At 62.4% G+C, this 52,506-nt stretch carries 47 protein-coding genes and 2 pseudogenes (1 of these 49 only partly in view); 31 read left to right on the forward strand and 18 right to left on the reverse strand.

What is annotated here, in order from left to right; translation table 11 throughout:
- Positions 1 to 341, forward strand: partial view of a UvrD-helicase domain-containing protein gene (locus tag PM2_RS17070; protein ID WP_016714633.1) — the 3' portion only. Its footprint begins 2,176 nt before the window's first position; only the last 341 of its 2,517 coding nucleotides appear in the window; its start codon lies beyond the left edge, outside the window; it ends in the stop codon at positions 339 to 341.
- A 7-nt stretch (positions 342 to 348) separates the two neighbouring features.
- Here PM2_RS17070 and PM2_RS17075 read toward each other — a convergent pair whose 3' ends face one another.
- Entirely contained in the window at positions 349 to 5,223 is a 4,875-nt protein-coding gene (locus tag PM2_RS17075) for an NEL-type E3 ubiquitin ligase domain-containing protein (protein WP_258198660.1), read from the reverse strand.
- 181 nt (positions 5,224 to 5,404) lie between these two features.
- Between PM2_RS17075 and PM2_RS17080 the strand changes: the two genes are divergently transcribed.
- The 5 genes from PM2_RS17080 to PM2_RS17100 all read left to right on the forward strand — a co-directional run bounded on the left by PM2_RS17080 (position 5,405) and on the right by PM2_RS17100 (position 9,288).
- Positions 5,405 to 6,331 carry an alpha/beta fold hydrolase gene (locus PM2_RS17080; protein WP_016714631.1) on the forward strand — a complete coding sequence of 309 codons (927 nt, stop codon included), beginning with the start codon at positions 5,405 to 5,407 and terminating at the stop codon, positions 6,329 to 6,331.
- A 75-nt stretch (positions 6,332 to 6,406) separates the two neighbouring features.
- The gene (locus PM2_RS17085; RefSeq protein ID WP_016714630.1) at positions 6,407 to 6,826 is read left to right on the forward strand and encodes a VOC family protein; all 420 of its coding nucleotides are present in this window, start codon (positions 6,407 to 6,409) and stop codon (positions 6,824 to 6,826) included.
- On the forward strand, positions 6,823 to 7,065 hold the full coding sequence (locus PM2_RS31575; protein WP_016714629.1) for a hypothetical protein: 243 nt from the start codon (positions 6,823 to 6,825) through the stop codon (positions 7,063 to 7,065). The genes PM2_RS17085 and PM2_RS31575 overlap by 4 nt, the downstream gene beginning before the upstream one ends.
- Positions 7,066 to 7,140: 75 nt before the next feature.
- On the forward strand, positions 7,141 to 7,305 hold the full coding sequence (locus tag PM2_RS30995) for a hypothetical protein (RefSeq protein WP_230852967.1): 165 nt from the start codon (positions 7,141 to 7,143) through the stop codon (positions 7,303 to 7,305).
- Between the two features lie 303 nt (positions 7,306 to 7,608).
- A complete protein-coding gene (locus PM2_RS17100) occupies positions 7,609 to 9,288 on the forward strand; it encodes an MFS transporter (protein WP_016714627.1) in 1,680 nt (559 codons plus the stop codon).
- Positions 9,289 to 9,355: 67 nt separating this feature from the next.
- Here the strand turns inward: PM2_RS17100 and PM2_RS17105 are convergent, their stop codons facing one another.
- Both PM2_RS17105 and PM2_RS17110 read right to left on the reverse strand, forming a co-directional pair.
- Entirely contained in the window at positions 9,356 to 9,925 is a 570-nt protein-coding gene (locus PM2_RS17105) for a hypothetical protein (RefSeq protein WP_016714626.1), read from the reverse strand.
- Between the two features lie 35 nt (positions 9,926 to 9,960).
- The gene (locus PM2_RS17110; RefSeq protein WP_016714625.1) at positions 9,961 to 10,347 is read right to left on the reverse strand and encodes a VOC family protein; all 387 of its coding nucleotides are present in this window, start codon (positions 10,345 to 10,347) and stop codon (positions 9,961 to 9,963) included.
- 146 nt (positions 10,348 to 10,493) lie between these two features.
- On the opposite strand from PM2_RS17110, the gene PM2_RS17115 reads away from it, so the two are divergent.
- Together PM2_RS17115 and PM2_RS17120 are read left to right on the forward strand one after the other, a co-directional pair.
- Positions 10,494 to 10,679 carry a hypothetical protein gene (locus tag PM2_RS17115; protein WP_016714624.1) on the forward strand — a complete coding sequence of 62 codons (186 nt, stop codon included), beginning with the start codon at positions 10,494 to 10,496 and terminating at the stop codon, positions 10,677 to 10,679.
- Between the two features lie 148 nt (positions 10,680 to 10,827).
- Positions 10,828 to 11,733 carry a LysR family transcriptional regulator gene (locus tag PM2_RS17120; RefSeq protein ID WP_016714623.1) on the forward strand — a complete coding sequence of 302 codons (906 nt, stop codon included), beginning with the start codon at positions 10,828 to 10,830 and terminating at the stop codon, positions 11,731 to 11,733.
- A gap of 49 nt (positions 11,734 to 11,782) precedes the next feature.
- Here PM2_RS17120 and PM2_RS17125 read toward each other — a convergent pair whose 3' ends face one another.
- Positions 11,783 to 12,256 carry a YMGG-like glycine zipper-containing protein gene (locus tag PM2_RS17125; protein ID WP_016714622.1) on the reverse strand — a complete coding sequence of 158 codons (474 nt, stop codon included), beginning with the start codon at positions 12,254 to 12,256 and terminating at the stop codon, positions 11,783 to 11,785.
- Positions 12,257 to 12,401: 145 nt separating this feature from the next.
- On the opposite strand from PM2_RS17125, the gene PM2_RS17130 reads away from it, so the two are divergent.
- The 4 genes from PM2_RS17130 to PM2_RS17145 are packed head-to-tail and all read left to right on the forward strand — an operon-like array spanning position 12,402 to position 15,812.
- Positions 12,402 to 12,998 (forward strand): paraquat-inducible protein A, encoded by a 597-nt coding sequence (locus PM2_RS17130; protein ID WP_016714621.1) that lies wholly within the window; start codon positions 12,402 to 12,404, stop codon positions 12,996 to 12,998.
- A complete protein-coding gene (locus tag PM2_RS17135; RefSeq protein ID WP_016714620.1) occupies positions 12,995 to 13,624 on the forward strand; it encodes a paraquat-inducible protein A in 630 nt (209 codons plus the stop codon). Before PM2_RS17130 ends, PM2_RS17135 begins: the two co-directional genes overlap by 4 nt.
- Positions 13,624 to 15,264, forward strand: a complete 1,641-nt coding sequence (locus tag PM2_RS17140) for a PqiB family protein (RefSeq protein ID WP_016714619.1) — start codon at positions 13,624 to 13,626, stop codon at positions 15,262 to 15,264. Before PM2_RS17135 ends, PM2_RS17140 begins: the two co-directional genes overlap by 1 nt.
- Positions 15,265 to 15,275: 11 nt before the next feature.
- Positions 15,276 to 15,812, forward strand: a complete 537-nt coding sequence (locus PM2_RS17145; protein ID WP_016714618.1) for a PqiC family protein — start codon at positions 15,276 to 15,278, stop codon at positions 15,810 to 15,812.
- A gap of 164 nt (positions 15,813 to 15,976) precedes the next feature.
- Here PM2_RS17145 and PM2_RS17150 read toward each other — a convergent pair whose 3' ends face one another.
- Positions 15,977 to 17,731, reverse strand: a complete 1,755-nt coding sequence (locus tag PM2_RS17150; protein ID WP_080578126.1) for a phosphoethanolamine transferase CptA — start codon at positions 17,729 to 17,731, stop codon at positions 15,977 to 15,979.
- A 159-nt stretch (positions 17,732 to 17,890) separates the two neighbouring features.
- On the opposite strand from PM2_RS17150, the gene PM2_RS30165 reads away from it, so the two are divergent.
- The gene (locus PM2_RS30165) at positions 17,891 to 18,037 is read left to right on the forward strand and encodes a DUF2986 domain-containing protein (RefSeq protein WP_016714615.1); all 147 of its coding nucleotides are present in this window, start codon (positions 17,891 to 17,893) and stop codon (positions 18,035 to 18,037) included.
- A 38-nt stretch (positions 18,038 to 18,075) separates the two neighbouring features.
- Here the strand turns inward: PM2_RS30165 and PM2_RS17155 are convergent, their stop codons facing one another.
- Together PM2_RS17155 and PM2_RS17160 are read right to left on the reverse strand one after the other, a co-directional pair.
- Positions 18,076 to 18,426, reverse strand: a complete 351-nt coding sequence (locus PM2_RS17155; RefSeq protein ID WP_033740424.1) for a hypothetical protein — start codon at positions 18,424 to 18,426, stop codon at positions 18,076 to 18,078.
- A 213-nt stretch (positions 18,427 to 18,639) separates the two neighbouring features.
- Positions 18,640 to 19,230, reverse strand: coding sequence for a biliverdin-producing heme oxygenase (locus PM2_RS17160; RefSeq protein WP_016714613.1), 591 nt, complete (start codon positions 19,228 to 19,230; stop codon positions 18,640 to 18,642).
- Positions 19,231 to 19,393: 163 nt separating this feature from the next.
- Between PM2_RS17160 and PM2_RS17165 the strand changes: the two genes are divergently transcribed.
- On the forward strand, positions 19,394 to 19,885 hold the full coding sequence (locus PM2_RS17165; protein WP_016714612.1) for a GNAT family N-acetyltransferase: 492 nt from the start codon (positions 19,394 to 19,396) through the stop codon (positions 19,883 to 19,885).
- A 13-nt stretch (positions 19,886 to 19,898) separates the two neighbouring features.
- On the opposite strand, the gene PM2_RS17170 is transcribed toward PM2_RS17165, so the two are convergent.
- A complete protein-coding gene (locus tag PM2_RS17170) occupies positions 19,899 to 20,807 on the reverse strand; it encodes a LysR family transcriptional regulator (RefSeq protein ID WP_016714611.1) in 909 nt (302 codons plus the stop codon).
- A 93-nt stretch (positions 20,808 to 20,900) separates the two neighbouring features.
- On the opposite strand from PM2_RS17170, the gene PM2_RS17175 reads away from it, so the two are divergent.
- The 6 genes from PM2_RS17175 to aroQ are packed head-to-tail and all read left to right on the forward strand — an operon-like array spanning position 20,901 to position 25,816.
- Positions 20,901 to 21,848, forward strand: coding sequence for a ketopantoate reductase family protein (locus tag PM2_RS17175; RefSeq protein ID WP_016714610.1), 948 nt, complete (start codon positions 20,901 to 20,903; stop codon positions 21,846 to 21,848).
- Complete coding sequence (locus PM2_RS17180) at positions 21,845 to 22,243, forward strand: VOC family protein (protein WP_016714609.1); 399 nt, start codon at positions 21,845 to 21,847, stop codon at positions 22,241 to 22,243. The genes PM2_RS17175 and PM2_RS17180 overlap by 4 nt, the downstream gene beginning before the upstream one ends.
- Positions 22,240 to 22,695, forward strand: coding sequence for a MaoC family dehydratase (locus tag PM2_RS17185; protein WP_016714608.1), 456 nt, complete (start codon positions 22,240 to 22,242; stop codon positions 22,693 to 22,695). The genes PM2_RS17180 and PM2_RS17185 overlap by 4 nt, the downstream gene beginning before the upstream one ends.
- Positions 22,692 to 23,924 carry a CaiB/BaiF CoA transferase family protein gene (locus PM2_RS17190; RefSeq protein ID WP_016714607.1) on the forward strand — a complete coding sequence of 411 codons (1,233 nt, stop codon included), beginning with the start codon at positions 22,692 to 22,694 and terminating at the stop codon, positions 23,922 to 23,924. The genes PM2_RS17185 and PM2_RS17190 overlap by 4 nt, the downstream gene beginning before the upstream one ends.
- On the forward strand, positions 23,921 to 24,739 hold the full coding sequence (gene aroE / locus PM2_RS17195) for a shikimate dehydrogenase (RefSeq protein WP_028699310.1): 819 nt from the start codon (positions 23,921 to 23,923) through the stop codon (positions 24,737 to 24,739). Before PM2_RS17190 ends, aroE begins: the two co-directional genes overlap by 4 nt.
- Before the next feature lie 3 nt (positions 24,740 to 24,742).
- Positions 24,743 to 25,816 carry a type II 3-dehydroquinate dehydratase gene (aroQ, locus tag PM2_RS31580; RefSeq protein WP_080694011.1) on the forward strand — a complete coding sequence of 358 codons (1,074 nt, stop codon included), beginning with the start codon at positions 24,743 to 24,745 and terminating at the stop codon, positions 25,814 to 25,816.
- On the opposite strand, the gene PM2_RS17205 is transcribed toward aroQ, so the two are convergent.
- The 3 genes from PM2_RS17205 to PM2_RS17215 form a co-directional block, all read right to left on the reverse strand.
- On the reverse strand, positions 25,786 to 26,721 hold the full coding sequence (locus tag PM2_RS17205; RefSeq protein WP_016714601.1) for a LysR family transcriptional regulator: 936 nt from the start codon (positions 26,719 to 26,721) through the stop codon (positions 25,786 to 25,788). The genes aroQ and PM2_RS17205 overlap by 31 nt on opposite strands.
- Positions 26,722 to 26,871: 150 nt before the next feature.
- Entirely contained in the window at positions 26,872 to 28,452 is a 1,581-nt protein-coding gene (locus PM2_RS17210; RefSeq protein WP_016714600.1) for an aldehyde dehydrogenase (NADP(+)), read from the reverse strand.
- Between the two features lie 118 nt (positions 28,453 to 28,570).
- Positions 28,571 to 29,953 carry an APC family permease gene (locus PM2_RS17215; RefSeq protein WP_016714599.1) on the reverse strand — a complete coding sequence of 461 codons (1,383 nt, stop codon included), beginning with the start codon at positions 29,951 to 29,953 and terminating at the stop codon, positions 28,571 to 28,573.
- A 281-nt stretch (positions 29,954 to 30,234) separates the two neighbouring features.
- On the opposite strand from PM2_RS17215, the gene PM2_RS17220 reads away from it, so the two are divergent.
- From PM2_RS17220 to PM2_RS17230, 3 genes are all read left to right on the forward strand, one after another.
- Complete coding sequence (locus tag PM2_RS17220) at positions 30,235 to 31,077, forward strand: helix-turn-helix domain-containing protein (RefSeq protein WP_016714597.1); 843 nt, start codon at positions 30,235 to 30,237, stop codon at positions 31,075 to 31,077.
- A 42-nt stretch (positions 31,078 to 31,119) separates the two neighbouring features.
- Positions 31,120 to 32,502 carry an aspartate aminotransferase family protein gene (locus PM2_RS17225; RefSeq protein ID WP_016714596.1) on the forward strand — a complete coding sequence of 461 codons (1,383 nt, stop codon included), beginning with the start codon at positions 31,120 to 31,122 and terminating at the stop codon, positions 32,500 to 32,502.
- 65 nt (positions 32,503 to 32,567) lie between these two features.
- Complete coding sequence (locus PM2_RS17230) at positions 32,568 to 34,061, forward strand: aldehyde dehydrogenase (protein ID WP_028699309.1); 1,494 nt, start codon at positions 32,568 to 32,570, stop codon at positions 34,059 to 34,061.
- A 69-nt stretch (positions 34,062 to 34,130) separates the two neighbouring features.
- On the opposite strand, the gene PM2_RS17235 is transcribed toward PM2_RS17230, so the two are convergent.
- Positions 34,131 to 34,856: a FadR/GntR family transcriptional regulator gene (locus PM2_RS17235; RefSeq protein WP_016714594.1), complete on the reverse strand. Its 726-nt coding sequence runs from the start codon at positions 34,854 to 34,856 to the stop codon at positions 34,131 to 34,133.
- 331 nt (positions 34,857 to 35,187) lie between these two features.
- On the opposite strand from PM2_RS17235, the gene PM2_RS17240 reads away from it, so the two are divergent.
- The 5 genes from PM2_RS17240 (at position 35,188) to PM2_RS17260 (ending at position 40,128) form a co-directional block, all read left to right on the forward strand.
- The gene (locus PM2_RS17240; RefSeq protein ID WP_231115652.1) at positions 35,188 to 36,336 is read left to right on the forward strand and encodes a branched-chain amino acid ABC transporter substrate-binding protein; all 1,149 of its coding nucleotides are present in this window, start codon (positions 35,188 to 35,190) and stop codon (positions 36,334 to 36,336) included.
- Between the two features lie 130 nt (positions 36,337 to 36,466).
- The gene (locus PM2_RS17245) at positions 36,467 to 37,405 is read left to right on the forward strand and encodes a branched-chain amino acid ABC transporter permease (RefSeq protein WP_016714592.1); all 939 of its coding nucleotides are present in this window, start codon (positions 36,467 to 36,469) and stop codon (positions 37,403 to 37,405) included.
- 10 nt (positions 37,406 to 37,415) lie between these two features.
- Positions 37,416 to 38,645: an ABC transporter permease subunit gene (locus tag PM2_RS17250; protein ID WP_016714591.1), complete on the forward strand. Its 1,230-nt coding sequence runs from the start codon at positions 37,416 to 37,418 to the stop codon at positions 38,643 to 38,645.
- Positions 38,642 to 39,415, forward strand: coding sequence for an ABC transporter ATP-binding protein (locus tag PM2_RS17255; RefSeq protein WP_016714590.1), 774 nt, complete (start codon positions 38,642 to 38,644; stop codon positions 39,413 to 39,415). Before PM2_RS17250 ends, PM2_RS17255 begins: the two co-directional genes overlap by 4 nt.
- On the forward strand, positions 39,412 to 40,128 hold the full coding sequence (locus PM2_RS17260) for an ABC transporter ATP-binding protein (protein ID WP_016714589.1): 717 nt from the start codon (positions 39,412 to 39,414) through the stop codon (positions 40,126 to 40,128). Before PM2_RS17255 ends, PM2_RS17260 begins: the two co-directional genes overlap by 4 nt.
- 131 nt (positions 40,129 to 40,259) lie before the next feature.
- Here PM2_RS17260 and mrdA read toward each other — a convergent pair whose 3' ends face one another.
- A complete protein-coding gene (gene mrdA, locus PM2_RS17265) occupies positions 40,260 to 42,155 on the reverse strand; it encodes a penicillin-binding protein 2 (protein ID WP_016714588.1) in 1,896 nt (631 codons plus the stop codon).
- Between the two features lie 636 nt (positions 42,156 to 42,791).
- Here mrdA and PM2_RS17270 point away from each other — a divergent pair.
- Positions 42,792 to 43,019, forward strand: a pseudogene (locus tag PM2_RS17270) (OprD family outer membrane porin); the annotation flags it as partial.
- 148 nt (positions 43,020 to 43,167) lie between these two features.
- The gene (locus tag PM2_RS17275) at positions 43,168 to 43,881 is read left to right on the forward strand and encodes a GntR family transcriptional regulator (protein WP_016714586.1); all 714 of its coding nucleotides are present in this window, start codon (positions 43,168 to 43,170) and stop codon (positions 43,879 to 43,881) included.
- A 6-nt stretch (positions 43,882 to 43,887) separates the two neighbouring features.
- On the opposite strand, the gene PM2_RS17280 is transcribed toward PM2_RS17275, so the two are convergent.
- Both PM2_RS17280 and PM2_RS17285 read right to left on the reverse strand, forming a co-directional pair.
- The gene (locus tag PM2_RS17280) at positions 43,888 to 44,838 is read right to left on the reverse strand and encodes a PDR/VanB family oxidoreductase (RefSeq protein WP_016714585.1); all 951 of its coding nucleotides are present in this window, start codon (positions 44,836 to 44,838) and stop codon (positions 43,888 to 43,890) included.
- A gap of 12 nt (positions 44,839 to 44,850) precedes the next feature.
- Positions 44,851 to 45,918, reverse strand: coding sequence for a Rieske 2Fe-2S domain-containing protein (locus tag PM2_RS17285; RefSeq protein ID WP_028699307.1), 1,068 nt, complete (start codon positions 45,916 to 45,918; stop codon positions 44,851 to 44,853).
- Positions 45,919 to 46,161: 243 nt separating this feature from the next.
- Between PM2_RS17285 and PM2_RS32085 the strand changes: the two genes are divergently transcribed.
- Positions 46,162 to 46,416, forward strand: a complete 255-nt coding sequence (locus PM2_RS32085; protein WP_230852965.1) for a hypothetical protein — start codon at positions 46,162 to 46,164, stop codon at positions 46,414 to 46,416.
- 504 nt (positions 46,417 to 46,920) lie between these two features.
- On the opposite strand, the gene PM2_RS30770 is transcribed toward PM2_RS32085, so the two are convergent.
- From PM2_RS30770 to PM2_RS31000, 3 genes and pseudogenes are all read right to left on the reverse strand, one after another.
- Positions 46,921 to 47,346 carry a DUF6756 family protein gene (locus tag PM2_RS30770; protein WP_141745091.1) on the reverse strand — a complete coding sequence of 142 codons (426 nt, stop codon included), beginning with the start codon at positions 47,344 to 47,346 and terminating at the stop codon, positions 46,921 to 46,923.
- A gap of 7 nt (positions 47,347 to 47,353) precedes the next feature.
- Positions 47,354 to 51,967, reverse strand: coding sequence for a polymorphic toxin type 47 domain-containing protein (locus PM2_RS17295; RefSeq protein WP_141745090.1), 4,614 nt, complete (start codon positions 51,965 to 51,967; stop codon positions 47,354 to 47,356).
- A gap of 4 nt (positions 51,968 to 51,971) precedes the next feature.
- A pseudogene (locus PM2_RS31000) lies at positions 51,972 to 52,506 on the reverse strand (hypothetical protein); the annotation flags it as partial.

Raw genomic sequence — 52,506 nt, forward strand, 5'->3', positions numbered from 1 at the left:
CGGCTGAACAGCGCCGGCTGCGCCAGCTGACCTACCACAGTGCCAAGGGCTTGCAGGCCGATGCGGTGTTCATGCTGGGCGACTGCCAGTACCTGACCAGCTCGCCCTACAAAAACCAGGTGTATCGCCAGGCCGGGCTGGGCAAGGCCGGTGATGCCCAACCGTTCGATACGGCGCAGAAGGAAGAAGTGCAGCGTCTGGCCTATGTGGCGGTGACCCGTGCGGTGCAGCATTGCTATTGGCATGTGGAGGCCGCCAATGCTGATGCGGCGGTGGCCTCGCGGGCGTCCAGCCAGGTGGATGGCCGGCAGGCCTTCTTCGAAGACCTGCGCGGGCAGTGAGAGCCGTTTAGCCGCCGAGGGTTTGCGCCTGGCGAGTGAGGCTGGTCAGCAGGCCGGTTTCAACCTGCTGCTGCTCGGCAGTCAGCACGTCCACCCCCTGGCGGTACTGCTGCTCGTTGATCGGGACGCGACGCAGTATTCCTTGAGCATTCAATGGGCTTTCAGGCATGACGCCGGCCAGCGCTCGTAGAACAGAACTGTCCAGGGTGGTGACTGGGTCGGCGGTTTCATCCAGGCAGTAGTACAGGTAGTCCAGGCCCGGCCGCCAAAAATCGGTGATCAGGCCGAACTGTGCGGCATGCTCACGTTTCAGGTACCCAACCCAACCCGGCTGCTGGTTCAACCATTGTTCCCGAGCACTGGCATCCTTATCCAGCGCCAGGACCGCAGCTTTCACCCGGTCGATGATGGTCTGGTTGATCCTGGCTGTGTCGCGGTACAACATGCCTCGGCTTGGCTCAGGATAGTCCAGCGCGGTGGCCAGAGACTGGCGCAACGCCAGGCGCACCTCGATATCGTCCACCAGCCCCGTTTCCAGGTCGATGTCCGGAAACGCAGAGGGTTCGTCGAGCACATCGTAAGCGGGAAGATCTTCATCGAAGACGCCATCGAGCAGCGCCTGTTTGCGCAAGGACCTTTTCCAGCTGATACGGTCGGCCAGTTGATTGACCTGGTCGCGTCGATACAGCTTGCGATACAGCCTCAGCAGATCGATGGGTTGGCTACCGGCACGGCCTGCGGCTTCGTGGGCCAGTACCTCTATTTCCAATGCGCTGAAAGCGTCGGCGCCTGCGTCGCCACAGGTTGGGGGGAAGTCGCCAGCCACGGTGGCCAGGCGTTCACGTAGCTCGGTGTCTTGAGCAGCCTTCTCCAGCAAGTCCCAGACACGTTTCCTCAGGGCTACGGTATCACGCCGCGCTTCCGCCGACTGGGCGAGACGTCCCAGGACCCCTAGCAGTGCCGCATTCTCACCTTGGTCGAACAGATCGCTCCACAGTTGCTCCTCCGCATTGCTCGCCTCACCACGGAAAATGCCTTGCCACTGTGGTACGTCCTCTGCGTGCTCGAATACGTTGACGCCACTGCTGCCCAGGCGCGCACGTGTCTGGGCTTCCAGGGTGTTGTAGTTGAACAGCCAGCGGCGCTCAGGCAGGCGCGCGGCGACGTCACGGGCGAAGGGGGTACGCAGCACCCCTGGCAGGTCTGGCAGCGTGCGAATGCGGTTGGAGGAGAGGTTGAGATAGCGCAGTTGGTACTGGGGCTGACTCATGAGGGTGGTCAAGCTGTCGGGCCATTGCTGCAGTTCGCAACGTTCGAGGTCCAGGTGGCTGAGGCGGGCCATGAAGCGCAGGTCAGGCGGCAGCTGCAATGGGTTGCCAGGCATGTGCAATACCATGGGGTGAATCATGTCCTGAAAACGGGCTGCCAGGGTGTCATCGAGTGTGATCTGATTATTGCCCAGGCCCAGTGCATCCAGTGGCAAGCGCGCAAGGAAACTCAAGCTGGCGGCATCGAGTTGCAGGCGATTGCGGCTGAGGCCGAGTATTCTCAGGCCGGGCATTGCTTCGATGGCTTGTTGGGCAGTGGCTGTAAGGGCAGTCAAGCCATTGCTTGTCAGGCCCAGCTCGCGTAGCCGTGGCGCAGACTTGAGCGCCTCGAACAGTGTTTCGGCGTCAATGTCGGGGTTGCCAATGATTTCCAGGTTTTCCAGGTTGGGGAAGTTTGACAGCAAGCCGCTGTCCAGGCGCTGCAGTTGCAGCCCATCAAGCGTGAGTTGCCGGATATGCGGCATGCGAGCAGTGAACGTTGGCAGCGCTTGCAACTGCATGCGGTCCAGCACGAGTGCCCCGCGTTGCGCGCCGCCTTCACGCCGGGCAGCACTCATCAGCCGCTCGGCGCACTGTTGGCGATCAAAGCGCTCTTCCAGCGAAGCTGAAGCGTTGGCCCAGCGGTTGAGGTCACGGCTGAGGGTACGCTGTTCTGCTTCCAGCCGACTGATGGCGATACCCAGGTCGCCCCCTTGGGCAAGATCAGCTTGCAGCGCACTGATTTGCTGGCTGCTGAGTTCGGGGTAGAGTGCCTGGAGGCGGCGCGCGGCTGGCAGGCCCCGACCACTCAAAGGGTAGCCAAGTTGGCCGTTGGCCATGCGCAAGGGTGAGCGCAAGCTCGGCTTGATGGGCTGTTGGCCAAGTAGTGAGGCGCAATGCTGGCGATCGGCAAGGGCAAGTTGCAGTAACTGAGCCGAGTCTGCCTGTGGGTGCTCGGCTTGCAGGGCCTGTTTCAGGCGTTGGCTGTCATCGTTAGCCAGGCTGCGCCTGAACATGCCGAGGATGGCGCGGTCTAGCCGTGCACGGGCTTGCAGGCGACGGGCTTCTTCGGCAATGCGAAGCGGCACCCGTCCGTTGGTCAGGCTTAGCCGTTCGGCGTTGCTGATGTTGGCCAGTAACGCTTCAAGCGCACTGTCCGGCAGGCCGGGAAACTGCCGGGCGAGGGGTTGGGCGGCTGGGGGAAGGACGGAGCGGCGGCTTTGTTGCAGGCTGCTGAACAACGCCTCGCGATGTGCTTCCAGGTGTGTCGCGAGCGTGTTGTTCAAGGCAGAAGGTCGCTGCTCGGGTGGCGTGTCACCCACCAGTTGCAGCGCGGCCTCTTCCTCCATTTGAGCCAACACGGTCTGGCTCAGTTGACCATTGTCCAGATCGGTGCGGGTGACTTCGATTTCTACCTGTCCCGTCGAATGGGGTGGGCCGTAGCGCACAGACTCGCCCCAGGGTTCTGGCCCTTTGTAAACCTTGAGTACAGTCCCCTCAGGCCACCCCGGCAGGCGCAGCAGTTCAGGTAAGGCAAAGTTCTTGTACGCTGCCAGCGGCAGCCCATGGCGTACGCGATCAATGATCTGTTGAGCCTCGTTGTCGAGTTGCAGGCGTTGCAAGGTGTCGATCAACAGAGCGGGTGGGCGTGAGCCTGTTGCCTGTTTACGGCGTAATACACTTTCATCGGTACCGGTACTGCGCATGGCGTAGTCCAGCTCGCTTTCGTCCAGGCCAGTGGTGTAGTTGCCCAGGCGGCTCATGAGTTGCTGGTGGTCCCATTCCAGCGGTTGTTCATGGTCGAGTTGCCAGCGAGCGTCACCATGATGCAACAAGCGCGGCGCATAGGCCTGCGCATCATCGGGGTGGCGCACGCGCCATTGTTGCTCAGCGTCCTGAAACACTTCGTATAGCGTCCCATCCAGCTTCAGGTAGGTCTTCCCATCGAGGTGCACATGGCCGAGCGAATCGGGTTGAGTTTCCTCAGGGATAGCCGCTGGGCTTGCATACGGCTTCATGTCGGGGTACCAGAGCACTTCCTGATCTTCGTGCCACACACTCGTCAGTGCATCGACGAAGCCTGATGCCTGAACGATCTTGGCGCCTACCGCAAAACCGGCGATGACCGCCGCATTGATGGCCAGTGATTCCAGTTGCACCAGCGCTTGCTGGCTATCGCCTTCTTCCCAGGCCTCGAACCCGGTGAACACAGAACTCATCAGGTCGTAGGCGAAAACGCCAAGCATGACCGTGTTCAGCCCGGGCACGAAGAACGCAGCCACGTTGAGCACATTCATGCCCATGTCGAACCAGTGCTTCAGGCGCTGGTTGCGGGCCTTGGCGTCTACGTCGGCAGTGGGGACAGCAATGGTTTTCGCGTCGGCCTTCATGCGCGCAAGGTGCGCGTTGTACAAGGTGGCCCAGGGATCAGTGCGGATGGGCGAGGGGGTGAAAGGGAGTACAGGCTTGTGTCGGGGTCTGCGTATGCCTGCATCGTCCTTCTCGAACAGCGCGTTCTCCAGCTTGTCGGCCAGCTCCTGTTGCCTGTCCTTGTAGGCGAAATGGACCAAGGCACGACGGAATGTGCTTTGCAGCAAGCGGCTGCGCAGGTGCTTGCCTGCTGCCTGGCGTGAGGCAAATTCCCTGACCGGGTGCTCGTTGTCTTCAGGTATGTAAACAATGCACGGGTTTATCTGGCCAGGCTCGTCGGGCCCGATGAACAGGATTTCGTGGATGGGGATACCGAACAGGCTGAAGTTCCAGCAGTGCAACGGCTGCTTATCGTAGGTGGGGTGGGGCTTGCCATCGCATAACTGAATGAGCGCATTGCCTGCGCGGTCGCTCAACAGGCCTTTGAGCGTTGCGATCAGTGCCTGCACCCTCAAAGCTTCACGGCTGGCTTGAATCGACAGGCGCTGGATTTCAGCGCGGTTGTCGCCCTCGTGGGTTGCATGCAGATGGTCTTGATAGCGCTGGCCAAGGTCCAGCGCCCGACAATGCTTGACGAAGTCCGCCATCGTCAGGCCTGGCAAGGGTGTCTCGCTGCCTGCTGCACGGGTGAGCCTGCTGTAGGCGCCTACTTCATCCAGGCCCTCGAAGTTGTGCAGAGCCGCCTCCAGCAAGCTGCGTGCTTGCGGCTCGCCCACGGGGCGGGTGGCCAGCACATCCACCTTCCGGTCAGGGAACAAAGGCACTTCCAGGTCGGGAACGCCGGTCCAGATATCGGCATCGGCTTCAAAGGGCTGGAAGACATACTGCGCTCTGTCTACGGGCACATTCACTTTCAACCGCTCGGTCAGCAGAGGGGTGCTGAAGGTGATGATGTCTTTGAAGCCCGCAAGCGCTGTCTTGAGTTGCGCCAGGCATTTGTTTCGCACTTTGATGGCGTTGCGCAACTGCTCGCGCGCGGGCGCATCGGCAGTGGCGTACCATGTGTAAGGGGTGCCATCTTCAGCCAGATAGTCCCTGCGCAGGCTTTGCACCACTTTTTGCGTGTGTGCGGGGTGAAGCGCCTTGCTCCATTTCGGCAATGCGCGGGTTATCTGGCTTTGATGTAGCGGCGTGGGGTTTGTCATGGTCATGACCTCTTGCGTAGAGGGGATAGTCCACGCTCTTCAAGGCGCCGTGGTGCGGTAGATAGTTGTCGGTAACGGTCGGTCTTGCGCATGCGTGGGTCGGTGAGGGGCCAGCAGCAGGGGGCGATCTGCGAGAGGGTGAGGCAGGCCATGGCGCAGGCTTCAGCCAAGGAGAATTGCAATGCGTTCGCTGTGCAGTCCGAAAGATCACCTGCTAGACCTCAATGGTATTGAAATAGCGGTCCGCACCTGGGGCGCCGAAGACGGTATTCCCGTATTGGCCTTGCATGGCTGGCTGGACAACGCTGCCTCGTTCGAACGCCTGGCACCGATGCTGGACGGTTGTTTCGTGGTGGCCCCCGACCTGGTCGGCCATGGCCGCTCTGACCATCGCCGCCACGACAGTGGCTATTACCTGTGGGAGCACGCCGAAGACATGCTGGCGGTGACCGATAGTCTGGGGCTGGCGCAGTTCCATGTGCTGGCCCACGGCATGGGCACCGGGGTGGCATCGCTGCTGGCTGCCATGACCAGTGGCATTGCCAGCATGACCTTCCTCGACGGCATGGGGGCACCGTTCACGGTGGCCGAGGATGACCGCGTGCAGCACCTGGCGCGGGCCTACCGGCTCAAGCGTATGGTGCAGCGCAGCCAGCTACCGGGATTTGCCGAGCCAGACCCCGGCCGCTTCGACGACCTGGACACCGCCTTGACGCAACGCCGCGAACGCCTGGACACCGAGCTGTCGGAAGGTGCTGCACGGCTGCTGGCGCTGCGCGACCTGTTGCAACTGGGCGATGGCTATTGCTGGCGCCACGACCCGCGGCTGGTGCTGCCCGAACCCATGCCACTGACCGAGCGCGAAGCCTGCGAACTGCTCAACCAGATCAGCTGCCCGTTGTACCTGCTGTTTGGTCGCCAGGGGGCATTCACCGGCGAAGCCTTTGCCCGGCGCGAGGCTGCCTTGCCTGGTCAGGCGAAGATTTCGTGGCACCCGGGCGGGCACCACTTCCACCTGGATACCCCGGACCGGGCGCTGGTCGACCAACTGTTGCGTATCCTTACGCGGCATGAAGGGCGCGTGCTGCAACGGTTGGTGAACGAGTAGCTGATTCTGGTCACGCCGGGCGAAGCTGGGCTATGGTGGCGAACGTATTCGCACACACGGCACAAGGAGCCCGGCATGCGACCGTTCGCTATCAAGCACATAGACCATCTTGTTCTGCGGGTCAGCGACCTGCCGCGCAGTGTTGCCTTCTACACAGAGCTGCTGGGCTGCACTGTCAGCCGCGTACGCGACGACCTGGGCATGGTGCACTTGGCCACGGGCACGGCGATGATCGACCTGGTGACCCTGGACGGCCCGCTGGGCCAGCCAGGCGGGGCGGCACCGGGGGTGGGGGGGCGCAACCTGCACCATTTCTGCCTGCGTATCGAGCCGTTCGACGAGGCGGCATTGACGGCCTACCTGGAAGCCGCCGGGGTCAAGGTTGAACCTGCCGAGAGACGTTATGGTGCCGAGGGCGAGGGGCTGTCCCTGTATTGCTACGACCCGGATGGCAACCAGGTCGAGTTGAAGGGGCCGGTAGCAGAGGCGGTATGAGCGAGCTGCACAGCCGTGAGCATTGGATCGACACCGCGCAAGGCAAGCTGTTCGCCCAGGCGTGGGTACCCCTGCAGGTGCAGGGGGCGCCCATTGTCCTGCTGGATGATTCGCTGGGTTGTGTGGCGGGTGGGCCGGCGGCGATGCAGTTGCTGCAAGGGTGCGGGCATGTACCGCATCGGGAACAGGCTGAGGTGGCGCTGGCAGCGGTCGTGCAGGTTCTGTGTAAACGCCGCTAAGCATGCGCCGTTCTTTCAAGCGCCCACCTGGCCTCAGGCCCAACACTGGCGGCTCCTGACTAACTGGAGTCGCCCATGCGCGCCCTGTATGCCCCACTGTTCTTCTTCGGTTTCATTGCCGCCGCACTGTCATTGGCAGCCCAACCGTTGTGGCTATTGCCCCTGCTGGCCAATGCCGTGCTGCAGAGCTGCTCGCCCACACGCACCTCGACATCGGCGCCGAGGCCGACAAGCACCTGATGCGCGTAGTGCACGTGACGGTCGGTCCTGCCGAGTGTAGACAGCAGCAGGCAGTGATCGTCCGCCAACCAGATATCGCCTAGCCAGCCCGGTGTAGCCGTGTCGTTCATGCTGCCCTCTGGAGTGCGGTCAGCCGGGTGGATATCCAGGCAAACCCGATTATGCTTCAGTTACCTTGCTGCGATCCGAGGCGGCTCGCCTCGTCGTGCTTCGCGCAACCAAAGCAAGCCCCAAGGCCTGGGTGCGACGGTGAAGTGGTTGTGAGGTGCTCCGGCCTGCATGATGACATGACGGAGGCAACCCATGGCGGTTCTCGACAGCGCATCCACGGGCAGTAGCGCGCCCCAACGCGGTATCACCCGGGAGGAGCGCAAGGTCATCTTCGCCTCTTCCCTGGGCACGGTGTTCGAATGGTACGACTTCTACCTGTACGGTTCCCTGGCGGCGATCATCGCCAAGCACTTCTTTGCCGGGGTCAATGAAACCACCTCGTTCATCTTCGCCTTACTCGCCTTTGCCGCCGGGTTCGCCGTGCGGCCATTCGGTGCCATCGTATTCGGCCGCCTGGGCGACATGATCGGGCGTAAGTACACTTTCCTCATTACCATCGTGATCATGGGCCTGTCCACCGCCATCGTCGGCTTGCTACCTGGCTACGCCTCGATCGGTGTGGCCGCGCCGATCATCCTGATCACCCTGCGCCTGCTGCAGGGCCTGGCACTGGGGGGCGAGTACGGCGGCGCGGCCACCTACGTGGCCGAACATGCACCGAAGGGGCGGCGCGGATTTTTCACCGCCTGGATCCAGACCACAGCCACCTTGGGGCTGTTTCTGTCGCTGTTAGTGATCATGGCGTGCCGCACGGCCATGGGGAACGAGGCGTTCGAGGCCTGGGGCTGGCGGGTGCCGTTCCTGCTGTCGATCCTGCTGCTGGCGATTTCGGTGTACATCCGCATGCAGCTCAACGAGTCACCGGTGTTCATGAAGATGAAGGCCGAAGGCAAAGCCTCCAAAGCACCCCTGACGGAGTCGTTCGCCCGTTGGGACAACCTGAAGGTGGTGATCATGGCGTTGCTGGGCGGCACTGCTGGTCAGGCCGTGGTGTGGTACACCGGGCAATTCTATGCGCTGTTCTTCCTGTTGCAGATGCTCAAGATCGAGCCACAGACGGCCAACCTGCTGATTGCCGGCTCGCTGCTGATCGGCACGCCGTTCTTCATCTTTTTCGGTAGCTTGTCTGACCGCATTGGCCGCAAGAAGATCATCATGGCCGGCTGCATTATCGCTGCGCTGACTTATTTCCCGATTTTCAAGGCGCTGACCGAGTACGGTAACCCGGACGTGTTCGTTGCCCAGGAGCAGAACCCGGTGGTGGTGGTGGCTGACCCTGGCCAGTGCGCGTTCCAGTTCGACCCGGTGGGCAAGGCCAGATTCACCAGTTCCTGCGACATCGCCAAGAGCCTGCTGGCCAAGCGCGCCATTCCCTATACCAACGAAGCGGCCGAGCCTGGCAGCGTGGCGCAGATCCGTATTGGTGAGCGGGTATTGCCGAGCTTTGAAGGCAGTAGCATGGCCGCAGCGGACTTCAAGGTGCAGAGCGAGGCGTTTACTGCAACCGTGAGTGGTGCATTGAAAGAGGCGGGCTACCCGGAAAAGGCTGACCCGGCGAAGATCCACTACCCGATGGTGCTGTTGCTACTGACCCTCCTGGTGATCTACGTGACCATGGTCTACGGCCCGATTGCCGCCTGGCTGGTGGAACTGTTCCCAGCGCGTATTCGCTACACCTCGATGTCGCTGCCTTACCACATCGGCAACGGCTGGTTCGGCGGCTTCCTGCCGACGGTTGCGTTTGCCATGGTGGCGGCGACCGGGGATATCTATTACGGCTTGTGGTACCCAATCGTGATCGCCGTGATGACGGCGGTACTGGGGATCTTCTTCATGCCGGAGACCAAGGACCGGGATATCAGTCATACCTGACGAATGAGGTTGCCTGTACGGGCCTCTTCGCGGGTTTACCCGCGAAGAGGCCCGTACAGGCAACCGGTCAGTCGAAGTACCCTCGCAGCCCAAAGGCATACCCGGTGTCCACTTCAACAGTCTGACCCCGACTCCAGCGCTTCTTCAAAACAAACTCGAACGCCGGCTCGTACAAACCGTCCCGTACCAGTGCCCCCGCCAGCACCTCAACGTCATACCAGCCATTGTCCAGCTCGATGATCGGCCGCCCAGGCACCTGGTAGCGAGCCATCAGGTCGCCCAAGGTCTTGGGCGTGAAATGCTGCAAGATGCGCCAGGTGTACAGCATCAGCGCACCGTGCTCGACCCGCAGCACGTAGCCATTGCGCCGGTGCTTCAGGCGGCTGCCGGGTTCGCGCAGGGCCGGAGTGTAGCCATCGAGGGTGAAGAGGATGCGATAAGGCAGGTTGTCGACCCCGGCTAGCGGCAGCACGATGCCTTCGCGTACGGCCTGGTCGCCACTGTCGTCATGGGTGAATGCATAAGCAAGGTCGTCGGGCAGCTCATGTTCCTGTTTGAAGCGTTCGAGCAGCTGGATATCGCCAAGCAGAAAGTAATCGACCAGGTCGTTGAGCACTTCGCTGAATTCGTGGCGCATCTGTTTTCCTTGTTGTTGCGCGTGAGGGTGGATTGTCAGTGCTTCTGGGCAATCTGGATCAGGTTGCCACAGGTGTCATCGAACACCGCCACTGTGACGGGGCCCATGGCGGTGGGGGGCTGAGTAAATTGCACGCCCGCCGCGCACAGCCGGGTGTATTCGGCCTGGATATCGCGCACGCCGAACGAAGTGGCGGGAATGCCGTCTTGCTTGAGCGCGGCCTTGTACACCTTGGACGCCGGGTGCGCGTCAGGCTCCAGCAACAGCTCGACGCCATTGGGGTCGTTGGGTGAAGTGAGGGTCAGCCAGCGGTGCCGGCCCATGGGGATGTCATGCTTGGGCTCGAAACCGAGTACATAGTGATAGAAGGCCAGGGCCTTGGCCTGGTCGTCGACGAGAATGCTGGTAACCACGATCTTCATTGGCGCACTCCGTATCGCTGAGGCCGTTGGGTATCAGTAAAGACGTTCAGAGATTATTGGCCAGTGGCCGGGTTTCCAGATGGGGTACCGGGTGAGCGGACGATAGAGTCTATCTGGCAAGTTCACCCAACCCAGGAGTAACGTACATGCAAGATGAACCGAAGGCCGAATTGCCAGGTAACGCTGAACAACAGACGCTGGAACATGTGGAGTCTGAAGTGAAACTCTCCAGGCGCAAGCGTGGCGTGGTCCCTATCGTGGGGATGCCATGTGCCCCAGGGTACAAACAGGTCGGGGATGAGTGCGTGATGGCGAATGTAGACTTCGAGTGATCCGGTGGGGGCTTCAGGTGGCCCCCACAAAAAAACCTGCTCAAGCCATAGGTAAATCCTTTATCACCCAGCCCCCATCCGCCAGCGGCCAGGGTTAAAGTGTCAGCCATGATCCCTGCGTGCCCATACGGGCGCCAAAGAGGTACCCGTGGCTGCCTATACCTTGCGACAACTGAAGTATTTCGTCACCACCGTGGAGGCCGGCAGCGTTGCCGAGGCTTCGCGCCAGCTGTACATCGCCCAGCCGTCCATCTCCACGGCCATCAAAAGCTTGGAGGAAAGTTTCGGTGTGCAGCTGTTCATCCGTCACCATGCCCAGGGTGTGTCGCTGACGCCCAGTGGCAAGCGCTTCTATGCCAAGACCAAGTCGCTGCTGCAGATGGCCCATGAGTTCGAGCAGAACGCCTTGGCCGACAACGATACCGTGGCCGGGCAGATCGACATCGGCTGTTTCGAAACCGTGGCGCCGTTGTACCTGCCGCGGCTGATTGCCGGTTTTCGTCAGCGTTATCCGGGCGTGGACATTCGCCTGCGTGACGGCGAGCAGCAGGACCTGATCCAGGGCCTGACGGCCGGCACCTTCGACCTGGCATTTCTCTACGATCACGACCTGGACGGCACCATCGAAGCCGAGCCGCTGATGCCGCCGCAAAAGCCCTATGTGCTGCTGCCGGAAAACCACCGTTTTGCCGGCCAGGCCCAGGTCTCGCTACGCGACCTGTGCCCGGAACCGATGATCCTGCTTGACGTGGCCCCCAGCCGCACCTACTTCGTCAGCCTGTTCAACGAACTGGGGCTGACACCGAACATCGTTTTCAGCTCGCCGTCGATCGAGATGGTGCGTGGCATGGTCGGGCAGGGCTTTGGCTTTTCGCTGCTGGTGACACGGCCGCATTCGGAATACACCTACGACGGCCAGCGCCTGGCCATGCTGGACATCGCCGAACCGGTGGCACTGTCGGGGCTGGCGGCAGCGTGGTTGAAGCGGGTGCAGTTGACCAAACCTGCACAGTTGTTCGTGGAGTTCTGTCGGGAGGAGCTGGCGAAGTTCTGAGGCCGGCACGCCATGCCGCCGGATTCATCGGCACGGCGTGCCAGGGTGGTCAAGGATTGACCTGATAGCCGCGGCCTTGCAGGCAGCCGCTGTAGGCACTGGCATGGGCCTGGGTTTTTGCTTCGTCCTGACCGCGCCTGTCCTGACGCCGATCCTGACGCTGACGCATGCCACCGACTGCGGCACCGGCGGCAGCCACTTCGCCAGCGCGGTTTTGCCGGTATTGCTGCTTGGCATCGTCACTAGCCCGGTCATACAGCTCTTCATGCTGGTTGCCGCGCACTTGCGCGCCCACTGCGCCGGCTGCGGCCCCCGCCGCCGCGCCACGAACCCGGCCGCCGACATGGGTTTCGCTGGATGTCGCGGTGCTGTTCGCGGCATTGGTAGCGACGGTATTGCAATCGTTGATATCCAGTTGCATCTGCTGGCTGCTCTGGCCCTTTAGCGGCACTACCGACTGCGCCTGGGCGACCGATGCCGCACACAGCAGCACCAGCAGGTAACTCCACGTGAACGTACGCATGGCACACCTCCACCGGGCGAAAGGCCCGTTTCACAGGATAGTCTGTCATCGACTAAAGATGGCGGTTTCGTCTGCATGGTCTACACCGGATATCAGAGTTCGCCATTGCACATGACTCTCAAGCCGGGCTACCTGTGGAGTCGCCATGACCCAGTCCCACGATTTGATCATTTGCGAGTACTGCGACACGGTGTACCACCGTGCAGCGCTGCAAAAGAATCAGCGGGCCCTGTGTCAGCGCTGTGGCGGCGTGCTGTACCGGCACACCTCGCTGACTGTGCAACAGCGGCTGGCCCTGAGTGTGACCGGTGGCATCCTGCTGGTGTTCGCCAATGCCTACCCGGTGATGACCATCGGCATGCAGGGGCTTACCCATTCGGCGACGTTGTGGGACTCGGTGCAGATCCTCAGCCACGGCAGTATTACCTTCATCGCCCTGGTCATGGCGCTGTCGATCATCGTTGCGCCGGTGCTGCAGATTGCCGTGTTGTGCTGGGTGTTGAGCTTTGCCCTGGCCGGTCAGCGTGCCCCCGGCTTTGCCCTGTGCATGCGCGGGCTAGAGAGCCTGCGGCCCTGGAGCATGCTGGAGGTGTGCCTGCTGGGGGCGATGGTGGCGGTGATCAAGCTGGCGGGGTTGCTCGATGTAATCCCGGGCATCGGTTTGCTGGCCCTGGCCGCGCTGAGCATGCTGATCATTCATATCGCCGGCAAGGACATCCGCGATTTGTGGGAGCAGGTATGACTGCCCCGGCCAGCGCTGACGACCTCGGCCTGTGTCTGTGCCATGGCTGCGGCCAGGCGTGTGACCTGAGCAGTGGCGCGCATACGTGCAACCGCTGTGGTGCTGCCATCCATCGGCGCAAGGCCAATGCCATCAGCCGCGGCTGGGCGTTTCTGCTGGCCGCGCTGGTGTTTTACATCCCGGCGAACCTGCTGCCTGTGATGCACACCGAAATGCTCGGCAGTGGCAGTGAAAGCACCATTGGCGGTGGGGTGCTGGAGTTCTGGGAGGCGGGGGCCTGGGACATCGCACTGATCATCTTCATTGCCAGCGTGGGTGTGCCTGCCATCAAGTTCTTTTCCCTCGGTCTGCTGCTGTATACCGCCCAGCGTGGTTCCACCTGGGCTTGCCGGCAACGTTCGCAGCTGTATCGCTTCGTCGAGCTGATCGGCTACTGGTCGATGCTCGATGTCATGGTGGTGGCGCTGGTGGCGGCACTGGTGCAGTTGCGCGGACTGGGCACCATCGAGCCACGGGTGGGCATCCTGTTCTTCGGCATGGTGGTGGTGCTGACCATGTTTTCTGCGATGAGCTTCGATCCACGCCTGATCTGGGATAGCCATGCCAACGAGGGGAGGCCGCACTGATGGGGCAACAGACTGACGAGCGCGAGGGGGCGGGGCAGGTTGACGTGCGCACCCGACGCTGGAGCGTATCGCTGGTGTGGATCGTGCCGATACTGGCCATCCTGATCGGCGCTTCGCTGGTGGTGCGCAACTGGATGCAGCAAGGGCCGGTCATTGCCATTTCCTTCCACACCGGGGAAGGGCTGGTGGCGCACAAGACCCAGGTGAAGTACCGCAGCGTGGTGATTGGTGAAGTGACCACGGTGGAACTGGCCGACGACAAGAAGAGCGTAGTGGCCAAGGTGCAGTTGTCGGACGATGCCCGCTCGTTCGCCACACAGGGTGCGCGCTTCTGGGTGGTGCGCCCGCGCATCGGCGTGGGTGGGGTGTCCGGGGTGGACACGCTGCTTTCGGGCAGTTTCATCGGGGCTGACTCCGGCGAGTCGAAAGTGCCGGAAAAGGCTTTTGTCGGCCTTGAACTGCCGCCACCGATCACGTTCGACGAAAAGGGCAAGCGTTTTACCCTGACTGCCAGCGACCTTGGCTCGCTGGACGTCGGCTCATCGATCTACTACCGCAAGATTCCGGTGGGTGAGGTGGTGTCGTTTGCCCTGCAGGAAGATGGCAAGGGGGTAGAGATTGGCGTGTTCGTGCAGGCACCCTATGACAGCTTCGTCACCACGGATAGCCGCTTCTGGAACGCCAGCGGCATCGACATGCAGATTGGTGCCAACGGCCTGAAGGTGGATACCGAATCGCTGTCATCGATCCTAGTGGGTGGGCTGGCTTTCGGCTCGCCTGATTTTTCCCCCCAGGCCGAGGCTGCTGCCGACCAGGCCCGCTTCCAGCTGTTTGCCGACCGCGAGACCGCGTTGGCACCACCCAATGGCCAGGCGCAGTATTTGCAGTTGCGCTTTGACCAGGCCATGCGCGGCCTTTCGGTGGGCGCGCCGGTGGAGTTCAAGGGCGTGGAGTTTGGCCGGGTTACCTCGGTCCAGCTTGACTACGATGCCGCCCGCCAGACTTTTCCGGTGGTGGTCAATGCGGTGATCTACCCGCAACGGTTGGGGCCGGTGCACCGCAAGATGCTGTCGGTGTTCAAGCACGCCCAGGGCGATATGGATGGGGCCAGGCGGTTGATCGGAACCTTCGTCGAACATGGCCTGCGGGCCCAGGCCCGCAGCGGTAACCTGATCACCGGGCAGATGTTCATTTCCCTGGATTTCTACCCGGATGCCCCCAAGGTGGCCTTCGACATGGCTGCCAATCCCATCACCATCCCCACACTGCCGGGTAGCCTGGAACAGTTGCAGGAGCAGCTGCAGCGGGTGGTCGAACGCATTGCCAAGCTGCCGCTGGAAAGCATCGCCGGCAACCTGGACGGCAGCCTTCGAGCGTTGCGCGCCAGCCTCAAACAGTTCAATGGCCAGACGCTGCCGGACGTGAAGGTGGCGCTCGATGAAGTGCACAAGACCCTGCGCACGGCCAACTCGGCCATTTCCGAAGATTCGCCACAGCGCGAGCGGATGGGCGAAACACTGGATGAGCTGGAGCGCATGTCGCGTTCGCTGCGTGACCTCGCCGATTACCTGGGCCGGCACCCCGAGTCGCTGATTCGCGGGCGGCCGAAGGCGGCCGGTGCCGAAGCGCTTGAACCCTGAGGAGACAGCCGATGCAACGACTACGCAATGTATGTGTGGCCAGCCTGCTGGTGTGGCTCGGGGGCTGCAGCAGTACGCCGAACAACTACCACACGCTGGTGGCGAGCGAGCCGGTGCGCGACAGCGGGCAGCATATCCAGGTGACCCGGGTGGTGGTGCCGCCGCAGGTGGACCGCCCGCAACTGGTGGTGCGCCAGGGCCAGAGCGGCCTGGCCATTCTGGAAACGGAATGGTGGGGCGCCAACCTGGTGGATGAATTTCGCAGCGCCTTGCAGGACCAGTTGGGCGGGCCGGCGGCTGGCAACAAGGCGGCACTGCGGGTGGATGTGCAGCGCTTCGATACGGTGCCGGGGCGCTATGCCTCGCTGGAGGCCGTCTGGCGCCTGAAGCAGGCAGGGCAGGCTGAACTGACCTGTCGCACGTCTGTGCAGACGGCCGCGGACAACAGCATCACCAGCCTGGTGAATGCGCACCAGGCCAACCTGCGCAAACTGGCTGAGGCGGTGCGGGGGAGTGCCCGGAACGGCAGTTGCTCTGCACCGGTATAAGTCCCATGCGGGCGGCGCGCTGGCATCCTGCCTTCATGCCTGTGTGGCCTGGCGCAGCGGCACTTCGCGCAGCAGCCAGGGCAGTGCGAAGGCCACGCTGGTGATCAGCCCTGCCAGCAGGAATACACCGTGCATCGCACCGGAAAACGCTTGCAGGTGCCGGCTTACTGCTGGCTGCTGGCTGTTTCCTGTGCTCGCTCAGGCTTGTCCAGCGGCAGGTGGTCGAACTCGCGCAAGCCATCCTTGCGGTAGGGGTCGCCGATCCAGCGCTGTGTTGCCACGAACTGCGGGCTTACCAGGCTCTTGGCCGGCTCGAAGTGGTCATAGCTCAGGCCGGCCAGGTCTGACAGGGTATGAATCAGGTGCGAGCTGCTGTAGGGGCGGTTGGCCATTGCCTGCAAGTCACGAGGGTGCTCGGCCTGCCAGCTGGGCGAGGTCCACAGCAGGAACGGAATGGTGTACATCGGCCGGGTCGGCGCGCCCTCGTTGCGCCCGAGGCGGTCGTGGTCGCCGGAGCTGTAAACGTCCTCACCGTGGTCCGACAGGTACACCAGGAAGCCATTGGGGTTACCGGCCGAGTAGCGCTTGATCAGGCTCGAGACCACATAGTCGTTGTAACGCACCGCATTGTCGTAGAAGTTGTAGGTTTTGACCTGGTCCGGCGTCAGTTTGCTCGGCACGCCCTGGTTGTCGGTGAAGTGCGTGTAGTCGTCCGGATAGCGGTAGCGGTAGTCCATGTGCGTGCCCAGCAGGTGCACGATGATGAACTTGTTCGGTGCAGGGTCCTGCAGGGCCTTCTCGAACGGCGCCAGCACCACGTCATCGTACTGGCTGGCATTCTGGTTGCGCTGGTTGTTCAGGTACACCGGCGCGTCCGTCTGCTGCGAGAAGGTGGTGAGCATGGTATTGCGCTTGGTCATGGTCTGCTGGTTGGTGATCCAGAAGGTCTTGTAGCCTGCCTGTTTCATCAGGTTGATCAGCGACGGGTCGGTGAGGAAGCGGTCCGGGTTCTGCTCATCGCCGAAGGTGAGGATCTGCTGCATCACTTCGATGGTGTACGGGCGTGGCGATACCACATCGCGGAACACCGTCAGGCCTTTGTCGCTGGCGGCCAGCGCGTCGAGGTTGGGCGTGGTGTCGCGGTTATAGCCGTACAGGTGCATGTGCTCGCGGGTGGTGGACTCGCCCAGTACCAGCACCAGGGTGCGGGGCGCTGTTCCGCTGCTGTCACGCAGGTTTTGCAGCGGCGGCAATGCGGCGTTCTGGGCCAGCAGTTCCTGCATGTTGTCCAGTTGCTGGCGGTACTGCCGGTAGCCGACCAGCAACTGCCAGGGCACGGCGGGTTCCATACGCTGCTGCACCTTCTCCGCAGCATCGGCGAAATTGCGCTCCTGGGTGACCATCTGCTTGTAGAACGGGTACACAAGGTTGGCCACCAGCAACAAGGCGACCACCGGCAGGCGACTGCGCAGCGGCAGGCTGACCGGGCGTACGCGCTTCCACAGCAGCACCGCCACCAGTGTGTACAGCAGCAACGCCAGACCCAGCCATACACTGAAGTACTGGCTGAAGTACTCACCGGCTTCGGCGGTGTTGGACTCGAACATCACGAAGATGACGCTTTGCGAGAACTCCTGGCGATAGATGCCGAAGTAGCTCAAACCCACCAGCGAAGCCCCCCACAGCACCAGGCCGATGACCGCTGCAGTGGCGCGGGTGAAGCGCGGCACCAGCAGCACCGGGGCAAGCCACAGGCTACTGAGGAAGAACGCATCACGAAAACCGGCAAACCCGGTCGTTCCGCTGAACAGCAGCAACGCCTGGGTTACGCCGGAAAAGTACCAGAAGAACAGCAAAAGCCAGCCCAGGCCGGCCCAGTCCACGCGCTTGCGCGCGGCGGGGGATGTAGTGTGTGACACGTATGCCTCGTCGTACCTTGGTAGCCAGCAGGTTTGCTGCGGCCATAAAGGGTGTGACGCTAATCTGTGGGCTGTGAAAATAACGTCAACGTGGCGAAATGCGTAGGCCGCACGGGTATGATGGCGGCCGCTAAAACGTACTGACAGGCCCCGTGGATTATGAACCGTCGTAAGAAGATCAAGCAGCTATTGCAGGCGCATGCCAAAAAGGCCAGTGCCAAGCTGGCACCGCGCAAGCCCAAATACATTTGCAAGGCTGACCGGTTGAAGATGGAGGCAGAGGCGGTGGGGGACACCCCCACCTGACTCACTGAGCAGGCAGTGCAAGTGCTGCCGCAGCGCCCTTAACGGCGGTAGTACCGGTGGTCGTCATAGTGACGCTGGTGCATCGCCCGCTCATGGCGGCGCTCCCAGTCATGGCGGCGCTCCCAGTCCCGCCGCCGCTCCCAGTCCCGCCGAGCTTGCTCACGCCGCCACTGCTCACGGCGCCAGTCGCTTCTGTGGTCATGCCAGCGGTCGTCATCATGCGCCAACAGCGTGGCCGGCTGTTCGACGGCCACGGAGGCCACTTTCGACCAAGGGTTGCCGGCAGGCTGCAACGGTGACTGAACGGCGGGGGCCTGGGCCACTGGTGCTTTCATTTGTGTTGCCGATGCCGAACCCATTGCCGCGAACGAGAACAGGCCGAGCAGCATCAACCTTGCGACATGTATTTTCATGAGCGAAGCCAACCTCTGATAACAATTGAGCCATCTGGCCAGCAGGTGGGGGCGCGGCGTGTCTCGCGTTACGCTACCTTTCTGTGCCTCCCTCATAGACACGCAATCAAGAAAAAGTTCGCTGCAGCAACAACTTGTAGAACTTCGATGGCCGATCACCCGGCGGCGTAGCCGTTGATATGCACGCAGTCATTCTTCTGCGAACACCTCTCGCAAGTGCGCCCGGTAACTGTCGAACGCGGCAATCGCGCCAGCGACCACTGCGGCCTCGTCCTGGTCGTCCAGCACTAGGCCGTCGAGCCGGGCAACGAACTCGCGCCAATGCAGCGCACGGCCATCCGGGTGTGGCGCCAGGTGGTGGGCGCCTTGGTCGCCATCGAGCCCGAGGCGCTGGGTTTGCTTGAACAGAAACGCCGCCCCCAGATTCGAACCTTCGCTGCAATATAGCCAGCCCAAGGCCTCGGCCGGGCCGACGCAGACTTGTTGAGGGCGCCTTGGCAGTGGCAGGCCGAGATCACGCAGGTCGGTTTCGACCGCAGCGAAGCGCGACAGCCCAACCAGCCCTGGCAGGTGCTGGTTGAGCTGTGCATCGTTGTACAACGTCAACAGGCTGCCGTGAAAGCGGTGTTGTACCTGCAGAAAACGGCCATAGCGCTCGCGGTTTTCGAAAGGGCGTGCCGCCATCACCAGTTGATCGACGCTGTCATGGTCCCGGCTGCTGGCCGCCTTCAAGCGTTTGCAGCGGCCGGGCTCCACGAGGGGGTAGTGTGCAGCGGTCATAGGGGTATCCGTGGTGTGAGGGGTATACGCCCATGATGCTTGCCATCCTTGGCCAGCATCAAGCACCACGCGGCTGGCCTGGCCGAGGGTGGCGGCCCGATATCGCCAGAACGCACGCCTGATTTACCATGGCAGACGCTTTCACGTTTCCAAGGAATCAGCCATGAGTATTGTCCAGTTCCGCACCCCCACCGCCGCAGACGCCGAGCGCTGCTACGCCATTGAAATCGGCGCCTATGAAGGGGATGAGGCGGCCACCCTGGAGAAGATCCGCACCCGCATCGCACAGTTCCCACAGGGTTTTCTCATTCTGGAAATCGCAGGTGAGATCGTCGGTTTCATCAACAGCGGCTGCGCCCACGAAGTTGTCATGTCTGATGAAGCGTTCAAGGAACTGGTCGGCCACGACCCGGCAGCACCGAACGTGGTGATCATGTCAGTAGTGGTGGACCCGGCACACCAGGGCAAAGGCTACGCCAAACGGCTGATGGAAGCATTCATCGCCCGCATGAAAGCGTCGGGCAAGCAGACCATTCACCTGATGTGCAAAGAGCAGCATGTGGCCCTGTACCAGAAGCTGGGCTACCAGTATGTGAAGCCGTCACCGTCGGACCACGGCGGCATGGCCTGGCACGAGATGATCATGGGCCTGTAATCGAGGGCGTGCTTCAGGCCGGGCGGCCGAACAGGTTGTGGATCACCTCCCTCAGCCAGCGGTTGCCACTGTCCTGGTGGTAGCGAGCGTGCCAGTGTTGCTTCACCGTGAAACCCTCAACTGCAAACGGGCAGTCGTGCACTTGCAGGTCGTGCATATCGGCTAGAGTCTGGCCGATATGCCGAGGCAGGGTTGCGACCAGGTCCGTAGTGCCGACGATCATCCCCAGTCCGAGAAACGCGGGTAGCTCCAGCACGATGCGACGTTCGATGCTGGCGCGGGCCAGCCCCGCTTCCAGCAACTTCTGGCCGGTCCCCGCGCTGATCTGCACATGGCCTTCAGCGTGGTAGCGGGCCAGGTTCATGCCGCCTTCCAGCCGCGGGTGCTGGCGGTTGCTCAGGCATACCCAGTCCTGTTCGAACAGGACCTGCTGGTACATCCCGCCACCCAGCCAAGGCACAAAGCCGATGGCGAGGTCGGCCTCGCCCGACTCCAGCGCGCTTTCACTGTTGCCATCGATGCGCACAGCCTCCAGGCGGATGCCCGGCGCATGGGTGCGCAGGTGGTTGAGGATGCTTGGCAGCAGGGTGATATGGCTGGCATCGCTGACACACAGGCGAAAGCGCCGTTGTGCCGTGGCGGGGATGAACTGCGGCTCCCAGGCGGTGAGCCTGCGCAGCGACTCCAGCACCTCGCGGCAAGGCCCGATCAGCTGGTCGGCGCGCGGGGTTGGGGCCATGCCGCCGGGGGTGCGCACGAACAGAGGGTCGTTCAGTTGCTGGCGCAGGCGGGCCAGCCAGATGCTGATGGTCGGCTGGCTCTGCCCCAGCTGTTCGGCGGCACGGGTAACGCTACGACAGTGGTAGAGCACATCGAACAATTGCAGCAGCTTGGGCTCGGGCAGGGCGTCGGCAGCAGACATTATTACAAATCTCAATTGGCATATTGCAGTCATTGTATAGCGCGAATAAGGCCTGCTGCATAAGGTAATCGCAAACCACAGGAGGTCTGCGATTTGAAAGTCTGCATTCTGGGTGCCGGCGCCTTGGGCTGCGCCATTGGTGCGGCGCTGAGCGAGGCCGGGCATGAAACCTGGCTGCTCAACCGTGGTCGCGAGCATGTCGAAGCGATGAACCTGCACGGGCTGCAGGTGCAGGATGAGCGCGGTGAGCGCCACGTGCGCGTCAACGCCACCACGGACGCCAACGACGTGGGTGTGGCCGACCTGGTCGTGGTGCTGGTGAAGTCATTCCACACCGCCGAAGCGATGGCCGGGGCCACCGCGCTGCTGGGGCCGCAGACGCTGGTGCTGTCGCTGCAGAACGGCTTGGGGCACGAGGACATTCTGGCCGAGGTGGCCGGACGGGAACGGGTGTTGGCGGGTAAGACCTATGTGGGCGGCGTGCTGCTTGCACCCGGTTCGATTCGCGCTGGTGTGGCGGGCAAACACACTTACATCGGTGAACTCGACGGGCAGCTTTCAGCGCGTGTGCAGGCCATCGCCGAGGCCTTCAACGCTGCCGGGCTGGCCACCACGGTCAGTGACAACATCCTCGGTACCATGTGGGACAAGCTGCTGGTCAATGTCGCCACGGGCGCACTCAGCGGCATCACCATGCTCAGCTACGGCCAGTTGTACAGCGAGCCGCTGCTGGCCAGCACTGCCAAAGCTGCGGTGGCCGAGGCGATTGCCGTGGCCCAGCGTGCCGGTATAAGCCTGAGCCTGACCAGCCCCGACGCAGCGTGGGCCTTGGCCGCCGAGGGCCTGCCATCGAGCTTCCGCACCTCGATGCTGCAAAGCCTGGAAAAAGGCTCGGTCACCGAAATCGACTTCATCAATGGCTCTGTCGTGCGCTGGGGCCAGCGCCATGGCGTCGCCACACCGGTCAACGCCACGTTGGTGGCTTGTATCAAGGGCATCGAACGCGCGATGGCCGATCATCAGAAAAGGGACAACCCATGAGCCAGCCAAAAGCCTACCTTGAACACGTGGCGTTCTGGGTGCAGGACATCCAGTGGCATATCCGCTTTTTCAGCGAAGTGTGTGGCATGACCATGCGTGAGGTGCAGGGCAGCGTCGAGCAACCGGCGCAGTACTGGACGCTGGGTGGCCTGCAGTTCATTCACCAGCCCGACTTTGCCGGCCCTGAGGGGCGCATGGCACATCTGGGCATCATGTGCGAAGACCTGGAGAGCGTACTGGCAGCCGCCCAGCGCTATGGCGTCAGCGAAATGCCCCAGGGCCGCAACTGGCTGCGCCTGCCGGATGGTCTGGCGGTGGAGTTCATTCAGGCGTTGCCGGCGAAGTGTGTTGCCCAGGCACTGGCCATCGACCCGCGTGCGCAGGTGCAAGCATGAGCGGGGTGGAAAGATACTGGGATGATGCCCGCGAAGGCGATGAGTGCATCAGCCCCACCTATACCGTAACCCGTGAGCGCATCCTGGCCTACGCCGATCTCACGGGTGATCACACCCCGGTGCACGTCGACGAGGCCTACGCCAACGCCAGCCACTTCGGCTGCCTGGTTGCGCACGGCCTGTTCGGGCTGTCGATCGCCGATGGTTTGAAGACCCAGTGCGAGTACCGCTTCTTGCCGGGCATGTCGCTGGGCTGGACCTGGGACTTCGTGTTGCCGATCAAGGTCAACGATGTGTTGCACGTACGCATGCGGGTGGGGGCGATGCGACCGAGCAACAGCCGGCCAGGCTGGGGCATCGTGGTGCTGCCGTCAGAGTTGGTCAACCAGCATGGCCAGGTCGTGCAGCGCGGTGAGCACCGGTTGATGGTGCCACGGAGGGGGCAGGCATGAGCCAGGCATTGCCATTGGCGGGTATCCGCGTCATCGATTACAGCCACTTCCTTGCCGGGCCCTATGTAGGGCGCTGCCTGGCGGCGCTGGGCGCTGAAGTGATTAAGGTCGAACGGCCGGGCAGCGGCGATGCTGGCCGCCAGCACGCCTTTACCCTGGACGATCAGCAGAGCGGCTATTTCCTGCAGATGAACATGGGCAAGCAGGGCGTCAGCGTGAACATGAAGGACCCACGCGGAAAAGCCTTCATGCAGCGCCTGGCCGACTCGGCCGACGTGTTCATTGAAAACTACCGCCCCGGCGCGCTGGACAAGCTGGGGCTGGGTTATGCCGAGCTGTCGGTGCGTAACCCGCGCCTGGTGTACTGCTCGATCTCCGCCTATGGCCACACCGGGCCGGATGCCCACCGCGCCGGTTTCGGGCTGATCGCCGAGGCCAAGAGCGGGATCATGCAGATGGTCGGCGTGCCGGGTGAAGCGCCGCCATTGCTGCGCATTTCGCTGGGCGACATGTACACCGGTATTCACGCTGTAGCCGCGATCAATGCGGCGCTGCTGGGGCGGGTGAGCAGTGGGCGCGGCCAGCACATTGACATGGCGCTGTACGACACCTTGGTGTCGATGCATGAGTACGCCGTGCAGTGCTACACGCTGTCCGATGGCACCGTGCTGCCCGAGCAGACCGGCCACGACATGCCCACGTCTACCTTGTACGGCGTGTTCCGCGCCGCCGACGGCGATCTGGTGATTGCAGCCCAGGTCGATGATGCCTGGCGGCGCTTCGCTGCCATGCTCGAAGCCAACGGCGGCCCGGCAGGTTTTGGCAGCGATAACCGCTACCACGACCTGAATGGCCGCAATGCCCACCGAGAGGCGATTCTGGCGGTGGTGCGTGACTGGGCGGGTGCGCGCTCGGTGGCCGAGATCCTCGCCTTGCTCGACACCGTCGACATTCCCAGTGCCAAGGTCCAGCGTATCGATGAGGTGTTGGCAGACCCGCAAATCCAGGCGCGCAACATGGTCATCGAACAGCTGCACCCTCGCTACGGCACCCTGCGCCTGCCCAATCTGCCGTTCCGGTTTTCCGGCTGTGACACCACGATCCATCAGGTAGCCCCTGACCTCGGCCAGCACAACGCCGAAGTGGCCGCAGCGCTTGGCTTCAGCCCTGAAGAAATCACCGCCATGCAGGCAGACGGTGTGCTGTTTACCCACGGAGATACACGATGAGCGACCGCTACGCAGTGATCGGCCGACCGATCAACCACACCAAGTCACCGCTGATTCATGGCCTGTTCGCTCAGGCCAGCAGCCAGCACCTGGAATACGGGGCTATTGAAGGCTCGCTGGACGGTTTTGAGGCCCAGGTGTTGCAGTTTCGCACTGACGGTGGGCTGGGCATGAACATCACCGCGCCGTTCAAGCTGCGTGCCTTCGAACTGGCCGACCGGCGCAGCGAGCGCGCGCAGTTGGCCCGTGCCGCCAACGCGCTGAAGTTCGAGGATGGCCACATCACAGCTGAAAACTTCGACGGCATCGGCTTGCTGCGCGATATCGAAGACAACCTCGGTGAGCCGCTGCGTAACCGCCGCGTGCTGATGCTTGGCGCCGGTGGTGCAGTGCGCGGCGCGCTGTTGCCGTTCTTGCACGCGCGGCCCAGCGAGCTGGTGATTGCAAACCGCGACATGTCCAAAGCCTTGGCACTGCGTAACGAACTGGATCACCCAAGGCTGCGTATCAGCCGTTACGAAGCGCTGGAAGGGCAAACCTTCGACATTGTGGTTAACGCCACTTCCGCCAGTCTTGTCGGTGAACTGCCGCCGCTGCCTGGCGGGGTGCTGAGCGAAGCGCGACTGGCGTATGAACTGGCCTACGGCAAAGGCCTCACGCCGTTCCTGCGCCTGGCGCGCGAGGCCGGTGTGGCACGTCTGGCGGATGGCGTGGGCATGCTGGTCGAGCAGGCCGCAGAGGCGTTTGCCTGGTGGCGAGGAGTGCGGCCTGAAACCCGTGCCGTGATCGACCGCCTGACGATTGCGCTGGAGTAAGCCATGGTCGCCAATGTCCTGATGCTGCACGGTATCAACCACAACATGTTTGGCAAGCGCGACCCGCGCCAGTATGGCACGGCAACCCTGGCCGACATCGACCACGCCTTGGAGGCGCTGGGCGCAGAGCTGGGGGCAAGGGTCGAAAGCTACCAGAGCAACTTCGAAGGTGCCCTGTGCGAGCGTATCCATCGGGCCTTTGACGAGCGGGTGGATGCAGTGCTGATCAATGCCGGGGCGTGGACGCATTACAGCTACGGTATTCGTGATGCACTGGCCATTCTTGAGGTGCCGGTGGTTGAAGTGCATATGTCGAACATCCATGCTAGGGAGTCGTTTCGGCACCACTCGGTGTTTGCCGAAGTGGTGCGTGGGCAGATCTGCGGGTTTGGTGTCGAGACTTACCTGCTGTCGTTGCTGATGGCGTTGGCCATGGGGTTGTGGATGCCGCGAGTCGCCCGCACGGCGAAAATCGATTTCATGCAACAGGCGCGCATTTTCAAGGAGCGCTATTTTCTCGCCAATGTGCTGCTGTCGGTGGTGGTGTTCACCGCGATGTTTACCGGCTACACCTACCTGGCCGATCTGCTACAGCGGGTTGTCGGCGTCGCACCGGCTCATACCGGCTGGTGGCTGATGGGCTTTGGCGCAGTCGGCCTGTTTGGCAACTGGATCGGCGGGCGCGCAGTGGACCGTTCACCGCTCAGGGCGACGGCGCTGTTCCTGCTGCTGTTGGCCACCGGTATGGCGGCGCTGGTGCCGCTGGCAGGTGCCGGCCTGGCATTCTGCCTGGCACTGGCGGTGTGGGGCATTGCCAACACGGCGCTGTACCCCGTCAGCCAGGTGCGGGTGATGAGTTCGGTTACGCACGCCCAAGCGTTGGCCGGTACCACCAATGTGTCGGCGGCCAACGCTGGGATCGGCCTGGGCGCCGTGCTCGGTGGCATGACCATCTCTGGCTTGGGTATCGAGTACCTGGGCTACATGGCCGCCGGTGTCGCGCTGTTGGCGCTGGGCCTGGTGCCGCTGGTCAGCAGCCTTTCGCGTCAGCCCGCGGTGCTGGCACGGGTGCCGTGAGGCGACAACCGGGGCAGCAGGTAGTCGCGCAAGGCGCGTACCTTGGGTAACCCTTCGCGGCTTTTCAGCCACACCAGGTTCATCGGCAGGCCGTCGGTGGCCAGGGCCGGCAACACCTCTACCAGGCGCCCTTGATCGAGGTGTTGCTGGGTCAGCCAGGTGGGCAGCTGGCCGATGCCATGACCGGCCAGCACGGCTGCAACTTCCCCCTCGCCGTCGCCCACCGCGATGCGCGGCTGCACGGTGCGTCGCTCCATCTCACCAGGTTGGCGGCCCTTGAAGAACCATGGGCTGACCATGCCGTCGGTGTGGCCATAGCCGATGCAGTGATGGTGTTCCAGGTCGCGCTCGTCTTGCGGCACGCCGTGCTTCTCCAGGTAGGAGGGGGCGGCACAGAACATCAGGCGCTGGGCGCCGAAGTACTGGTGGCCGAGCGCGGCCGGCCATGCATCCGGGCCACCGATGCGCACGACGATATCGATACCTTCGTGCACCGGGTCGACAAAGCGATCGGAAAACGACACATGCGGCTGCAGCAGAGGGTGCAGGCGGATGAAGTCGAGGATCAGTGGCAGCACATGCAAGCGACCGTAGGAGGCGGGCAGCTCGATTCGGACTTTACCGTGGGGTTGACTATCGCTGGCGACCAGTGCGTGCTCGACCTCTTCCAGGTCAGCCAGCACCGAGGTGCAGGTGCGGTAGAACACCACGCCCGCTTCGCTGAGCGACAGGCTGCGGGTGGTGCGATTGAACAGGCGTGCGCCCAGGCGAGCCTCTAGCCGGGCCACACTCTTGCTGATGGCCGAGCTGGTGAGGTTGAGCCGATCGGCGGCTGCGGTGAAGCTGCCCAGATCGGCGACGGCGACGAAAACATCGATGCCTTTCAGGCGTTCGGAGGAGTACATGGCCGGCCTTTTGATGAATTGAGTTTGATTGTCAGTGCTGCATTATTGAATGCTGACAACCCAAATTCATCAATGATGTGAGCCTGTAACGGCCTCTTCGCGGCGGTTAGGCGCCTCGAAGAGGCCGGCACAGGCTACCTCAGTGCCCGTTCAAACCGTCTCGCGGGTGGCCACACCATCCACCAACCTTGTAATCCCCAGCGGGTTGGCGCTTTTCAGTGCATCCGGCAGCAGCGCCTCCGGGTAGTTCTGGAAGCACACCGGGCGTAGGAAGCGGTCGATGGCCAGGGTGCCGACCGAGGTGCCTCGGGCATCGGACGTGGCCGGGTAAGGCCCGCCATGCACCATCGCGTCGCTCACCTCAACGCCAGTCGGGTAGCCGTTCAACAGCAGGCGCCCGGCCTTGCGTTCCAGCAGTGGTACCACTCCGGCAAAGGCGTGCAGGTCGTCAGGTTCGGCAATCAGGGTGGCAGTCAGCTGGCCTTGCAGGTGGCGCAACGCCTCGGCCAGTTGCTGGGCATCGGCCACCTCCACTACGACGGTGGTCGGGCCGAATACTTCTTCCTGTAGCAGCGGGTCGCCGTTCAGCAGCAGGCTAACGTCGGCCTTGAACAGCTGTGGCCGGGCCTGGTTACCGGTTTGCGGCTGCCCGGCCAGATGCTGGATGCCTGGGTGCGCCAGCAGGTGCTGCACACCGTTCTGGTAGCTGCGCAGGGTTCCGGCATTGAGCATGGTCTGTGGACCCTGGTCGGCCATGCGCGCCACCAGCGTGTGTACGAAGTGCTCGAACTGCGGCGACCGAATTCCGATGACCAGGCCCGGGTTGGTGCAGAATTGCCCGCAACCCAGCACCACCGAGGCGGCCAGCTCTACAGCCACTTGCTCGCCACGGGCCTGCAGCGCCTGGGGCAGCACGATGACCGGGTTGATGCTGCTCATTTCGGCGAACACCGGGATTGGCTGCGGGCGCGCGGCAGCCATGTCGCACAGGGCGCGGCCACCCCGCAGCGAGCCGGTGAACCCCACTGCCTGAATGGCCGGGTGCTTGACCAGCGCTTCGCCCACGCCGGCACCGTAGATCATGTTGAACACCCCTGCCGGCATGCCGCTGCTGGCCACGGCGCGGTCGATGGCTGCGGCTACATGCGCGGCAGTGAGCATGTGCCCGCTGTGCGCCTTGAACACGACGGGGCAGCCCGCTGCCAGCGCCGAGGCGGTGTCACCACCTGCCGTGGAGAAGGCCAGTGGGAAGTTGCTGGCGCCGAACACGGCCACCGGGCCCACGCCGATGCGGTACTGGCGCAAGTCCGGGCGCGGCAGCGGGGTACGCTGGGGCAGGGCCCGGTCGATGCGTGCGGCGTAGAAGTCGCCACGGCGTACCACCTCGGCAAACAGGCGCAACTGGTTGCTGGTACGGCTGCGTTCGCCACGGATGCGGGCTTCGGGCAGTGCGGTTTCGCGGGTGACATGCTGGATGAAGTCATCGCCCAGGGCGTCCAGTTCGTTGGCGATGGCGTCGAGGAAGGCGGCGCGTTGTGCCGGGCGGGTACTGCGGTAGGCCGGGTAGGCAACCTCGGCAGCCTGCACGGCAGCCTCGACTTCGTCGCCGGTCGCCTGGTGGAAGGCGTACGGCAGCGGCTCGCCGCTGTGGGCGTCGACGCTGTTCAGCAGCACGTCCCCGTTGCCGCTGAGTTGGCCGGCGATGTGGTTCAGGCGATGTTCGATGGACATTTCGGTTCCCGTTGGCAATGACAGTCGTTGCGCTGGGACTGTAGGCGGCGAACGGGAGGCTGAATAATGATTAATGCGGATCGGGTGATAACGAGCGGTTATCACCCGGTGCTCAGCGTCACTCGGCCATCTGCAACTCCGGCAGCTTCACCCGGAACGCCTTGGTCAGCCCCATCAGCACCACCAGCCCCATGCCCATCCAGCACAGGCCGATGGTGAACGACAGGCTGGTCAGGCTGCTCCACAACCACAGGGTGCTAAGGAAGCCCAGGCCGGGAATGGCGCCATACAGCAGGTAGTTGCGGCCTCCGCGTAGCTTCTGATCGACCAGGTAGTGCTTGACCACCGCCAGGTTTACCGCCGAAAAGGCGAACAGGGCGCCAAAGCTGATCATGTTGGCCACGGTGTCGAGGGTGATGACCAGGGCGATGAGGGACATCAGGCTGACCACCAGAATGGCAGTCGCCGGTACGCGTTTTTTCGTCACCAGCTGGCCGAACGCGCGCGGCAATGCGCCGTCGCGGCCCATGGCGAACAGCACGCGTGACACGCTGGCCTGGGACACCATGGCCGAGGCGAAGCAGCCGGCCACGTAGGTGGCGGTGAACGCGGTAACCAGCCATTCGCCGCCCACCCGGCGCATGACATCCACCGAGGCCGAGTCGGGGTCGGCAAAGCTGCCCCAGTCGGGGAACACCATCTGTGCGCAGTACGACACCACCAGGAACAGCAGGCCGCCGATCAGCGACACGGCCAGGATCGCCACGGGAATGCGGTAGGTCGGGTTGCTGGTTTCCTCAGCCATGGTCGACACCGCGTCAAAGCCGAGAAACGACAGGCACAGCACAGCGGCGCCCGTCATGATCAACGGCACGTTGAAGCCTTCATGATGGAAGGGCGCCAGCAGCGACACCGGCTCCGCCTGTCCGTTGAGCTTGAGCACGGACAGGGCGACGAAGACGATGATGAACACCAGCTGCGCCACCACCAGGATCCAGTTGACGCGGGTGATCGACTCGATGCCGATCAGGTTGAGGAAGGTGACCAGGGCGATGGAGCCCGCCACCCACACCCAGGCGTGGATCGCCGGAAAGTATTCCGACATGTAGATGCCGATCAGCAGGTAGCTGAGCAGTGGCAGGAAGATGTAGTCGAGCAGCAGCGTCCAGCCGGTGATGAAACCGATGTGGCTGCCGAAGGCTTTGCGCGTGTAGGTGTAGACCGAGCCGGAGTAGGGGTGGGCCTGGACCATGCGGCCGTAGCTGTAGGCGGTGAGCAGCATGGCGGCGAGGGTGAGCAGGTAGGCGGTGGGCAGGTGCCCTTTGGTCATCTGGGTGACCAGCCCGTAGGTGGTGAAGACGGCCAGGGGCACCATGTAGGCCAGGCCGAACAGCACCAAGGCGGTCATGCCCATGGACTTGCGGAAGCGGCCAGTGTTGGTGCCGGGGTGTGACGGTGCATGCGAAGCAGGCGAATGGGCTGTACTTGTTGTTGTATGCATTGCTAACTCCTGGAAAGGGATGCAGGGCATCGCAGTACGCGAGCAGGCTCGCTACCGGTGGGTGGTGTGCAAGGAGGTCGAGCGCAAGGCTCGCAGCGCTGGGGCGGTTTGATGCTCCCACACCCTGTGGGTGCCCGGAATCACCCTTTGGGGTGAGGGGGGCGACCCTTGGCCGACTCACCCCAACGGGTGATTTCGGTACCTGCAGCGGCGTGGGAGGATCTGGTCAACAACGCACCGCACTGGCGGCGGTGCCACTGAATAGAAACGGCAGGCCCACAGTGACTAATCAATTGCTTTCAGAACAGTGGTTCGAGCACCTGGCCAAGGTCACCGAGGCCATCGGTCGCCCGGGCTTCGCCGCCAACCTGTTTGTCGCACTTGGCGTGATCCGGCCGATCCAGGCGACCACGGTGTACCTCTACCCGCACGACGGCATGCCTTGCGCGCTGTTCGAGCAGGACGACAAGGCGCCCTGGCAGCCCGAGGGCAATGTCAGCCGCTACCTGTCGGGCTTCTACCTGCTCGACCCGTTTTACGGTGCTTGCGTGGAGCAGGTCGCGTCCGGTTGCTATGGCTTGTTCGAAGTGGCTCCCGACCACTTCGAGGTCAGCGAGTACTACCAGTCGTTCTACCGGCACTCGCACCTGGAAGATGAGCTCAACTACATCCTGCAGGTGGCGCCCGGGCAAAGCCTGGCGGTGTCGCTGGCGTTTACCGACAAGCTCGATACACAGACCCGCGAGCTGTTCGGGCGCGTCACGCCCTGGGTGCTGGCGGTACTCGGCAAGCACTTCGCCGGGCTGGACAGCCGCGCCGGGCGTTTCGAGAACATCCTCGAACAACGTATCCACGCTGCGCTGAACAACTTCGGCAGCTCGTTGCTGACCGAGCGTGAATGCCGCATCGCCCAGCTGATCCTGCGTGGCCACTCGACCAAGTCGCTGGCCGAGCGCCTGGGTGTTTCGGAAGACACCATCAAGTCGCACCGCAAGAACGTCTACGCCAAGCTCGACATCGGTACCCAGTCCGAGCTGTTTTCCCTGTTCATCGACGCGCTGGCCAATGCCCAGGGCGTGCTGGGCAAGGACCCGCTTGAAAGCTACATGGGCAAGCTGCGCTGAGCGACGGCTGCCCTGCAACCCCACCGCAAAGGAAAACCAACAATGAACGCGCCTTTCGCCCCGCAACGCCAGACCCGTGACTACCAGGCAGCCGACGCCGCACACCATATCCATGCCTTCCTCGACCAGAAGGCGCTGAACGCCGAAGGGCCGCGGGTGATCGTGGGTGGCGAACGCCTGCACCTGTGGGACAGCGAGGGCAAGCGCTACCTGGATGGCATGTCTGGCCTGTGGTGCACCCAGCTCGGTTATGGCCGCCGCGATTTGACGGCCGCCGCTGCCACGCAGATGGACCAGCTGGCCTACTACAACATGTTCTTCCACACCACCCACCCGGCGGTGATCGAGCTGTCCGAGTTGCTGTTCAGCCTGCTGCCGGGGCACTACAGCCACGCGATCTACACCAACTCCGGCTCCGAGGCCAACGAGGTGCTGATCCGCACCGTGCGCCGCTACTGGCAGGTGGTGGGTCAGCCAGGCAAGAAAATCATGATCGGCCGCTGGAACGGCTACCACGGTTCGACCCTGGCGGCCACGGCGCTGGGCGGCATGAAGTTCATGCACGAAATGGGCGGGTTGATTCCGGACGTTGCGCACATCGATGAGCCGTACTGGTACGCAGAGGGTGGCGAGCTGACCCCGGTCGAGTTTGGCCGCCGTTGCGCCTTGCAGCTGGAGGAAAAAATCCTCGAGCTTGGCGCCGAGAACGTTGCCGGCTTTATTGCCGAGCCTTTCCAGGGCGCGGGCGGCATGATCTTCCCGCCGGAAAGCTACTGGCCGGAAATTCAGCGCATCTGCCGCCAGTACGACGTGCTGCTGTGCGCCGATGAGGTGATTGGGGGCTTTGGCCGCACCGGCGAGTGGTTTGCCCACGAATACTTCGGCTTCGAGCCCGACACCCTGTCGATCGCCAAGGGCCTGACCAGTGGCTACGTGCCCATGGGCGGCCTGGTGCTGAGCAAGCGCATTGCCGAAGCGTTGGTAGAGCGCGGTGGGGTGTTTGCCCATGGCCTGACCTATTCCGGCCACCCGGTGGCGGCGGCGGTGGCCATTGCCAACCTGAAGGCGCTGCGCGACGAAGGCATCGTGCGCCAGGTGAAGGACGACACGGGACCCTACCTGCAACGCATCTTGCGCGAGGTGTTTGCCGACCACCCGTTGATCGGCCAGGTGCAGGGTGCCGGACTGGTGGCGGCGTTGCAGTTTGCCGAGCACAAGCCAACGCGCAAGCGTTTTGCCAACGAGAACGACCTGGCCTGGCAGTGCCGTACGTTTGGTTTCGAGGAAGGGGTGATCATTCGCTCGACCCTGGGCCGGATGATCATGGCGCCGGCCTTGATCGCCAACCACAGCGAGCTGGATGAGCTGGTGGAGAAGACGCGGATTGCCGTGGACCGCACGGCCCGGTTGGTCGGCAAACTCTAACCCGTTCCCACAGGAAACGCGTAGCCCTTCATCAAAAGACTGCTCCAAAGGTATAAGGAGTACAAATGTACACCCTCGAATTCTGGCAACAACGCGCCTCGGACCTGTACCTCCCGTCCCAAGCACTTATCAGCGGCAAAGCCGTCAACGCACAGGATGGCGCCACCTTCGCCGCCATCAACCCCGCCACCAACGCCGTACTGGCCCAGGTCACTGCCTGCGGCCAGGCCGAAGTCGACCTTGCAGTGGCCAGCGCCCGTCGGGCCTTCGAGCAAGGCCCGTGGCCACGCATGGCTCCCGGCGAGCGCAAGAAGGTGCTGCTGCGCCTGGCCGAGCTGATCATGGCCCATCGCGAAGAACTGGCCTTGCTGGACTCGCTGAACATGGGCAAGCCCGTCATGGATGCCTACAACATCGATGTGCCGGGCTCGGCCCATGTGTTCGCCTGGTACGGCGAGGCGCTAGACAAACTCTACGACCAGGTGGCACCCACTGCGCCCAACGCGCTCGCCACCATCACCCGGGAAGCGCTCGGTGTGGTGGGCGCCGTGGTGCCCTGGAACTTCCCGCTCGACATGGCCGCCTGGAAGCTGGCCCCGGCGCTCGCGGCCGGCAACAGCGTGGTACTCAAGCCCGCCGAGCAATCCCCGTTCTCGGCCCTGCGTCTGGCCCGGCTGGCCCTGGAAGCGGGCTTGCCGGAAGGTGTGTTGAACGTGGTGCCGGGCCTGGGTGAGCAGGCCGGGCAGGCGCTGGGCCTGCACCCGGACGTAGACTGCCTGGTGTTCACCGGCTCTACCCAGGTGGGCAAGTACTTCATGCAGTATTCGGCGCAGTCCAACCTCAAGCAAGTGTGGCTGGAGTGCGGTGGCAAAAGCCCCAACCTGGTGTTCGATAACTGCCAGGACCTGGACCTGGCGGCGGAAAAGGCCGCCTTCGGCATTTTCTTCAACCAGGGCGAGGTATGCTCGGCCAACTCGCGGCTGTATGTGCAGCGCTCGATTCATGACGAATTCGTCGAGCGCCTGCAGGCCAAGGCACGCCAGTGGATGCCGGGTAACCCGCTGGACCCGGCAAGCCGCGCCGGTGCCATTGTCGATGCCGAGCAGACCGGCCGCATCGAGGCCGCCATCACCCGCGCCGGGCAAGAGGGCGCCAGGTTGGTGTGTGGCGGTCGACGCGTGACTGTCGAAGGCTCGGACAACTACATCGAGCCGACCATTTTTGCCGGTGTCGAGGGGCGCATGCGCCTGGCGCGGGAGGAAGTGTTCGGGCCGGTGCTGTCGGTCAGCGCCTTCGACACGGAAGAAGAGGCGGTGCGCCTGGCCAACGACAGCATTTATGGCCTGGCTGCCTCGGTGTGGAGCGATGACTTCAATCAGGTACACCGGGTGGCGCGGGCGTTGAAGGCCGGTACGGTGTCGGTGAACACGGTAGATGCGCTGGATGTGACGGTGCCGTTCGGCGGGGGCAAGCAGTCGGGGTTTGGCCGCGACTTGTCGCTGCATTCGTTCGACAAGTATTCGCAGCTCAAGACCACCTGGTACCAGCTGCGCGCCTGATGCGTTGTTCATGAACTGCGTCGCCTGCTTCGCGGGTTCAACCGCGAAGAGGCCAGCGCAGGGCAGCGATCAGGCCTTGCTGTCGAGCAAGCGCTGATACCGCGACAGGCTCTCTTCCAGGTGTTTGCGCAGCGCCGTGCGCGCACTGGCCACGTCGCCCATGCTGATTGCCGACAGGATTGCCCCGTGTTCACGGGCGATTTTCTTGATATGCGCCTGGCGGTTCTTGCCGGTGACCTGCCCATGCTTGAGGTTCAGGTCGAGGATGATGTCCGGCCCCAGCGCCTCCAGCAGTTGGGTGAAGTGCGGGTTGCTGGTGGCGCGGGCAATCGCCAGGTGGAACTCGAAGTCGGCCTTGGCTTCTTCCTCTTGCGTGGCGCCGTCCAGCGAGTTGAAGCGGTCGAACGCCTCGGTGATCGCCGCCATGCTCGCAGGGCTGCGGCGCTCGGCGGCGCGGGCGACCGATTCGGTCTCGATGCCCAGGCGCAGTTCAAGGATCTGCGCTGCAGCGCGTACATCATCGACAACGCTGTCGATGGCGAAGCCGATGCGCTTTACATCCTGCTCGACCACGAATACGCCCACACCCTGGCGAGCGATCAGGCGCCCGCCAAGGCGCAGCGAGGCCACCGCCTCGCGGATGACGGGGCGGCTGACGTTGAACTCTTTGCACAGCTCCTGTTCGGACGGCAGTTTGTCGCCCGGGCCGTAGGTGCCGTTGTCGATGCGGCTGGAAAGCTCCTGGATCACGGTTTCCGCCAGGTTGGCGCGGCGCGTGCCTAACGACGCATTCATAGAAGGGTTGCTCCTGAAACTGATTGGCTCATCACGGTTGATTCTCCGGCAGGTTGCGCGCAGCCCTGATGCCCCTTGCGGCGGGATCCGTAGCCAACCAGCGGTGATGGTGTCGGCATATGTTATCAAACATCTTACTAGTCAGGCTCATGCCCTGCTTTTTGATTGCGTGCATCGCTTGTCGCCGGAAAGATTATTTTACCTTCTCCCGTAGCATACACCCATTGACAGTTGCCTGCTGACTGTTATCTTACAAGTGCGATGGCGTTCCGGCCAATTTGCATGCGGTAAGCGATGTCGAGGTTCGTCCAATCACTACTGGGAGCTGAGCATGAATAACAACAAGGGAGGGCGTACAGCCCTCGCGACCGCGGTAACATTGCTGATGGCCATGGGGACGGCACACGCAGAAGGCAGTGAAGTCGTCAGGATCGGCTTCGCCGGCCCCCTGACCGGGCCTTCGGCGCACCAGGGACAGGACGTCGAGCATGGCATCCAGATTGCGGTGGAAGAGGCCAACCAGCAGCAACTGAAAATCGGTGACAAGGTGGCCCGGTTCAAGCTGGTTTCCGAAGACGATGTCGCCGACCCGCGCACAGGCACTGCGGTGGCGCAGCGGCTGGTGGACTCGAAAGTGGCGGTGGTGATCGGTCACTACAACTCTGGCACCAGTATTCCCGCTTCGAAAATCTATGCCGCCGCCGGCATTCCGCAAATTTCACCTTCGGCCACCAACCCCACTTTGACGCGCCAGGGTATCCCCTCGGTATTTCGCACCGTCAACGACGACGCCACCCTTGGCCGTTATGCCGGCAATTACCTGGTCAGCCAGCTCAAGGCCCAGCGCATTGCCATCTTCGATGACCGCACCGCGTATGGCCAAGGCCTGGCCGATGAGGTGACCAAGGCGGTCAAGGCGGCGGGTGGCAACGTGGTGGTGCGCGAGTACACCAATGACAAGTCGACCGACTTCAATGCCATCCTCACCACGGCCAAAGCGCAAAAGGCCGATGCAGTGTTCTTTGCCGCCCTCGACTACCAGGCCGCCCCGATGGCCAAGCAGATGAAGAACCTGGGCATGAAGGCGCGCTTCATGAACATCGGCAACCTGCCCAACGATTCGTTCAGGCAGATGGCCGGCAGCGCCGCTGAAGGCACCTACGCCTGGAACTACGGCACGCCGTTGCAGGACATGCCCAAGGGCGCGGCTTTCGAGCAGAAGCTCAAGGACAAGTTCGGCGTGGGTGTGGTGCAGTCGTCGCCCGCCGCCTATGACGCCACCTGGGCGGCAATCAACGCCATGGTCAAGGCCGGCTCCGACGACCCCAAAGTGTACTTGCCTGTGCTCAAGAACCAGAGTTACGAAGGCGTCACCGGCACTATCGCCTTCGACGATCAGGGCAACCTGAAGAACCCGGCGGCCACCGTGTTCCAGTTCGCCGACGGCGGCTGGAAAACCCTGTCGGTCGAGCGCGACTGAGCAGCACCTCATAACAAGCAGGCGCCGGCCTGCCACATAACAAGAAGACTTTTCCCACCTGCCAGGCCTGTCGGCGTGTGGCGCTGAGCCGCCGCGCGCCGACGACAACGCAGTTTCGAGGATTCAGCGCGTGGACGGTAATTTCGATATCTTGTTGCAACAGGTCCTCAACGGCCTGGTGCTGGGCAGCATCTATGCCTTGGTAGCCCTGGGCTACACCATGGTCTACGGCATCATCGGCCTGATCAACTTCGCCCACGGCGAGGTGGTGATGGTTGGCGCCATGGTGACTATTTCGGTACTGACGATGCTTGCTGGCGCAGGTTTTGCCCCCGGGCTCATTACCTTGCTCCTGGCGATCATGGCCGCCGCGGTGGTGTGCATGCTGCTGGCCCAGGGCATGGAAAAGTACGCTTATCGGCCCTTGCGCAAAGCCCCGCGGTTAACCCCGCTGATTCTCGCCATTGGCATCTCCATCGCCCTGCAGAACCTGGCGATGATGATCTGGGGGCGCGGCTACAAGACCTTTCCTGAAGTGGTCGAGACGCAGCCGGTCGACGTGTTCGGCGCCACCGTCACCAACGTGCAGCTGTCGATCATGCTGATTGCCGTGGTGATCATGCTTGGCTTGTGGCTGCTGGTGGACAAGACCCGCCTGGGCAAGGCCATGCGTGCCACCGCGCAAAACCAGGAAGTGGCCGGGTTGATGGGCATCAACATCAACCGCGTGATCAGCGCCACCTTCCTGATCGGCGCCAGCCTGGGTGCCATCGCCGGGGTAATGCGTGCGATCAACTACGGCCAGGCCGATGCCTACATGGGCTTGCTACTGGGCCTGAAGGCGTTCTCGGCGGCGGTGCTGGGCGGTATCGGCAACCTGTTCGGCGCCATGGCCGGCGGCCTGTTGCTGGGGCTGATCGAGTCGCTGGCAGCGGGCTACACCGGCCAGATCACCGGCGGTTTCCTGGGCGCCAACTACCAGGACATCTTCGCCTTCGCGGTGCTGATCCTGGTGTTGCTGTTCCGGCCAAACGGCCTGCTTGGCGAACGCCAGGCCGACCGGGCGTGAGGAGGCGGTCATGAAAAACCTCAAGAGCCAGTACCTGCTGTTGATCCTCGGCTTTATCGCCCTGCCGTTCCTGATCGAGGCCATCCCCATGCTCGGCCCCACCTGGGTGCGCATCCTTGGCTTTGCCATGCTCTACGTGCTGCTGGCGTTGGGCCTGAACATCGTCATCGGTTACGCCGGGCTGCTCGACATGGGCTACATCGGCTTCTACGCCATTGGTGCCTACCTGTACGCACTGCTGGCCTCGCCGCACTTGCAAATGGCCGGCCTGATCGAGGTTGTGCTGGACTGGCCGGTGTGGGTGATCATCCCGCTGGCAGCCGTGGCCGCAGCCATTTGCGGCGTGTTGATCGGGGCGCCAGTGCTCAAGTTGCGCGGCGATTACCTGGCCATCGTCACCCTGGGGTTCGGCGAGATCATCCGCATTTTCATGAACAACCTGGACCAGCCGGTGAACCTCACCAATGGCCCCCAGGGCATCAGCGACATTGCCCCGCTGCACGTCGATTTCGGGCCATGGGCGCATGCGCCGGATGCCGGTGCGGCACCCGTGCTGTCGTTGCAGCAAAGCTGGAGCGTGTTCGGCCTGCAGGTTTCGCCGGTGATCAGCTACTACCTGTTCTTCCTGTTCATCGTCATCCTCTGCATCGTGCTGTCCAAGCGCCTGGAAGTGTCGCGCATCGGCCGTGCCTGGATGGCCCTGCGGGAAGACGAAGTGGCCGCCGAGGCCATGGGCCTGAACAAGCGCAACCTCAAGTTGCTGGCGTTCGCCATGGGCGCGACCTTTGGCGGGGTGTCTGGCGTGCTGTTCTCCAGCTATCAGGGCTTTGTCAGCCCCGAATCGTTCACCCTGATGGAATCGATCATGGTGCTGGCCATGGTAGTGCTCGGCGGCATGGGCTCGATCCGTGGCGTGGTGCTGGGGGCGCTGATCCTGTCGGTGATGCCCGAGCTGTTCCGCGACCTGGTCAACTGGATCCAGCCATGGGTGATGGACAACGTTACCTTCATCAGCCGCGACATCCTGCGCAACGTGCTGGATGCCTCGACCCTGCGCATGCTGGTGTTCGGCCTGGCGTTGATCCTGGTCATGCGTTTCCGGCCCGAAGGGCTGTGGCCGTCCGACCGCCGCCGTGCCGAGCTGCACGAGGGTGAAGTGGAAGCAGAGCCCGCGCCGGTCGTTGCAGTACCTCAACAGGCATCCTTCGAACTCCCGATCAAAGAGGCGGACAAGGCATGAGCGATATCCTTCTCGAACTGCATCAGGTCAGTAAATTCTTCGGTGGCCTGCAGGCACTGCACGGCATCGACCTGAGCATTCGCCGTGGCGAGATTCGGGGGCTGTTGGGCCCTAACGGTGCTGGCAAGACCACCCTGTTCAACGTACTTACCGGCCTGTACCGGGCCGAGAAGGGCCATGTGATGTTCGACGGCTTGCCGCTGCGCATCAGCAAGCCGCACAAGGTGGTGGAGGCGGGTATTTCCCGTACCTTCCAGAACATCCGCCTGTTCCACAACATGACCGCCCTGGAGAACGTGATGATTGGCCGCCATGTGCGTACCCGCAGCGGTGTGTTCGGCGCCATCCTGCGTACCCCGGCCTGCGTGCGTGAAGAGCGCGAAATCCGCCAGGCCGCCCGTTACTGGCTGAATTACGTGGGCATCGGCCACCTGGCCGGCGAGTTGGCCAAGAGCCTGTCCTACGGCGACCAGCGTCGCCTGGAAATCGCCCGGGCACTGGCCACCGAACCCAAGCTGATTGCACTCGACGAGCCGGCTGCAGGCATGAACGCTTCGGAAACCGAAGGCCTGCGCCAACTGATGTGCAAGATGCAGGCGGATGGCAAAACCGTGTTGTTGATCGAGCACGACGTGAAACTGGTGATGGGCCTGTGCGACCACATCACCGTACTTGAATTCGGTCGCAAGATCGCCGACGGCTTGCCGGCCGACGTGCGCAAGGATCCACGCGTGATCGAGGCTTATCTGGGTGCAGAGGCAGTGGCATGAAGAACATTCTGCAAGTGAGCGACCTGAGGGTCAGCTATGGCGCCATCCAGGCCATCAAGGGCATCGACCTGAGGGTGGGCGAGGGTGAGATGGTGGCGCTGATCGGCGCCAACGGCGCGGGCAAGACCACCACCTTGAAAACGCTGGCCGGGCTACTGAAGCCGAGTGCCGGCAGTATCACCTTCGATGGCAAGGCGCATGCGGCGATCAAGGGCCACGACCTGATCCGCGAAGGGCTGGCGCTGGTGCCGGAGGGGCGGGGGATCTTTCCCAAGCTGACGGTGTACGAAAACCTCGAAATGGGCGCCTTCAGCCGGCGCGACGGCAAGGACGCCATCGCTGCCGACATCGAGCGCATGTACGGCATCTTCCCGCGCCTGAAGGAGCGTGCCTTCCAGCTGGCCGGCACCCTGTCGGGTGGCGAGCAGCAGATGTTGGCGATTTCCCGGGCATTGATGGGGCGGCCCAAGCTGCTGTTGCTGGACGAGCCGTCCATGGGGTTGGCGCCGATCATCGTGCAGAAGATTTTCGAAACCATCGTCGAGGTGGTCAAGGGTGGGGTGACGTTGCTGCTGGTGGAGCAGAACGCCCGGCTGGCGCTGCAAACCTGCCAGCGCGCCTACGTGATTGATGGTGGGCGCATCAGCCTGGAAGGCTGCGCCAAGACCCTGCTGCATGACGACCAGGTGAAGAAGGCCTACCTGGGCGAATGATTCACTCACAATGACAAGCCAGTCTGTCCTGGGGTTGAACGTTTGTATCGCCGGCCGCTTCGCGGGCACGCCTGCGAAGAGGCCGGTAAGCCCATGCCTGATTTTCGCCCTGGCGAGGCACCCCAAAATGCTTAAATGTGTGGCGCGCTGTGAGCCGTCACTCCTCCCGCGAACTCAGGCTTCAGATGCCCCTGCTCATCCAGCAGATAAGCATCCATCACCTCCCGCACCACCGGCCCTGCCACCCGGCCTCCCGCCTCACCGTTCTCGATCATCACCGCCACCACCACACTCGGGTGGTCGGCCGGTGCAAAGCCGACAAACAGGGCGTTGTCACGGTGCCGCTCCAGGGTCTTGTTGCGGTTGTAACGTTCGCCCTGCTTGATCGCTACCACCTGCGCGGTACCACTCTTGCCGGCAATCCGGTATTGCGCCCCAGCTGCCGCCGCACGGGCGATGCCGCGCGGGTCGTGCATGACCATCTGCATGCCCTGGCTGACCTGGTCCCAGGCATGTTTATCGTGCAGCACGATGTTGGGCATCGGGTTAGGATCGACTGGCGCATCGCCGCCCACGGTCATCGCCAGGTGCGGGCGGTGCCATACCCCTTTGCTCGCCAGCAGGCTGGTGGCCTGGGCCAGTTGTAGCGGGGTGACCTGCATGTAGCCCTGGCCAATGCCCAGGATCAGCGTTTCGCCCGGGAACCATGCCTGGCGGCGCGTGGCACGCTTCCACTCGGCCGACGGCATCAGCCCGGAGGCTTCCTCGAACATGTCCAGTGATACCTTCTGGCCCAGCCCGAACTCGGCCATGTAGTCGTGCAGGCGGTCGATGCCCAGCTTGTGCGCCAGGTCGTAGAAGTAAGTGTCGTTGGAGCGCATGATGGCGGTGTACATGTCCACCCAGCCGTCGCCGCTGCGGTTCCAGTTGCGGTACTTGTGGTCGTAGTTGGGCAGTTCGTAGTAGCCCGGGTCGAACACCCGGCTGCCCGGGGTGATCACGCCGCTGTCGAGGCCTGCGATGGCTACCTCCGGCTTCACCGTCGAGCCTGGGGCATACAGTCCGCGCAGCACGCGGTTGAACAGCGGGCGGTCGATGGAGTCGCGCAGTTCGGCGTACTGCTTGAAGCTGATGCCTTTTACGAACAGGTTGGGGTCGAAGCTGGGGTTGCTGACCATCGCCAGTACATCGCCATTGGCCGGGTCCAGCACCACCACCGAGCCGCGGCGGTCGCCCAGCGCTTTTTCTGCGGCGATCTGCAGGTGGGCGTCCAGGGTCAGGACGATGTCCTGGCCAGGGGTCGGGGCCTTGTGGTTGAGCACGCGCATCACCCGGCCCTGGGCGTTGGTCTCGACCTCTTCGTAGCCCACGTGGCCGTGCAGTTGGCTTTCGTAGAAGTGTTCGATGCCGGTCTTGCCGATCGATTGGGTGCCTCGGTACTCGGTACTGTCGAGGACCTTGGCTTCTTTCTCGTTGATACGCCCCACATAGCCTACCGAATGGGCGAAATGTTCGGCCAGCGGGTACTCGCGGATGAACTGCGGCTCCACCTCAAGGCCTGGCAGGCGGAACTGGTTCACGGCCACCAGGGCGATCTGCTCTTCGCTCAAGCCCACCATCAAGGTTACGGGCTCGAACGGTTTGCGACCCCGGCGCAGGTCCCTGTCGAACTGCTTGCGGTCGTCCTCGGTCAGGCCCAGTACCTGGGTCAGGGCATCGAGCACCTTGGCCGTATCGCCACCGGCCCGCTCGCGCGTCATGGTCAGGTCGAAGCTGGGTTTGTTGTCAGCCAGTACCACGCCGTTTCGGTCGTAGATCAGCCCGCGTTCGGGGGCGATGGGCAGTACGTGTACGCGGTTGTTTTCCGACACGGCGGTCTGCTGGTCGTGCTGCAGCACCTGCAATACGTACAGCCGTCCCACCAGAACGGCACACAGGCTGAACACCAGGGCGGCGCAGGCCAGAAGCCGGCGGTTGACCAGGTGCTTTTCCTTTTCGTGGTCCTTGAGGGGGATGGGCTGTGGCATCGGGGCTCTTCTTTCTACGGGTATCGCGTTGGCTGTGCGGGCGCGCGAACGGGCGGGGGATGCTACGCAACACGCCCCGCCGCCTCAAGGTGAGTGGCGCCCATCAGAAAGCGGGTAGGGGCTGTGTGCCCCGTGATCAGGGCGCTGGCGCACATCATGAAGATTTGTTCATGGCTAACCCTTGGTGATAAGGATTGAGGTCGATTTTGGTGTATTTATGGATCCATAAATAAAATTTGTGCGATAAACGAACACGAAATCTTTTTCGGTATAAATATGTAAGCTGCTGAAATTAATTAATAAAATTGATTTTTTGTCGTTTTATTTCTTTGTTCACCGCGTTACACCCTGAGCCTCCACCGCTGAAGTGATTGTTTGTGGATCCACTATCCGGTTGATTAGCGCCTGACAACGGCCGGATCCCTCCAGCCGTATGCGACAACAATTACAAAAAGGGTCCAGTCATGACTGGTTTTCCAGGGCTACGGAACCGGCAGGTGACCTTGTGAATGCCGATCTCAAGCAACGCCTGGACAACGACCCGATGGGCCGCTTCAGTGCCTGGCCATTGGTATTTGCATCATTCTCAACATGATCGATGGCTTCGACGTGCTGGTGATGGCCTCGCGCAGTGGCCACACGCTGTACCTGGGGTTGCAGAAGGTCAGTGGCGACAGCCAGTGGATGTCGGTGTACGGCAGCAGTGGCAAGGAGTGGGAGCGCGATACCGAAGTGAACTACACCTTCCAGAGCGGGGCGTTGAAAAACCTCAACATCCGGCTGAATAACGCGACCAACCGGCGTAGCTTCAACAGTGATTTCGACCAGACCCGCCTGATCGTCAGCTATCCGCTGTCGCTATAAAAGCTTGCACCGCGCCGCCTTGAAGGCACTGGGGCTGCGCAGCAGCCCCAATGATACGCCGCACTGTCTCTGGTATTGCCCGAACAAGCCAACAGCACCTCCCCGCCTTACGCTAAGATGCCCGCTCATGTCCCTGGAAGTCGCCCGGATGAGCAAGCCTGGTCAAATGGTGCTGGTCGCGTTGCGCAAGATGATCGCCTCGGGCGAGCTTGCAGCTGGCGAGCGCTTGATGGAAGTCCCCACCGCTGAACTGTTCGGCGTGTCACGCATGCCGGTGCGTATGGCGTTTCGCACCCTTGAGCAGGAAGGCCTGCTGGTGCGTTTTGGCGGTCGGGGTTTTCAGGTGCGCTCGGTCAGTGCCGATGACATCGCCGGCGCAGTCGAGGTACGCGGCGTACTGGAAGGCCTGGCTGCCCGCCAGGCTGCGGAACGTGGCCTGTCAGCCCAGGCCCGCGAAGCGCTGCAACGCTGCCTGGTCGAAGGCGACCAGTTGTTCGACAAGGGCTTCGTTACCGAAGAAGACCTGCAGGCCTACCACGACCTCAACATGCGCTTTCACCAGGTCATCATCGAAGCCAGCCACAACCCGGCCATCGCCGATGCCCTGGCGCGCAACGATCACCTGCCGTTTGCCTCCGTCACAGCGCTGGCCGTGGACCGCCACGACCTGGCCCGCGAATACCGGCGCTTCAACTTCGCGCACATGCAACACCACGCGGCGTTCGATGCCTTGGTCAATCGCCAGGGTGCCCGCGCCGAAGCCATTATGCGCGAGCACGCCAACGCCACCTTGCGCTACGCCGAAACCTTCGGCGGGGCAACGGTGGAAGAGGGCATGAAGGTGATTCTGCCCTCGTCGTAGGCCGGCTCAGATGTCCAGCACCAGCAGAGGTGTTTTCGAGCGCGAGCAGCAGGGCGTGAACTGATCGTTCAGCGCCTGCTCTTCTTCGGTGAGGAACATGTCGCGATGGTCTGGCGTGCCTTGCAGCACGCGCGTCAGGCAGGTGCCGCAAATGCCCTGTTCGCACGACATCGCAATCTCGATGCCGTGCTGCTCCAGCACCTGCACCACTGTCTGGTTGGCGGGTACCTCGAACACCTGGCCGGTGCTGCCGACCTGTACCGAGAAACTGCCGTCGTTGCTGGCATCCACCGGCGCTGCGGCAAAATATTCCCGATGCAGGCACGCCTCCTGCCAACCCAGGCCCCTGGCGCTGTCCAGCACATGCTGCATGAAACCACCCGGCCCACACACATACAGGTGTACATCCGGCTGCGGGTTATCCAGCACCCGGGCAATGTCCAGTGCCGTTTCCGGCTGCTCATCAAAATGCACGAACAGGCGGTCGGCGAAAGGCGCTTTACGAATGCGTTCAACAAAGGCGGCACGCTCACTCGAGCGGGCGCAGTAGTGCAGTTCGAAATCCCCACCGCTTTGCGCCAGCTGCTCGGCCATGCACAGGATCGGGGTAATCCCGATGCCTCCCGCAAACAGCACACTGCGCCGCGCCCCTTCCGCGAGCGGGAACAGGTTGCGGGGTTCGCTGATGCGCAGGCTTGCGCCGGCCTGTACCTGCTCGTGCAGGCGGCGTGAACCACCCCGCGAGGCCGGGTCGTTGAGCACACCGATCAGGTAGCGGTGGCGCTCTTCGGGGTGGTTGCACAAGGAATACTGGCGCACCAGCCCATCGGGCAAATGCACATCTATGTGCGAGCCAGCGCTGAACGCGGGCAGCAGGCTGCCATCCGCCGCTGCCAGCTCGAAGCTGCAAATGCCCTGCGCTTCATCGTTGCGGGAAACCACTACGGCATCGATCATCTTGGCTTCTCCTCAGGCAGGGGTAGCGCTGGTGGCAATCAGTTGTGGTTGCGGCATGCGCTCTTTGGCAATCAGCCGCTCCAGGATCTTGCGCGACTGCACGCCACCGGCATCGATGTTCAGCTTCAGCAGGTTGCGTTCCGGGTAGGCCAACAGGTTCTGTTGCTGCCGCTCCAGCATCTCCAGGTCTTCGCTGAAGATCTTGCCCTGGCCTTCCCGGATGTTATCGGTCAGGGCATGGTCCTGCGCCGCGAAATTGCGCGCCATGCCCCAGAAGTACCAGATCGAGGTGTCGCTCTCTGGCGTGATGAAGTCCACCACGATGCTCGACGCCTTGTGCTGCGCATCCGCGTGATAGCCCCCTTTGCCGGCATGCGCTACGCCTACTTCAATCAGCACATGGCTGGGCGGGGTGAAGCGGCAGATCTGCCAGCGGTCCACGGGTACATCGTCTGCCAGCCCGTTGCCACGTAGGGCCATGCGCCAGAAGGGCGGCGCCATGATGTTTTCCATGTGCCGGGCGGTGACCACTTCGTTGCCGGTGACGGTGGTGACGGGCGGCGCCTCGTCGATTTCCTTCTGGCCGATGCTGGAGGCGTGCACGTAGGTTTCGTGGGTGAGGTCCATCAGGTTGTCGATCATCAGGCGGTAGTCGCAACCGATATGGAACAGCCCACCGCCATAGGCCCACTCTTCATTGACGGCCCAATCCAGGTGCGGGATCAGCGCCGGGTCGGCCAACGCCTGGTCGCCGGGCCAGACCCAGATGAAGCCGTAGAGCTCGACGGCGGCGAAGGTTTTGTTGCAGGGAAAGCCCCGTACCCGCTGGCCCGGCATCGACACGGTCTTGCCATCGCAGCCCATCACCAGGCCGTGGTAACCACACACCAGGTTGCCGTTTTCAACGTAACCCAGCGACAACGGCGCACCACGGTGCGGGCAGAAGTCCTCGACGGCGGCCACGCGGTTTTCCTGGGCGCGGTAGAACACGATCTTCTCGCCGCAGATCTGCCGGCCCAAGGGTTTGGTGGCGATTTCGTCTGGGGTGCAGGCTACGTACCAGGTGTTTTTGGGGTACATGAAGGAGGCTCTCCGGGTTTTGTTTTTATTTAATGGATCCATTAGAGCCAGTGGTGCTATCCATGGTCAACAGTAAATAAGGCGTTTAATGATATTATGTGCGATTATCGGATTTTGTATGGATCCATTGTGCGTGTCACGATGCTTTCCCTGTAGGAGCGGGTTCACCCGCGAACACCGGCGTAGCCGGTGCCATGCACCGCGTTGCCTCTTCGCGCATAGTCGCGTACCGCTATTCGGGTGGTGGCGCTGGCGGATCAGCCCGGCTTCGTTGTAGTCCCAGCGGGTGCGGCGGTGCAGGGCGTCGGTGTAGCTGAGCAGGCGGCCTTCGGCGTCGTGCTCGAAGCGATCTTCGGTCTTGTCGGGGTAGACCAGGCGGCTGAGGTGACCGGCGTTGTAGTGGTACTCGGTGGCTTCCCCGGCGCATTGACGGTTTTGCTCAGTTGGCCGAGCGCGTCGTACTTCAACAGCGTGGTCTTGCCCGAGCAGTCGGTATAGCTGGCCAGCTGGCCGTCGCGGGTGTAGCTGAGGGTTTTCTCGCCGCCGTTGGCGTCGAGGATGGCGGTGGGCAGGTTGTCGCGGTTGTAGGTGTACCGGGTTTTGTTCTCCAGCGGGTCGAGGGTTTCGAGAAGTTTGATGCGACGATCAAGATGTAGCTCAATCGAACTTCATTTCGATACTGCGTCGACCCGCAGAAATGTAAATTTTTAAAGAGCTGTTAAATCTGTTAGGTGTAGATGGTTATGCTTTTGGGGTGAGCGGTTAGTGTTATATGGTTTGATAATTTCCTGGTCGTGTTTTTGTGAGTGCGGGATGTGGTAGATGTTCTAAGCGTTTTTGCCTATGTGGTACTCGTGGTGATGAATGAATAAAGTTTCCTGGTTTTTCAAGAAGGTCTGAGGAAGTGACTCGGCTGCGGAGCATCGACTGATGCTCCGATCAGAGAATGATAGAAATATGTTTGTAGGTTTTATGTGTATAATTATTTCGTTTGCTGGCTTTCTATAGTTCTGGTGCGTTGCAGAAGATCAGATCACCATGGTCGTTTTCAGCTATCATCCACTTTAATTGTTTGTTGACTATGTAGTATTCAAAATATCTACAGTCGTCAAGTACTGATGGTATACAGTTAAGTGGCAAGCTAAAGAGAAACTTTTCTTCGTTGTCTTCATCTGCTATCAGCCATACATCTTCCTCCTGGTTAGGTGCTAGCTCACATAGGTGAAGGTATCCAGTGTTGTCATTATAAGTTTGTATTTTAGGTTTTGAAATTAACGATGCCCACCATGCTCGAGGGTTTCCTTTGATGAAAACTGATTGTATTTTTGATAGGATTTCTTTCTTTTGTATAGGCTCTGTGCGTGCAAGCTCTTGCTTGTCTAGCGCTTGAAGTATTTCTTGAATGAGTGTTAACGAATCCGAATTCATGGTGACCTCACTTTTCGTCTGCGCGATGAGGATGTTGCGGACCAGGATATGTGATGTTTCCTCTGTCGCCACAACCGCATTTGCTTCGTTTACCGGCTGTTTGCCAGCCAACGTGCGGCTTGTCATGCCCGCTCTTTGGATCCATGTCAGCATGAGGGGCGTCATATGCAACCTTACTACCTCCTGGTCCCTTGAACTCAACCACTGTGCCTGTAGTAGTGTCGATTTTCGAAAATACAACCCGGTCGGGATCATCCATTCCCGCATTTTTAAATGCTTGTCGTCTTGCGGTATCAAAGTCTGCGGCATGGCTTAGTTTAGCAAGACCGAAAGGGTCAACCCATTGGGCAGGATTTTGGACGTAACCATATATGTTCAGTCCACCCAAAAAGCCGATCGGATCTTTGGCTATGAATCGTCCGATAACAGGGTCGTAGTACCGATACCGGTTGTAATGCAGCCCCGTCTCAACATCCCAGTACTGTCCCTGAAAGCGTAGCGGATTCCGTATCTCCGCCCACATCGCCTTTTCGCTGCGCTTTTCCTCCGCCAACCCCCAGGCCTTGTACGTCCCGCTCCAGGCTATCTCCCCATCCTCACCCGTCAGCTCCATCGGCGTGCCCAGGTGGTCACACTGGTACCAGGCCAGCGCACCAAACGGCTTCGGTTTCGGCTTATGCAACCACACCGGATCCTTGTCGATGTCATACGGAAACACATACACCGGCTGCGGTATCAGCTCGACCACGTGGTTGGACACCGCCTGTGCCACCGGCACAAAGGTCCCTGGTTCAAACACGTAATGGGTACTGTGGCCTTTTCCGTCCCGGTCCCGGCACTCAAACGCCAGCGTGTCGCCTTCCCACACGTACCAGGTGAATCCGCAGCCCAGTTCCTCATCGCGTTGCCGCCGCGCGTTCTGGTTCCACACCGGCCCGGCCTGGGGCCGGTCGCGGTATTTGGAGCGGGAGTATTTGTACAGCCGGCGCCCCAGCGCATCGTAGTCAAAGCTGGCAGTCAGGCGGTCATCTTCGTACCGCCGCAGGCGGTTGAAGAGGTCCCAGACAAAGTGGCCGCGCTTGCCGTTCTCGCTCCGCTCCAGCAGGTTGCCGCGTTCGTCGTAGCGGTACTGCGTGCCGCAATAGCTGCGCAACACGTTGTCGTTCAGCCGTCGCGGCGAGTGCGGATTGGGACCGGGCGGGGCCTGTGGGTCCAGCAGGTTGCTGGCCGGGTCGAAGGCGAACAGCTCTTGCTTGCGGCGGTTGCCTGCTTCCAGCAGGCGGCCGAGGGGGTCGTAGCGGTAGAAGGTATTGTCTCGCTGCAGGTCCTTGATGTGGGTGAGCTGGCCGCTGGCGTCGTATGCATAGTCGCGTACCGCGATTCGGGTGGTGGCCCCATGCCGGGCCAGGGTTTGCTGCTGCAACTGGCCGTTAGGCGTCCAGCGCTGGCGTTGAATCAGGCCGTTGCCTTGCTCCCGGCCGATTTCCCGGTGCAGGTCGTCGCGCTGGTAGCTGAGCAGTTCGCGGTCGTCGAGCTTGAGGCTGAGCAGGTGGCCGCTGCCATAGGTCAGCCAGCTGACGCGGTGGCCGTCGGGGCGGGTGGTGGCGATGCGCAGGTTGAGGGCGTCGTACTCGTGGGTGAAGACCGCGACCGTTGGTTGCTTCGCGTACTTGAAGTGCTGGTGCTCGCGGGTGTTGTTGCCGGCCTTGTCGTAGAACCATTGCAGTTTGCAGGCCTGGTTTTCGGCGATCAGCAGGTTGCCATTGCCGTCGTAGGCGAAGGTTTCGACCTCCCACACCTTGCCGCCACGGGCACCGGCCCGGCGTTCCACCAGGCGGCCCATGGCATCGTAGGCGAAGCGGGTGATGCGGTCGCCGTCGAGGCGGCGGGTGGGCTGGTTGCTGCTGTGGTCGTAGAAGTAGTCGGTGGCCTGCTGGTCGAAGCCGGTTTCCCGGGTCAGGCGGCCTGCGGGGTCGTACTTGAAGCTGGCTTCGCTGTTGTTCTCGTTGCGCAGGCGTTCAAGCTGGCCGAGTTTGTCCCAGTGGTAGGTGAGGGTGGTGTCGTCGGGGTGGTGGCGCTGGCGGATCAGCCCGGCTTCGTTGTAGTCCCAGCGGGTGCGGCGGTGCAGGGCGTCGGTGTAGCTGAGCAGGCGGCCTTCGGCGTCGTGCTCGAAGCGGTCTTCGGTCTTGTCGGGGTAGACCAGGCGGCTGAGGTGACCGGCGTTGTAGTGGTACTCGGTGGCTTCCCCGGCGGCATTGACGGTTTTGCTCAGTTGACCGAGCGCGTCGTACTTCAACAGCGTGGTCTTGCCTGAGCAGTCGGTGTAGCTGGCCAGCTGGCCGTCGCGGGTGTAGCTGAGGGTTTTCTCGCCGCCGTTGGCGTCGAGGATGGCGGTGGGCAGGTTGTCGCGGTTGTAGGTGTACTGGGTTTTGTTCTCCAGCGGGTCGAGGGTTTCGATGATGTTGCCGCGTTGGTCGTAGTCGTACTTCCACAACCCGCCCTCGGCATCGAGGGTCTTGAAGCGCTGGTCGAGGTCGTCGTAGGCGTGGTGCACCATCGAGCCGTCGGGGCGGGTGTGTTGAAGCAGGTTGCCGCGCTCGTCATGGATGTAGCGGTCGATGCTGCCGTCGGTATGCACATGCTGGATGACGTTCTTGGCGTCGTCGCGCAGCAGCCATTCTTCGTTGCCGTCCGGGTGGATGATGCGATAGGTGTAGCCCAGGTAGTCGTAGTAGTGGCGGGTTTCCTGGCCGAGGGCGTCGGTGACGGTGGTCAGGCGGATATGCGGGTTCCATTTCAGGCGTGTGTCGAAGCTGCCGTCATCGGCCCATTCGCGTACGGCCTTGGCATCCGCGCCGTCGCCCAGCCATTCAAGGTTGATACCCCGTTCGGTGCGGTCGGTGTAGCGCGTCACCAGGTGGTGCTGGTACTGGTAGTTCCACTGCGCCCCGTGTTCATCGCGTGCTGTGCGCAGGTCGCCGTGCTCGTCGTGGTCGTAGCCGGCCAACTGGCGCGCCTGGCGGCCATCCTGCATTAACCAGAGGGCATGAATGCGGCCTTGCTCGTCGAGCTGGGTCTGCACATGCCGGTGCTGGTGTTCATCCTGATAGGTGATCAGGTCGGAGAGCACCGCCTTGCCCGCGTGCTGATGCTCGTAATGCAGGGCAATGCGTGCACCGCCGCGCTCGATGATGCCGACCAGGCGGAAACCATCACCCTCGCGCACGTAGTGTTCATGGCGTCGATGACCGTGGGCCAGGGCCAGGCGGTGTTCATCGACCCGGATCAGGAGTGTTTTTTCCACCGGGTCGTAGACGGGTTTGCCCTCCTTGGGCAGGGCGTAAAGGTGCGTGCGGCCATCGTCGGCGTGGTACAGCACACCCTCGTCGACAACATCGAAACGCATCGAGAACGGTGTGATCCAGCGCGCACCGAACTCGCCGCTGTCATAGGCGTCCAGGCTGGAGCGGTAGGTGCGCGCCCAGGTGATGGGAAACACGCCCGGCAGGTTGAAGTCGGTGTGCACGAGGGTTTCGGTACCGCGGGCATAACTGATGCTCTTGCTGGTGCCGGGGCAGGTGCCGTTGAGGTTGCAGCGCGGGTCGTTTTTGGGGCGGGCTTCGTGGTGAGTGGCCTCGATACGGCTTTCCGTGCCTGTGTGCCTGGCCACCCCCGAGCCGTGTGCCGGGGTGTTGACCGAGATCCGGCGCGCGGGCCTTCGCTTGCTCAGGCCGGCATTGAGCTGAGCCAGCAGCCAGGCGATGCTGTTTTGTGTGGCCGGGTTGGCGAGTGCAGTGAGCATTTGCCGGATCAGTTGGGCAAGCCCCCTGAGCACGGCGGTATGCGGCTGAACCCGTCTCAGGACCCAGCCACCGCTGTTGCTCGCAGCGGCCTTGTAGGCCTCCGTAGCCCCGTACTGGATTGCACCGGCTGCGGTGCTGATGACGGCGCCCGCCCGCGTCAGCAGGTCCCAGGCGGACGGCTCTTGAATGGGGGCGTAAATGGCCTGGGCGCTGTTGACGATGGCCTTGCGTTGCTGGGTAGTGTCGATCTCACCCTTGGCGATGCGTTCGATCGTGTCCGCCAGGCTGTTGAGGGTCTGGAAGCCGGTGTTGGCGGCATTGTTGAGGATGCCGGGCAGTTCGGTTTCGGCCCGCGCGACGAAGGTTTCGATTTCGCCCATCAGCGTGGCGCTGAGGTGGCCGACCATGATGCTGATCACGGCCTCGGCGAAGTCGCCCTTGTTTTTCTTCAGCTGCTGGCGGGTGAGGAACAGCACCGGGCGCAGGGTCATCCGTGCGGCGGCCATGGTCGGCGGGACGGGCACCACGCCGATCAGGTTGATGCCCAGGCTGGCCCAGTCCAGCGGGTCGCGGGAGCCGGTTCTGCTCAGGTGAATGATGTCGCCCAGTGCGTCGAACAGGGCGACGATGTTGCCCACGATCGGCACGGCGCCGGCCCAGGCTTTGACGGTGGCCAGGTCGATCTGGTTGGCACTGAGGTCCAGTAGCCACTCGTTGACGATGTTTTCGCCTTGGCCCAGGTCTTGCGCGACCAGGTTGTTGAGGGGGACGAGGGCGACTTCGCGTTCTTCGATGGCTTTTTTGTCCTGTGCATTCATGGCATCAGCTCCCTTCCTGGGTGAGTGATTTGGCCACGTGACCGGCAGTGCCGAGCTGGGAGATGGGTGACGCAGAAAGGGCGGTGGTATCTAGCGAGGCGTTCAATAGCTGTGCCCCATGCTTGGCGAAGCCCTCGTTACCCTGGAATGCCCGGGGAGCTTCAGGTGCGGCAACTGAGCCTGAAAAATCCTTTTTCAGGTTGTCGAAGTAGCTGCCGGCGCCCCATGGGTCAGCTGGGTCTTTCTCCAGTTCAACAGCGGTGGGACCAGGGCTGACAGCGGCTACCGCCGCGAACCCGTTAGCGTCCAGCGTGCCTTTGAGGACTTGGCCCAGTGCGTCCTCTACCTGATAGGCCGCACCTTTCAAGGGGCGGTTGTTGGCGTAGTTTCGGAACAGGTCGAGATTGCCCTTGTCCGTTTTGAGTTCGGTCGGGAAGGTGGCTGTCTGACTTTGCGCAGTGGTGTAGATGAAATCGGTCGCATGCGCGGTGTATTGCCCGGCGGTGGCGTGAACTATCCCGCTGGCGTTGTAGGTCGTG

The sequence above is a fragment of the Pseudomonas monteilii NBRC 103158 = DSM 14164 genome (genome assembly GCF_000730605.1).
GTDB lineage: Bacteria > Pseudomonadota > Gammaproteobacteria > Pseudomonadales > Pseudomonadaceae > Aquipseudomonas > Aquipseudomonas monteilii.

Bases quoted from the DNA above. Each gene is read 5' to 3' on its own strand.
- PM2_RS17075 (WP_258198660.1), bottom strand. From the start codon at position 5,223: ATGACAAACCCCACGCCGCTACATCAAAGCCAGATAACCCGCGCATTG.
- PM2_RS17080 (WP_016714631.1), top strand. From the start codon at position 5,405: ATGCGTTCGCTGTGCAGTCCGAAAGATCACCTGCTAGACCTCAATGGT.
- PM2_RS17085 (WP_016714630.1), top strand. From the start codon at position 6,407: ATGCGACCGTTCGCTATCAAGCACATAGACCATCTTGTTCTGCGGGTC.
- PM2_RS31575 (WP_016714629.1), top strand. From the start codon at position 6,823: ATGAGCGAGCTGCACAGCCGTGAGCATTGGATCGACACCGCGCAAGGC.
- PM2_RS30995 (WP_230852967.1), top strand. From the start codon at position 7,141: ATGCGCGCCCTGTATGCCCCACTGTTCTTCTTCGGTTTCATTGCCGCC.
- PM2_RS17100 (WP_016714627.1), top strand. From the start codon at position 7,609: ATGGCGGTTCTCGACAGCGCATCCACGGGCAGTAGCGCGCCCCAACGC.
- PM2_RS17105 (WP_016714626.1), bottom strand. From the start codon at position 9,925: ATGCGCCACGAATTCAGCGAAGTGCTCAACGACCTGGTCGATTACTTT.
- PM2_RS17110 (WP_016714625.1), bottom strand. From the start codon at position 10,347: ATGAAGATCGTGGTTACCAGCATTCTCGTCGACGACCAGGCCAAGGCC.
- PM2_RS17115 (WP_016714624.1), top strand. From the start codon at position 10,494: ATGCAAGATGAACCGAAGGCCGAATTGCCAGGTAACGCTGAACAACAG.
- PM2_RS17125 (WP_016714622.1), bottom strand. From the start codon at position 12,256: ATGCGTACGTTCACGTGGAGTTACCTGCTGGTGCTGCTGTGTGCGGCA.
- PM2_RS17130 (WP_016714621.1), top strand. From the start codon at position 12,402: ATGACCCAGTCCCACGATTTGATCATTTGCGAGTACTGCGACACGGTG.
- PM2_RS17135 (WP_016714620.1), top strand. From the start codon at position 12,995: ATGACTGCCCCGGCCAGCGCTGACGACCTCGGCCTGTGTCTGTGCCAT.
- PM2_RS17140 (WP_016714619.1), top strand. From the start codon at position 13,624: ATGGGGCAACAGACTGACGAGCGCGAGGGGGCGGGGCAGGTTGACGTG.
- PM2_RS17145 (WP_016714618.1), top strand. From the start codon at position 15,276: ATGCAACGACTACGCAATGTATGTGTGGCCAGCCTGCTGGTGTGGCTC.
- PM2_RS30165 (WP_016714615.1), top strand. From the start codon at position 17,891: ATGAACCGTCGTAAGAAGATCAAGCAGCTATTGCAGGCGCATGCCAAA.
- PM2_RS17155 (WP_033740424.1), bottom strand. From the start codon at position 18,426: ATGCTGCTCGGCCTGTTCTCGTTCGCGGCAATGGGTTCGGCATCGGCA.
- PM2_RS17160 (WP_016714613.1), bottom strand. From the start codon at position 19,230: ATGACCGCTGCACACTACCCCCTCGTGGAGCCCGGCCGCTGCAAACGC.
- PM2_RS17165 (WP_016714612.1), top strand. From the start codon at position 19,394: ATGAGTATTGTCCAGTTCCGCACCCCCACCGCCGCAGACGCCGAGCGC.
- PM2_RS17170 (WP_016714611.1), bottom strand. From the start codon at position 20,807: ATGTCTGCTGCCGACGCCCTGCCCGAGCCCAAGCTGCTGCAATTGTTC.
- PM2_RS17180 (WP_016714609.1), top strand. From the start codon at position 21,845: ATGAGCCAGCCAAAAGCCTACCTTGAACACGTGGCGTTCTGGGTGCAG.
- PM2_RS17185 (WP_016714608.1), top strand. From the start codon at position 22,240: ATGAGCGGGGTGGAAAGATACTGGGATGATGCCCGCGAAGGCGATGAG.
- PM2_RS17190 (WP_016714607.1), top strand. From the start codon at position 22,692: ATGAGCCAGGCATTGCCATTGGCGGGTATCCGCGTCATCGATTACAGC.
- aroE (WP_028699310.1), top strand. From the start codon at position 23,921: ATGAGCGACCGCTACGCAGTGATCGGCCGACCGATCAACCACACCAAG.
- aroQ (WP_080694011.1), top strand. From the start codon at position 24,743: ATGGTCGCCAATGTCCTGATGCTGCACGGTATCAACCACAACATGTTT.
- PM2_RS17205 (WP_016714601.1), bottom strand. From the start codon at position 26,721: ATGTACTCCTCCGAACGCCTGAAAGGCATCGATGTTTTCGTCGCCGTC.
- PM2_RS17210 (WP_016714600.1), bottom strand. From the start codon at position 28,452: ATGTCCATCGAACATCGCCTGAACCACATCGCCGGCCAACTCAGCGGC.
- PM2_RS17215 (WP_016714599.1), bottom strand. From the start codon at position 29,953: ATGCATACAACAACAAGTACAGCCCATTCGCCTGCTTCGCATGCACCG.
- PM2_RS17225 (WP_016714596.1), top strand. From the start codon at position 31,120: ATGAACGCGCCTTTCGCCCCGCAACGCCAGACCCGTGACTACCAGGCA.
- PM2_RS17230 (WP_028699309.1), top strand. From the start codon at position 32,568: ATGTACACCCTCGAATTCTGGCAACAACGCGCCTCGGACCTGTACCTC.
- PM2_RS17235 (WP_016714594.1), bottom strand. From the start codon at position 34,856: ATGAATGCGTCGTTAGGCACGCGCCGCGCCAACCTGGCGGAAACCGTG.
- PM2_RS17240 (WP_231115652.1), top strand. From the start codon at position 35,188: ATGAATAACAACAAGGGAGGGCGTACAGCCCTCGCGACCGCGGTAACA.
- PM2_RS17250 (WP_016714591.1), top strand. From the start codon at position 37,416: ATGAAAAACCTCAAGAGCCAGTACCTGCTGTTGATCCTCGGCTTTATC.
- PM2_RS17255 (WP_016714590.1), top strand. From the start codon at position 38,642: ATGAGCGATATCCTTCTCGAACTGCATCAGGTCAGTAAATTCTTCGGT.
- PM2_RS17260 (WP_016714589.1), top strand. From the start codon at position 39,412: ATGAAGAACATTCTGCAAGTGAGCGACCTGAGGGTCAGCTATGGCGCC.
- mrdA (WP_016714588.1), bottom strand. From the start codon at position 42,155: ATGCCACAGCCCATCCCCCTCAAGGACCACGAAAAGGAAAAGCACCTG.
- PM2_RS17275 (WP_016714586.1), top strand. From the start codon at position 43,168: ATGAGCAAGCCTGGTCAAATGGTGCTGGTCGCGTTGCGCAAGATGATC.
- PM2_RS17280 (WP_016714585.1), bottom strand. From the start codon at position 44,838: ATGATCGATGCCGTAGTGGTTTCCCGCAACGATGAAGCGCAGGGCATT.
- PM2_RS17285 (WP_028699307.1), bottom strand. From the start codon at position 45,918: ATGTACCCCAAAAACACCTGGTACGTAGCCTGCACCCCAGACGAAATC.
- PM2_RS30770 (WP_141745091.1), bottom strand. From the start codon at position 47,346: ATGAATTCGGATTCGTTAACACTCATTCAAGAAATACTTCAAGCGCTA.
- PM2_RS17295 (WP_141745090.1), bottom strand. From the start codon at position 51,967: ATGAATGCACAGGACAAAAAAGCCATCGAAGAACGCGAAGTCGCCCTC.